The organism is Limnohabitans sp. T6-5 (genome assembly GCF_003063315.1).
Classification (GTDB): Bacteria; Pseudomonadota; Gammaproteobacteria; order Burkholderiales; family Burkholderiaceae_C; genus Limnohabitans_A.
This window is the reverse complement of record NZ_NERV01000002.1, coordinates 1,017,739-1,072,221: the sequence shown is the minus strand read 5'-3', so window position 1 is coordinate 1,072,221 and position 54,483 is coordinate 1,017,739. Positions and strand designations below refer to the sequence as shown.

Here is a 54,483-nt window from a genome sequence, read left to right as displayed (position 1 = left end):
AGGCGGCCTACAGCCACCTGCATGTCAAAGGTGTGCACACGGGCGATCGGCTGGGTGACACCCAGGTGGTGGCGTTTGAAAACAGTGCTCCACGGCACCAGTTGTCGCTGGACAACCATTTCAGTCTGGCGCACAACTTGAACCTGAATGTGCGTTTGCGCTACAACTCCGAGACCGCGCATTACACCCTCAACAGCCAGGAGCTGACCCGTCTGGCACCTTACACCGGCTTGGACATGCGGCTGGCCTGGCAGTTCAATCGCTACACCGAGCTGTCTTTGCAAGGGCGAAATCTGCTTCAGGACCGCCACACCGAATTCATCAACATCTTCCCCGTGACCAGAGCCTACGACGTGCAGCGCAGCGTGCTGGCTCAAGCGGTGGTTCGTTTTTGAAGGACATGACCATGACCTTTCAAAAACTTTCATTCATGGCTCAGCGTGTGTTCGGCCGAATGCAGCGGGCAAGTGCTGGGCACACCTTCCTTTTCTTGCTGGCCACCTGTTCGGTTGGCGCCGTGCAAGCGCAATCTTCAGGGCCATCTGCGGGCCAAACGGTCGACCGCATCAAGGCGGCCTACGTTTACAACTTCGCCAAATTTGTCGAGTTGCCCGGCAGCGACGACAAGTCCATCCGGGTGTGTCTGCTGGGCAAGGATGACCTGAACGGTTCCATGCAGAGTTTGAACCACCGCATGGCCCAGGGTCGTGAAATCCTCGTGCGCAAAGATGTGACACTGGACCAGCTCAAGGACTGCACCATGGCTTTTGTCGGCGAGGGCGATGCGCGGCTGCTGCCGGTCGTGGTTCGCCAACTGGGCAATGCACCGGTTTTGCTGGTCAGCGATGCCCGGCAGGCGACGGACCAGGGCGCACATTTGTCCTTGATTTTCAACGATGATCGGGTGGAGTTCGATGTGAACTTGCTTAACCTGCAAAAATCAAGCATCAAGGCCAGCAGTCAAATGCTCAAACTGGCCCGTGTCGTGATCCGATAGAAAGTCCGTGCCGTGCTGTTTCTGGCCCCATGGCGTCGTGAAAAGCTGCTGCATGCCCCCATGCGGGAGAAGCTTCAGCACATCCTGGCTTTGGGCATCTGGTGCGTGCTGATCCTGTTTTTTGTGGTGACCACGCTTTGGCAGGCCTCGCAAACTTTGCAGGCCACCCAGGCGGCCGCCAAAAGCCTGGCAGAGCTGGCGGCCGAAAGCAATGCGGCGGCGGTGCGCTTTGAGGATCGGGCTGGCGCGCAAAAGCAGCTGGAAATCTTCCGCCACATCAAAAACGTGGAAACGGTGGACATCTTTACCGATGCCACGGGTGATCAGGCTTTTGCGCACTACCCGGTGCGCGCCAGTGAGGTGACGGCATCAGTGGCGCTGATACCTCAGGGGCAGGAGTCCAAGCTCACGCTCAGCCGCTATGCGATCCGCCTGCCCATCGTGCAGGATGGAGAACACATCGGCATGGTGGTGGTGCAGACCCGTTTGAATGATTTTTGGTGGAACATTGCCATCACGCTGCTGGTGGCTGTGGGGGCGATGCTGCTGGCGTATGCGGTGGTGCGCCATTTCCTGGGTCACCTGATCGCCTTGGTCATTCATCCCATTTTGGATCTGGCCGAGGTGATGCGCCGTATCACCTCGGTGCACGACTACAGCCAGCGCGCCCAAAGGCAAAGCCAGGACGAGATTGGGGAGCTGGTGGCAGGCTTCAACTCCATGCTCGACCAGATCGAGCAAAAGGACAAAGCGTTGGGGCAATACAGCCAGCAGTTGGAGTCTGAGGTGCAGGCCCGTACGGCCGAGTTGTTGCTGGCCAAGGAACACGCTGATGCGGCCAACCAGGCCAAGAGCCAGTTCCTGGCCAATATGAGCCATGAAATCCGCACGCCGCTCAATGGTCTGATCGGGGTGTCAGAACTGCTGGGCTCCACACAGCCCACCGAACAGCAGAAAAAACTCATCAGCATGATCAGCTCGTCTTCGTCGACGCTGCTTTACCTGATCAACGACATCCTTGATTTTTCAAAAATCGAAGCGGGCATGCTGCACCTCGAGAAAGTGCCCTACAGCCCCGAGCATGCCGCGCGACAAGTATGTGCCTTGTTTGAGCCCCACGCGCAGGACAAGGGACTGAAGCTCGTCTTCGAGCCGCCCGCCGACGGCGTGCCTTTGATGATCCTGGGCGATCCGCACCGTTTTACCCAGATCGCCAGCAACTTGGTGTCCAACGCCGTCAAATTCACAGCGCAGGGCCAGGTGACCGTGAGCCTGAGCAACAGCACGCAGCCCGACGGCACGACCCGTGTGCGCTGCACGGTGCAGGACACGGGCATTGGCATCAGCGAAGACGAAACACGGCGGCTGTTCAGTGCGTTTTCTCAAGCCGATATTTCCATGGCCCGGCGCTATGGTGGCAGCGGCCTGGGACTGGTGATTTCGCGCCAACTGGCCGAACTCATGGGCGGTCAGGTGGGCTTTGACAGTCAGCCGGGCCAAGGTTCGCGCTTTTGGTTCGAGGTCTGCGGCCCCCGACTCAAAGACATGCCGCAAGAACCCGGCAACCGGCCCTCTGCGCTGCCGCAATCGCTGGACTGCAGTGTGCTGATTGCCGAAGACAACGACGTGAACCGGGAAATTCTGGTCACCATGCTCAAGACGGCCGGCTGCAGCGTCTTGCAAGCCCACAACGGCCTGGAGGCCGTGCAGATGAGTGCCACCTTGCCTTACGACATCATCTTGATGGACGTGCAAATGCCCGAGATGGACGGCATCACGGCGGCCAAAACCATCCGTGCGCGTGAGGTGGCTTTGGGCCATATGCGCAAACCCATCCTGGCCTTGACCGCCAATGCCTTGGCCGATGACAAAGCCAATTGCCTGGCTGCGGGCATGGACGATTACCTGACCAAACCGTTCATGCGCCGTCAGATTCTGGAGCTGATCGGCAAATGGTTGCGGACCTCGGGCGATTGAGCTCGGGGATTTCCTTGAGCACCCCCCGCTAATGTTTGGCTCGAGCAATGTGCCAACATGCCTCAGTGACATCGCTTTTTAGAAAATAGCAAAGAGTGCGTCGCCGTTGGATTGCCGGGCCATGATGACAGCGCTGGGAAAGTGAATTCACGCAGAATCCTTTGATGTGTCTGTCGCTGCATCACCGCCAACCCAGTTCGAAATTTCAACCTTGCGTGTTTTCACCATGCGCTTGAGGACTGCCCCTCTAGGGCACGCTCGCATGAGCATGGGCGCCTCCGGTCGATAGCCACAACGCAGAACTGCAACCCTCATCATTTCACAGTATCCATTGCGCATTTTTACGCTTCTTTTATATTGATTTGAGAATTCTCAACAACAGTTTTATATCGCCAAAACCATACTCGATTCACTTGTTTGAATAGGAGTTGCAGCATGGATGCGGTGTTTGTGGCGATGGCAGTGGGCCTGTGGTTGGCCTCGGTGTTGATGGTTCAGGGGCTGGCCAAATTGGACGTACCGCAAGGAGATCGTCCATGAACTTGCTGCATGTGTTGTATGGCGCAGGGGGGCTGTGTGCCATCCTGCTGCTGGCCTATTTGGTCTATGCGCTGTTTCGCGCCGAGGCGTTCTGATGACCAGCGCCGCTTGGGGTTTGCTTGCCCTCTTCCTGATGACCCTGCTCATTTGCGCTTGGCCGCTGGGCTTTTGGATCGTCCGCATAAGCACAGGTCGCCTCCCGCGCTGGATGCATGGCGTGGAAGCGCCTCTGTATCGGCTAGCAGGCACTGCACCCGAGCAATCCATGTACTGGACGCAATACAGCTTGGCGCTTCTGGCGTTCAATCTCCTGGGCGTTCTGGTGGTGTATGCCTTGCAGCGCCTTCAGGGCGTGTTGCCTCTGAACCCCATGGGCTTGGCCGCAGTATCTGCCGATTCGGCCTTCAACACAGCCGTTAGCTTTGTCTCCAATACCAACTGGCAGGGCTATGGCGGTGAGTCCACCATGGGTTACCTGACACAGATGCTGGCACTGGCAGTGCAGAACTTCTTTTCTGCCGCTACAGGCATTGCCGTGGTGTTTGCGCTGGTGCGCGGCTTTGCCGGGCGCTCAAGTGCCGTCATCGGTAACTTCTGGATCGACATCACGCGCATTACGCTGTGGTTGCTGCTGCCGCTGTCGATGGTCTTTGCGATCTTTTTGGTGAGCCAGGGCGTGATTCAGAACTTGGATGCCTACAAAGAAGTGATGACGGTGGAGGTGACGAAGTTCCAGCAGCCGAAAGTGGATGCTGCGGGCCAACCGGTGCTGGATGCCAAGGGCGTGGCTGTGCTGGAAGACGCGCAAACGAATAAGCAGACTTTACCCATGGGTCCAGTGGCCTCGCAGGAGGCGATCAAGATGCTGGGCACCAATGGTGGCGGGTTCTTCAATGCCAACTCGGCCCACCCGTATGAGAACCCCACGGCACTCAGCAACTTCCTGCAGATGCTGGCGATCTTCCTGATTCCGGCCGCACTGTGCTTCAGCTTTGGTATTGAGATGGGTGACAAGCGTCAGGCCTGGGCGTTGCTGGCGGCCATGACGTTGATGTTTGCTGTGGCGGTGATGACGCTCACATCGGCCGAGCAGGGTGGCACCCCCTTGCTGGCAGCACAGGACGTGGATCAGACGGTAAGCAGCCTGCAGGCCGGTGGCAATATGGAAGGCAAGGAGACGCGTTTTGGCATCAACGCCAGCAGCCTGTTTTCCGTCATCACCACCGCCGCCAGCTGCGGTGCTGTCAATGGCATGCACGACTCGCTCACCCCCCTGGGCGGCCTGGTGCCCCTTGTGATGATGCAACTTGGGGAGGTGGTGTTTGGCGGGGTGGGCAGTGGCTTGTATGGCATGTTGGTGTTTGCCATGCTGGCCGTGTTCATTGCCGGGCTGATGATTGGCCGCACGCCGGAATATCTGGGTAAGAAGATCGAATCGCATGAGATGAAACTGACCTCGGTGGCCATTCTGATGACGCCGATTTTGGTGCTGGTGGGCACCGCAATTGCGGTGATGGCCGAGGCCGGCCGGGCAGGTATGGCCAACCCGGGAGCGCATGGCTTTTCCGAGATCCTCTACGCCTTCAGCTCCGCCGCCAACAACAACGGTAGCGCCTTTGCGGGCCTGTCGGTCAATACACCTTTCTACAACGTGCTGCTGGCTGTGCTGATGTGGTTCGGCCGCTTTGGCGTGATCGTGCCGGTGCTGGCCATTGCTGGTGCCCTGGCCGCCAAGAAGCGCCTGCCGGTGACAGCAGGTACGTTGCCCACGCATGGGCCCCTGTTTGTTTTTCTGCTGATCGGCACGGTGCTGTTGGTGGGCCTGTTGAACTACGTGCCTGCTCTCGCGTTGGGACCGATAGTGGAGCATCTCATGCTGTGGAGTACGCAATGAAAACCTCTACCGCTTTGACCCTATTGGATCCGGCGCTGGTCGTGCCGGCCATCAAGGCGGCTTTCTTCAAGCTGAGCCCGATCGTTCAGTGGCGCAACCCGGTGATGTTTGTGGTCTACATCGGCAGCATTCTCACCACCCTGATGGGCTTGCAGGCCTTGCAAGGGCAGGGCGAGGCACCCGCCTGGTTCATCCTCAGCATTGCTGTCTGGCTCTGGTTTACCGTGCTGTTTTCCAACTTCGCCGATGCACTTGCAGAGGGCCGCAGCAAGGCTCAGGCGGCCTCCTTGCGCGGCCTCAAACAAAGTACTTGGGCGAAAAAAATAACCAACCCGAGCAGCTTGACATCGACAAAGCCAGTCGATCCCATGTCCCGTCTCCCTGCCTATCCATGGTTGCCTGAACGCGCAGAAAACTTGCGCAAGGGTGACGTGGTACTGGTCGAAGCCACCGAGATGATTCCGGTGGACGGCGAAGTCCTACAGGGCGTAGCCACGGTGGACGAGAGCGCTATTACGGGCGAATCTGCACCCGTGGTGCGTGAGTCCGGTGGCGATTTTGCTTCCGTCACCGGCGGTACCCGTGTGCTGTCGGTGCTGAGCAAAGCCATTACCTGCGCATCTACATGGGCCACCTGCGGCAAAAGCTGGAGCGTGACCCCGCCCAGCCCGAGCACCTGCTTACTGAGACGGGCGTGGGTTACCGGCTGATGCGGTAGAAAGGTGTCCTGCTGTTTCAGTGGGTGGGGGGGCGATGGTCGGCTCCCCCTTTGACGAGACAGTTACGGGAAAGCTGATGGTCGATGCCTATTTGCAGACGGTGGCATTGTGTCTAGCACACCCAGCTTTCAGTTGCTGAAATATTAAGCAACTACAATCGTGCCTCCTTTTTAGGCATTCCCTTTTCCAGAACACCTTCCAGTCATGCAGATTGGCCCTTATCTATTGCCGAACAACTTGTTTGTTGCCCCCATGGCGGGGGTGACGGATCGGCCTTTCCGTCAGCTGTGCAGACAGTTTGGGGCGGGCTATGCCGTGAGCGAAATGGTGACCTCGCGGCCTGATTTGTGGAAGTCACTGAAAACCTCACGCCGCGCCAACCACGAGGGGGAGCCGGGACCGATTGCGGTGCAAATTGCGGGCACCGAGGCGCAGATGATGGCCGACGCCGCGCGTTACAACATTGACCGGGGCGCGCAGATCATTGACATCAACATGGGCTGCCCGGCCAAAAAAGTCTGCAACAAATGGGCCGGGTCGGCCCTGATGCAAGACGAGCCGCTGGCGCTGGACATCATCTCGGCCGTGGTCGAGGCCGCCTTGCCGCACGGCGTGCCCGTGACGCTGAAGATGCGCACCGGCTGGTGCGATGCCGAAAAGAACGCCCTGAGCCTGGCCCGCGCCGCGCAAGCCGCAGGCGTGCAGATGGTCACTGTGCACGGCCGCACCCGCGAGCAGGGCTACAAAGGCTTTGCCGAATACGACACCGTGGCCGCCGTCAAAGCCGCGCTCAAGATCCCGGTGGTGGCTAATGGCGACATCGACTCCCCTGAAAAAGCCCGCGATGTGCTGAAGTTCACCGGTGCCGACGCCGTGATGGTTGGCCGCGCCGCGCAAGGCAGCCCCTGGATCTTTCGCGAAATCAGTCACTTTCTGGCCACGGGCGAACACCTGGCCCCGCCTCTGGTGGCCGAGGTGCGCCGTGCCCTGCTGGAGCACCTGCAAGACCACTACGGTTTGTATGGCGAATACACCGGGGTGCGCTCGGCGCGCAAACACATCGGCTGGTATGTGCGTGCGCTGCCGGGCGGTGATGCATTCAGAGAACACATGAACACCCTGGAGACCGCCGCGCAGCAGCTGAACGCGGTGGCCCATTTCCTGGATGGCCTGGCCAGCCAGATGGACCGACTGCCCACCCTGGCGGTGCAGCCGGTATTGGAGACATTGGAATGAGCGAACCACAATCGATTGAACACTGCATCCGGGGCAACCTGGAAACCTATTTCCGCGACCTGGACGGCACAGAGCCCACGGGCCTTTACGACATGCTGGTCAAGCTGGTTGAAAAACCCTTGCTCGACGTGGTGATGAACCAGTCGGGCCAGAACCAGTCGCGAGCTGCCGAATGGCTGGGCCTGAACCGCAACACCCTGCGCAAGAAATTGCTGGAGCACGATCTCCTCAAATGAATTCAGGCTAAGCGCATGCCCAGCCGCTGCACACCCTAGGCCGAAACCGTGTACCTCGGCCACCCACTGCGTACCTTTTAAATTTTCAAGAAAGTCCCCATGAGAGCCCTCATTTCCGTCTCTGACAAAACCGGCATCGTCGATCTGGCCAAAGAACTGCACGCCTTGGGCGTGGGCCTGATCTCCACCGGCGGCACCGCCAAGCTCTTGGCCGAACAAGGTTTGCCCGTGAGCGAAGTGGCCGAAGTCACAGGCTTCCCCGAAATGCTCGATGGCCGCGTCAAGACCCTGCACCCCAAGGTACACGGCGGCTTGCTGGCCCGTCGCGACACGCCCGAACACATGGCGGCATTGCAAGCGCATGGCATTGACACCATCGACTTGTTGATCGTCAACCTGTATCCGTTTGAAGCCACCGTGGCCAAGCCCGGTTGCACGCTGGCCGACGCGATTGAAAACATCGACATCGGCGGCCCCGCCATGGTGCGTTCTGCCGCCAAGAACTGGAAAGACGTGGGCATCGTCACCGACGCCAACCAATACGCTGACGTGATTGCCGAGCTGAAAGCCAACGGCAAACTCAGCGACAAGCTGCGCTTTGCTTTGTCTGTGGCCGCGTTCAACCGCATCAGCCAATACGACGGCGCGATCAGCAACTACCTCTCCAGCGTGAACTTTGAAGCTGAAAAACTCAGCGAAGACTACGTGCCCGAGCGTGCCCAGTTCTCAGGCCAGTTCAACGAGCAATACGTCAAAGTGCAAGACCTGCGCTACGGCGAAAACAGCCACCAGCAAGCCGCTTGGTACCGCGACTTGGCCCCTGCAGCCGGATCGCTGGCCACTGGCGTGCAGCTGCAAGGCAAAGAACTCAGCTACAACAACATCGCCGACGCCGATGCGGCGTGGGAATGTGTGAAGAGTTTCGAGACCACCGCGTGCGTCATCGTCAAACACGCCAACCCCTGCGGCGTGGCCGTGGGTGCGAACCCCCTCGAGGCCTACAGCAAGGCTTTTCAAACTGACCCCACCAGCGCGTTTGGCGGGATCATCGCCTTCAACCGCCCTGTGGACAAAGCCGCTGCCGAAGCAGTCAGCAAGCAGTTTGTTGAAGTCCTCATGGCCCCCGACTTCAGCGCCGAAGCGCTAGAAGTGTTCAAGAGCAAAGTGAATGTGCGCTTGATGAAAATCGCGCTGCCTGCCAATTACGGTGATGTGCGCAACGCGCTCGAAACCAAGCGCGTGGGCTCAGGACTCTTGCTGCAAAGCGCAGACAACCACGAGTTGGCTTTGGCCGACCTCAAGATCGTCACCGTCAAACAACCCACGCCTGAAGAGTTGAACGACTTGTTGTTCGCTTGGAAAGTGGCCAAGTTCGTCAAGTCCAACGCCATCGTGTTCTGCAAAAACGGCATGACCATGGGTGTGGGCGCAGGCCAAATGAGCCGCCTCGATTCAGCCCGCATCGCCAGCATCAAGGCCGAAGCCGCCAAGCTGAGCCTGCAACACACCGTGGTGGCGAGCGACGCCTTCTTCCCGTTCCGCGATGGCCTCGATGTGGTGGTGGACGCAGGTGCGACTTGCGTGGCCCAGCCCGGTGGCTCGATGCGCGACCAAGAAGTCATCGACGCCGCCAACGAGCGTGGCGTGGCAATGGTGTTTACGGGTGTGCGTCACTTCCGTCATTGATTCTGGTTGTCTGCGAGCGCTGCGAAGCCGCCCACTTTTGGGAGGCTTCGTGCCTCGCCTAGATTAATAAGCCAGTCTTAGCTTTACGTTTGGACGCTGTAGCCAAACAGCCCGATCAAACTGCCGCCATGGGTCAGCCCGACAGCAAGTCGTGGCAGCACACAGCCGAGACTCTCTGTGCCTTCCGGCCACTCTTCGGGAGTCAAGTTATACAGCGACCTGTCGTCCCCAATCTGGACGAATGCGGAGGACGTGAACTCGGGCCGCACGCTGAACCACTGGATCATCGCTCGCCACGTGACGAAGTAGTCGTCCTCAGACTCCTCTCCGTCCTGTTCGACCGCCGCCCACCAGCTTGTGCCCTCGGTCAGTGGTTCGATGGTGATCGTCGCTGGCGGGAAGATGGTGCCGCCGAACCGCGATCGGATCAGCGTTTCGTCAATGGTCGACGGGACCGATTCACCCACTGACCCAGCGATGAAGAATCCGTGGAACTCGTCGTCCGACTGAGATCCCATGCCCACCGAAACTCCCATCATCAGTTCTTCGACCTCAGCGGCCAGTTGGCGGCACAGGGCCAGTTCGACTGGATCGACTGCGTGGCGAATGGCGTCGCCTTCTCGGGCGATGAGACCGCTCCCGTACACGACGGCCCTGCGAGAAATCAGGTTGTTGGGCCATTGCGCATCGGGGTCACCTATGTCGTAGTGCGCCATGCATTCGTGGATGACTGCGAGCAGTTCTGAGTCAGGTTCGAAGTTGGTCAATGGTGCGTTCGTCATCGTTCAACTCTCCCAAGCAATCGTTGCAAGCTGGTAGTCCAGCGTTAATTTGACGGCCAGAATTTGATCGCTGTTTTCTGGCTCCATCATGTAGTCCAAGATGATGGGCGCATCAGGTTGATCGAGCCACATGCCGATATTCTGGAGCTTCATCTTGGCGGAAAAAGCTGCAGCCGAAATGTTGCCACCATTCGCATCAGCCAGAAGCTGGGCCATCACGTCACTGCCCTCGGTCAGCTCCTCCGCATGAAATTCGATGAAGTAGGCATCCTCTGTCAAATAGTGCGTCAACTGCTGGCGCGCAAAAACGTCCATCGCTGGCAGGTCTTGCAGAAACTTTGCAAAGGCATCCAGCATCGACGGATGTTGCTCGGCATCTGAGGCGTTGCCGCCCCATAAATGCACATCAAACGTTTCACCATTCAAGGTGTGTGATTGCTCCCAAATGATGCCATGCAATTCATCGGTGTCGAGAGGACCAAAGTAGGGATGGTTGAGATGATTCATGTGTTCCTTTAATAAACGTTATCGAGCGTGCCGTTGGGCACTTGTGTGGTTACTCTTCAACGCACATTCGAGCAAATGACTTGCAGTTTTCGCTGGCCATGGGGTGTTGAAGCACGGTCGTTACCACTTCTGCGTAGTAGCTTGGCTCGATGCCGCCATCTGCTGTGCGCTGCGATTCATCCATTCGCATCGTCCGATCGAGCCAACCCAGAACTTGAACGCTTGGCTGTCTTTGAAGAGACGCCACGAGTTGAGGTGAATAGGCCCCTACGGCTTGCGTTTCAAGGAACGAGCCAAAAGGTCCCGGGCCTCCGTAATCCAGTTCCGGGTATTTTTCTATCAGCGCCAGAATGCGTTGAAGGACTTGCTGGTAGTCATGCGAAGACAAGTCATCGAGGTGTGCATAAGCACGGTCAATGATGATCCACTTGTCTTGCTTCAACGCGGCTTCTTGAGCCGCCTTCAAAAGATCATCAAAGATTGAATTTAGCGGTTTAGCCAAGTGCAAATACCGTGTGTGAGCGAGTGGGTGGCGCTAGGGTCAGCGCCGCAATCAACTTATTCATGATGGCACTCCACTCTGCCAACTCTTCTGGGTCTTCTTCTCGTGTTTGACGCAGCCACAATTTCTCAGGATTTTCGGGGTCACCTGCAAGGATGAGCTCCATCATTTGTCGCGCTTTTTCTACCAAGACTGAACTTGGCCGCTCTTTGAGCGCTGCCACCCATTCATCCACAATATGAAGAGCGGAAAACGACTCGAACACTGGGATTCGTTCTTCAGACTGTGTGCCTTTGCCCAATACTTTGGCCAGCACCTCAGCAGCGGCGACTGCCTCTTCTTCTAGTCCAAACAGTCGGGGCGGCACCTCGGCAGTGATCGCATCGAGCGCTTGTTCGATGTAGCGGAGATCTTTGGTCTCATCCAATTCATAGGCCCAGTCGTTGGCAAAGTCGTTGCCAAATGGCTCAAATGACCATGTTCCCATAACCTGTCCTCCTTCTAAGGTTGTTTCAATGCGGACATAATTATCTCTTCAAAAATAATGCTATTTAATTAACTTTTATTGGGTTTGCACCGTCGGTTGAGCACCTTTATGTCCAATTGGCTATAGGCTCCAACAGTGCCCCCAACGAATCCAGTCGATGAAAACGGATAGACCTGGCTCACATGCGTTGAGGGTTTGCATAAACAATCCTGATGATGTGTGGCGGACTTAAATCGGTACGAATTGTCAAGCTGCTGCATACCCCCTCGATCCTTGGCGAAGAGCGCCTGTACCTTCCACCTTCCCCGCCCAAGCAGTCGATCGCTGATATCATTGGCAACATCATGAAAACCGTGTTGCTGGACTCCCATGTGCTGGTTGCAGCCTTGAGCAGCTCCCACGGCGCGTCTTATGCGCTGCTGCAAGCGGTGGCTTCGGCGCGCTTGCGCATGGTGGCGTCGCCCGCTTTGTGGCTCGAATACGAGTCGGTCCTCAAGCGCGATGCAATACGGGCCTTGCATGGTTTTTCTGCCGAACAGCTTGATGCGTTTTTGTCCGCCTTGGCCGTGTGGGTGGAGCCGGTGAGCTTGCATTACATCTGGCGGCCGCAGTTGCGCGATCCGGGTGATGAGATGGTGCTGGAGGCCGCCGTCAACGCGCGGGTACATGGCCTGGTCACCTTGAATGTGAAAGATTTTTCGATGGCCGCGCCACGCTTTGGCCTGGCCGTCAAAACGCCAGCCCAGGCCTTGGCCTTTTTGGAGGATGCCGTATGAGTACCTTTGCCCTTCGTTTGCCCGATTCTTTGTACGCCCATGCGCGCAAGTTGGCGGAACAAGACCAGGCCTCGCTCAACCAGTTCATCACCGTGGCGGTGGCCGAGAAGGTGTCGGCCCTCAATGCGGCCGCTTTTTTTGCTGAACGTGCTGGGGTGGCCAAGCCGGGCGATTTGGCCAGCTTTTTGGCTATGGTGCCCGAACGTTCTCCGCTGGAGGGTGATGAGCGATGAGCCGTGTCACCTTGATCCTTTCCCTGTCGCCATTTTTTGAGGATCAAGTATGAGCTTGACTTTTGGCCCCTTGGGCCTTTCTCCCGCGCTGCAACGCGCCGTGTCCGACATGGGCCTCTATGCCCCCACCCCCATTCAGGCCGAGGCGATTCCGGCGGTGCTGAAATCTGCCGACGTGTGGGCCACCGCGCCCACCGGCTCGGGCAAGACGCTGGCGTTTGCTTTGCCTTTGCTCCAGCATTTGCTGGCCGCGCCGCGCCAGACCAACTTCCGCCGCCCCATCCGCACCCTGGTGCTGGTGCCCACGCGCGAGCTGGCGGTGCAGGTGGGCGATGTGTTGGCCAATCTGGCTTACAAGCTGCCGCAATCCTTGAAGGTGAATACCGTGTTTGGCGGTGTGTCGGTCAACCCGCAAATGATGGCGCTGCGTGGCGGTGCCGACATTGTGGTGGCCACACCGGGTCGGCTGCTGGATTTGATTGACCAAAACGCCGTGCGCCTGGCCGATGTGCAGCATTTGGTGCTGGACGAAGCCGACCGCCTGCTGGATTTGGGCTTTGCGGATGAGTTGCAGCGCGTGCTGGCGCTGCTGCCTGCCAAGCATCAAACGCTGCTGTTTTCGGCCACGTTTGCACCCGAGGTGGAATCGCTGGCGGCCAAGCTGCTGCAAGACCCTGTGCGCATCACGGTGGAGGCCTTTGAAGGCCACAAGCCCGACATCACCCAACGTGCCATTGCCGTGGACGAGAAAAGCCGCACCGCCTTGCTGCGCCACCTGATTCAAGAAAACGGCTGGAAGCAGGTGCTGGTGTTTGTGGCCACGCGCTATGCCTGTGAGCATGTGGCGAACAAGCTTTACAAGGCGGGTGTGTTTGCCACGCCTTTCCATGGCGAGATGAGCCAAGGTGCAAGGCAAGAGGTGCTCAGCGAATTCAAGGCCGGCCGCTGGGATGTGGTGGTCACCACTGATCTGGCCTCACGCGGCATCGACATCGCCATGCTGCCCGTGGTGGTCAACTACGACCTGCCACGCTCGGCCACAGACTACACCCACCGCATCGGCCGCACGGGCAGGGCGGGGGCGCACGGTGACGCGGTGAGTTTTGTCACTGCCGCTGCACTGGCGCATTGGCAGCTGATCCAAAAACGCGAAAGCCTGGAGCTGCCTTTGGAGCAAATTCCAGGCTTTGAGCAGACCGAAACCCCACCACCACCTTCGCCGGGCAATGGCGGCATCAAGGGTTCACGGCCCAGCAAAAAAGACAAGCTGCGGGCGGCAGGTCTGCTCAAATCGAACGATTGATCAGCCCATCCACCCGGGCAGCCAGGTCGCGATGCCGGGCACCATGAACACGGCAGCCAGCAGCAGCAAACTCATCACCACATAGGGTGTCACCGCCATGAAGATGTGGCCCATGGTGACCGAGGGTGGTGCGACGCCTCGCATCGTCATGAGCAGCAAACCGTGTGGCGGCAAGAGCAGGCCCAGTTGCATGCAGATCAAAAACAGCACGCCAAACCAGACCGGGTCGATGCCCAGGGTGTTCACAATCGGCATGAAGATGGGCAGGGTGATCATCATCATGCTGACCTGGTCCACAAAGATGCCCAGAAAGATCAGCAGCAGCATCATGCCGATCAGGATCTGGTTGGCCGACAGACCATGGCCGGTGATGAACTGCACCAAGCCTGAGCTGGCCCCCGAGAAAGACAGAATCTGCGCAAAGGTGGTGGCGCCCAGGATGATGAACAAAATCATGCCGGAAATGCCTGCCGTGCCTTTGAGGGCTTTGAGCACCGCCTCCCATCGCAGCACGCGGTAAAGCGCGGCCAGGAACATGGTGGCAAAAGCACCCAAAGCGGCGCATTCGGTGGGGGTGGCCCAGCCTGCGGCCAAAGCGCCCACCACCACGCCAAAAATCGACAACGTGGGCATGACATAGGCAAACAGCAGATGCCAGCGCGCCCAACCGTGGTGCTGCTCGACCTCGGTGTCGGCGGGGGCCAGGTGCGGACTGATGCGCACGCGCACAATGATCCACGCCACAAAGGCCACCGACAGCAAAATGCCCGGCATCACGCCGCCCAGCAGCAGTTTGGAAATCGAGATGCCCGACAGCGAGCCCAGCAGCACGGTGAGGGCCGAAGGTGGGATCAGCATGTCCACCGCGCCAATGGCCATGATGGGGCCGGTGGCGATGGTGGGGTGGTAACCGCGTGCCAGCATGACGGGCAGCATGAGCGAGCCCAACATGGCCGTGGTGGCGATGGTGGAGCCCGAGATGGCCGAAAACACCGTGCCCGCCACCACAGCGACCACCGCCAGACGACCCGGTACGCGGATGATGAGCCGCTCCACGCCTTCAATCACCTTGAGGGCCAGGCCGGTGTGAAACAAAACCTCGCCCATCAGCACAAACAACGGAATGGGCGTGAGCGCAAAAGCCGTGACCGAACTGACGCTGTTGCGCACCAGTTGCACCAGCCCGGGTTCGCCCCCCATGTAGAGCACGGCACCCACGATGTTGACGCCCAAAAAAGTCAGGGCCACCGGCATGCCCATGAACAGCAGCAAGGTCGAGCCGCCCAACATCAACCAGGCTGCGATTTGCCAACTGCTCATATCCAGGCTCCAAGGGGGAAAGCGTTCACGGAAAAACTCAGGTTCAAGCGGCGCTCACAGCGTCCTGGCGAGGACCGCGCTCGGCATGCAGCAGACGGTGCATGCGAAACACCATCTCGATGGACAGCAGCACAAACACCACCGGCAAAGGCGCCAGCGACCACCATTCGGGTGTGACCAGGGTTTTGATGCTCATGGAGCCTGCTGCATAACTGGCCCAAGTGGCCTGCGCACCGTACCAGGCCAGCACCAAACAACACATCAGCCCGAGCACATCGCCCACCCATTCCAGCGTCCAGGCGGCGCGCGGTGGAATGGCTTGCAGAAAAATGTCCACCCGGATGTGCTGACCCTGGCGCAGCAGCCAAGGGGCGACGCACATGGTGATCAAGTACAGCATCAGCTCAGACACCTCGTTGCTCCAGGACAGCCCCAGCGGCATGCCGGGGATGGCCAGGTTGCGCAGCGCCACGTCGGCCACGATGATGAGCATCATGGCCAACAGCAGCAGGCAGCCGAACAGGGCCAGTGCGGACATCCACCGGCCAAACCGTTCAGACAGGGCGTTCATCATTTCGAGAACAATGGCTTGAAGCGCGCAGCCACTTCAGGGCTTTGCTTGGCCGCACCGGCCCAGCCAATGTCGTAGGCCTTGTCGCGAAATGCCTTGCTGGTGGCCGCATCAAAGCTGATGGTTTGAATGCCGGCTTTGGCCTGACGGGCGATTTCTTCTGCTGAATACTTTGCCCAGAAGGTGTTTTCTGCTTCCAGCGCGAGCAGCTGCTTTTGCAGGTAGTTGCGCTGCGCATCGGTGAGCTTTTTGTAGGCGGGCAGGTTCATGATCAGCGAGACTTCGGCGTCGTAGAAGCCCGGGTCGATGCGGAACTTGGTTTTCTCATGCCAGTTGAAGTCAAAAATGCCGCCAATCGGCCAGCCATAACCGTCCACCACACCGCGCTCCAGGGCGGTGTAGACCTCGCCCGGCGGTGTGGTGATCACACTGGCGTTCAGGGCTTGAAAGAAGTCGCGGTACACAGGCGTGATGCGGATTTTTTGACCCGCCAGGTCAGGCTTGTCGACCTTCTTGTTGGTGTAGATGTGGAAGGGCTGGTTTTCCACCATGCGTGCCAGGTACTGCATGTTGCCTTTTTCATTCCAGACCTTGTTGATGGCATCGAACGCACCGTTTTTGCGCTGTTCGGCCACAGGGATCTGGGTCAACTTCAGAAAGTCGGCTTCGGGCATGACGTTGGTGTAGAACGCGCCTGTGTTCAAGGCCATGTCGACCACGCCTGTCTTGACCGCGTTGCCCAGCTCAAACGACGGAATGGCGCGTGGCCCACCGATGAAGTTGATTTGCAAAACGCCTTTGCCCTCGGCGTTGACCTTGTTGATCCAGGGCTGCAGGCGTTGCACGTAGATGCCGTTTTCAGCAAAGCCGCTGATCAGGCGCAGGGTGACTTCTTGCGCCAGCGTGGCCGAACTGGCGCCGAGTGCCAAAACCAGTGCGGTGGCCTGGGTGAGTAAACGTCGTTTCATGGGCTAGTCTCCTGTTGTGGTTGGGGTCGATCGGAAATTTGAAGGGTAGTCGTGTTGGCCCATGTGCAGGCGTCACGCAGGTGCCAGTTGCTTCACGGCCTGATCAAGCGCCTGGCCACTGTCGTCGGCCAAGGCCGCTTTGCGCAAGGCACTCAGTCGGTTGGCTGCGTCGGGCAATTGTTGAAGGCGAGGCAAAGTGGTCATGAGTTTTTCAAAATGCCGCCAGCCCCGTGCATGGGTGTCGCCATAGCCTTTGACCAGCTGCTGAGCGTGCAGAACTTCGAGCGCCAGATCGGCGTGTTGCGTCAGCAGGACCATTGCCTGCGCCCACCAGCTTTCGATGCGTTGTTGCTCGGTTTCGTAGCGCAAAGACACAGGCCGAATACGGCGCAAGCTGGCCACACAATAAAGCAGCAGAAAACCGCGCAAGGAGCTCGTTTGCACCACGCGGCCTTTTTGCGTGAAGCGACCGACCACGGCGCGCGCTGTCTTGGAGCCCAGCAACCAACGGCCCATGCCCGCAGGCAGGGTGTCGGCAATTTCTTCCAGGCGCGGGTGCATGAATTCGTGGATGTCGATCAGCTGCTTTTCGCTCAGGCTCACTTCCTGGCTCACGCGTGCAAAACGTGAGCGGCGGGTTTTCAAATCGGCCACGCGCACCGTGTCTTCGTAAGACATCCACAAGGCCAGGTGGCGAGCGCCCTCGCGCAAGATCTCTTCGGCCAAGCTGGTGGCCGTGTTTGACGAGGCCAGCGCACCAGTCATTTCTTGTAAACGCTGCGCATACAGGGTGGCATAAGCCACATCCTGGTAATCGGCCAGACGCGTCAAACCCGAGGCGATGACCTCGTGCGCCGCGGGCGCGAACACGCCTTCCAGACTTTGTGCCAAGCCCTGCAACTTGGGGCCGACTTGGCGGTGCAAAGGCAAAGCCACAGGGGTGGCATCGGCCACGCTGGACGAGCTGGGCTGCAGCACCTGCATGGCCGCATCAAAGCCAGCGGCAAAAGCCTTCAGACTGGTTTTGACGCCCACACCGCTGCGCTCGATGGTGGCTTCGAATTGCGCCCTTGAAAACGGCAGGCGCTGGCTGGCCGCCAGCGCGCCATACAAGGCCGGCGCAATCAAGCTACCTGTTTGCTCGGCCAGTTGGGCAAAGTCGGCGCTGATGAACTGCTGTGCGGCGGCCTGTGCCCCCGCCAACAGCTTGGCCGTATCCACACGCCCGTCGCCCATGGCGGTGCGCTCGGTCATTGAATACACGCGGTGCGATGACGCGATGAAGGTGGTTTTGTCGGCATCCACCAGCCCGCGCTGCAAGGCGCGACCAGCTTCCATCAATTCGGAGGCCAGCACGATGTCGACTTCGCCCGGAAACGGGCTGAGCGCCATCACGGGCATTTGCCCCGAAGGCGATGCCGATTGCGGGTACATCTCGATGTAGTACACCGTGGCACCGGTGCGCTGCGCAACGCCGGGCACCGAGGTGGTCTGGGCCCAATGGCCGTTGTGCTCGGCCAGGTCGACCAGCCAGTCGGCCAGCACGCCGCCGCCTTCACCGCCCATGGCCAAAATGGCCAGGCTGATGATGCCTTGGGGTCGCTTGGTGTCGTTCATGCGGCAATGCCTTCCAGGCGGCGTTCAATGCGGTTTTGAAGCCAGCCAATCACGCGCTCACGCAGACCTTGCTTGAAGCGGTCCCAGGCGGTGGGGTTGTTGATGATCTCGGCCCGATAAAACGAAGGGCAGAGCACGGCAGCATGCGAGACCTCGCCGCACAGGCCGCAGCCCACGCAACTGTCGGCCACAGCCGCCACCGGGTCCTGGCGCAGCGGGTCGGGGTTGGGTTTGATGCTGAGCGAGGGGCAGCCCGACAGGCGGATGCAGGAGTGGTCGCCGGTGCAGGTGTCGGGGTCAATGCCAAAGCGCTCACGCACCACGCGTTCGCCTTTTTGGATGCGCTGGCGAATCATTGGCTTGACGCGGCGCTGGCGGTTGAGCATGCACTCGCTTTGCGCCACGATGACCTTGGGGCCTTGCTGCTTCGTGGTCAGGGCGTCACGCAGGGCTTGGCGCATTTGGTCCAGGCTGTAGGTGTTGGTGACCGTCTTGACCCATTCCACGCCCACGCCGCGCACGGCTTTTTCAATCGGGTTGTTGGTGTTGCGGATCGGGTTGATGGCCTTGGACGACAGCACGTCTTGCCCGCCCGTGGCGGCCGAATAACCGTTGTCCACCACCAGCAGCAAGTTGTCGGACTGGTTGAACACCGCGTTGCCCACGCCGCTGGTCAGGCCGTTGTGCCAGAAACCGCCGTCGCCCATGATCGAGACGGTGCGTTTGCTCGTCTCGCTGGTGTTGAAGGCCGAAGCACCCGCCCAGCCCAGGCCATAGCCCATGGTGGTGGCGCCAATGTTGAAGGGCGGCAGGATCGAAAACAGGTGGCAACCAATGTCACAGCTCACATGGTGCTGGCCCAGCTCTTTCTCGATCATCTTGATGGCCGTGAAGATGGGCCGTTCGGGGCAACCGGTGCAAAACGAGGGGGGGCGTGGGTGCACCTGGGCCACCGCTTCGCTGATCGCCAGCTGGTGGGTCGCTTGAACTGCGGGCACCGCTGCAGGCAGCAGGTGCGCCGCGTATTGCGCGATGAATGCCCGGATGCCTTTGAGCACCACCCCGCCGGTGTATTCGCCGCCCATGGGCAGCACGTCTTTGCCGTGGATGTGGGTGTTCAGACCCGCTTTGTGCAAGATGCTGTGGATGTTTTGCTCGATGAAGTCGGGTTGGCCTTCTTCCACCACCAGCAGGCCGCGCTTGCCGGTGCAAAAGCGTTTGAATTCATCGTCGACCAGGGGGTAGGTGATGTTCAGCACATACAGCGGAATATCGGTTTGCCCGAAGTCATCGGCCAGGCCCAGCAGTTGCAGTGCGCGCACTACACCGTTGTACAGGCCGCCTTGCATGACGATGCCAAAGTCTTGCGCACCTTCTGAGAAAAATTCGTTGAGCTGGTGTTCCTGAATGAACTTCAGGGCCGCAGGCCAGCGCTTGTGGGTTTTTTCTTGCTCGTGCAGGTAGCTGGCAGGCGGCAGCACGATGCGGTTGACATCGCGCTTGGGGTTTTCAATGGCGTCTTTGAGCGTGAAGCTGGGCCGCACGTTGTCGCGGGTGGGAAAGCGGCCATGCACATGGCAGGCGCGGATGCGCAACTCCAACATCACCGGCGTGTTGCTGGCTTCGGACAATTCAAACCCTTTTTCCACCGCGTGCACGATGCTTGGCAGGTTGGGGCGCGGGTCGATCAACCAAACCTGCGACTTCATGGCAAAAGCGTGCGAGCGCTCTTGCATGATGCTGGAGCCCTCGCCGTAATCCTCTCCCACGATCAGCATGGCGCCGCCGGTGACGCCACCCGAGGCCAAATTGGCCAGCGCGTCAGACGCCACATTGGTGCCCACGGTCGATTTGAACGTGACCGCACCGCGCAGCGGGTAATTGACCGAGGCGGCCAAAGTGGCGGCCGCCGTGGCCTCTGAGGCGCTGTGCTCGAAATGCACCCCCAGCTCTTGCAGGATGTCGTTGGCGTCGGTCAGCACATCCATCAGGTGCGAGATGGGTGCGCCTTGGTAGCCCGCCACATACGACACGCCTGACTGCAGCAAGGCCTTGGTGACGGCCAGAATGCCCTCACCGTGGAACTCGTCGCCATCGCCCAAGCGCAGTTTTTGCACCTCTTGCACAAACGAGCGTTCAGCCATGCCCAAAACCTTTCATGGGGGCCTTGCCCCGTGGGGTTGCCAGATTCAATGCACGCAATTTAGGGCAGCGCAGGCCTTGCTGCAAATGGATTCTTCCAATGCGCTACATTGATGTTGTGAATAATTGGTAGCAACCCTTATTCATATGAACCATGGGTAAAGCATGAATTTTCGACAACTCGACCTGAACCTTTTGCGTGTGCTGGTGGCCATTCACCGCACCCGATCTGTCACGGCCGCAGGCAAGGCACTGGCCTTGTCGCAGCCCGCCACCAGCAATGCACTGGCACGTTTGCGTGAATTTTTTGGCGACGATTTGTTTGTGCGATCACCCGCCGGGCTGCAACCCACCCGCTTGTGCGAGCAGCTCGCACCGGCCATGCAGTCGCAACTCCTGGCCATGGAAAGTTTGGTGCTCAACCACCAGCCGTTTGACGCCCTGAGCAGCCAGCGGCATTGGCAGCTGTCCTTGTCTGATTTAGGTGAAATCCTGTTTCTGCCACGCCTGGCCGCTGCCTTGCGCAGCGAATCGCCCCAAGCCTCTTTGTCCAACATTTCCGTCGATGCCGCCCAGGTTGCATCTGCACTGGAGGCGCGTGACATTGACATGGCCATTGGCATCTTGAAACCGCAGCACCGGGGCATTCGCAGTCAGTTGCTGTTCAAAGAACGCTACATGGCGGTTTCTTCGAAAGACTGGGTGCCTGCCCCCCTGGGTCGCAGCAAAACGCTCAGCCCAGCGCAATTGGCTCAAGCCCGGTTTGTGGTGGTCTCGCCCACGGCCACTTTCCATGGCAGCGTTGAAAAAATGCTGACGGGCATGAAACTGCAAGACCGGATTCTGGTCAGGCCCCGCCATTTCGGCTCGATTGCCGAGTTGACCCAAAGCACCGATTTGCTGTCCATCGTGCCCGAGATGTATGCCCGCGACTTGAGCCAGAGTTTGAAGCTGCAGATGTGGGCGATTGAAGACGCACCGGCCTATGAAGTGAATCTGGTATGGCATGCCAGCACAGAGCAAGACGCGGATCAGCAGTGGATGCGGGGACTGATTCAGAGGCTGCTTTTGAGGGCGCAGCGGAACAGCGTTTGAGGTTTTTTTGACCTCATGAATGATTCAATCGGACTGGGGCAAATCGTCCTCACCCGAAGCGTCGCCTGATTCGTTTGGCGCGCGCAGGACTCGCACGCCGTGCTTGCTCAAAATTTTCACATACACCGAGGCCGAGCCCGACTTGGCCGCTGCGTCCACCGCCTCGATCACACCGCTCACGCGCACCACTTCGGCGCTTTCGGCGGTCAGGCCCACTTTGCAGTCAAAGTCCCAAAAATCTGCGCCTTTGGGCACAGCGCGGTTTCGTTCGCGTTTGAAGTATTTGCGGATCTCGTGTTTGACGGCTTCGAGCACACGGTCAGGGTGCTTGCCTTCGGCTTGCAGGGGGAAATTTTTTTTCATCGTTTGTCCTTGGGGTGGGGGCAAGCGCCCGTTCCGGACGTGAATGCAGGGGCGAATTATCGCTGGTTTGCCCGACAGCTTGAGCTTTGGCCGGGTCGTGGGTCAGATCAGCTTGCGCATTTTGATGCGTTTATGCAAAAATGCAGACATGCGTACTTCACTTGATTTTCCTGATTTGCTGTTCAAGCACCTCAAGACCCGGGCCGCCCAAGAGGGGCGCACCCTGCGCGACCTGGTCATTGAGCTGGTTGAGCGGGGCTTGAACGCCCGCGAAGTGGTGGACCCGCGGCAGCGGTTTGAAGCCAGGCCCATGGTCATCCCCAATCAAGGGCCATTGCCGCTGGATCTGAGCAAGTTGAGCAATGCTGACCTGTATGAAATCATCAACAAAGACGACGATGACCGAGCCATCGAACTCATGGCGCGCCGCTGAGGCTTCAGCCAATTGGCGTTTGGCACCAGGCGATTTGCCCGATGTGAACATTTGGGTGGGCTTGTGCTGCGCCGCACACCCGTCGCATGCGGCGGCCATGCGGTACTGGGAATCGACCTGCGAGGCAGGAACCACTTTGTGGTTTTGCCGCACCACCATGTTGGGTTTGGTTCGCATCTTGTCGCAGCCCCGTGCGATGGGCCCCAATGTCTTGAGTCTGACGCAAGCCATGGTCATGTACAGGCAGTGGCTTGACACCCCGGCGGTGGGTTTGTTGGTCGATCCGCCTGGGGTGGATGACGCGATTGAGCAGATTCTGGGGCGTCGAGCGGAACCGCAGCCCATTCGCTTGTGGACAGACATTGGACTGGCAGCCACCGCACAAAGTGCGGGCCTGCGCATGGTCACCTTTGACCGTGACTTTGAGCGGTTTGGTCTGGAGCGATGCCTGGTCTTGCCACAAGACTGAAGCCCGTTCAGGGCAGTGTTTGGGTTCAGTCGGCCTGAATCTTCGCTTCGCGCACGATGCTGCCCATGTGCTTGTATTCGCTGCTCACGGCTTTGGCGAAGTCAGCCACTGAGGCGGGAGCGGCCACGCATTCGGCCGCGATCAAGCGCTCGCGCAAGGCGGGCAGGGCCAGCACCGCGTTGATCTGCGCATGGAGTTTTTCAACGATGGCGCTGGGCACGCCCGACGGGGCAAAAATGCCAAAACGCGAGCTGAAGTTGGCTGCAGCGAAACCCAGCTCGGCCAGCGTGGGCACCCCGGGCAGCGCATCCAGCCGCGCTGCAGCGCCCACGGCCAGGGCACGCAGGCGGCTTTCCTTGATGTGTTGCAGCACCACACCCGAGGCGTTGGTCGACAAAATTTCGAATTGCCCGCTCAGTGCGTCGGTGATCTGCTGGCCGCCGCCCTTGTAGGGCACATGGGTGATGCGCACCTGCGCGCTGCTGCGGATGTTCTCCAGCATCAGGTGGCCCAGCGATCCCGAGCCCGAAGTCGCCCAGCGCAAGGCGTCGGGCTGCTGCTTGGCGCGGGCCAGCAGGGCCTTGAAGTCGCCTTGGGTCAGGGCCGGTGTGGCCGCGATCAGCACAGGCGAGTACATCACGCTGGCCACGGGCGTGAGGTCTTTCACGGCGTCATAAGGCAGGCTGCTCAAGTGAGGGCTGAGCGTCAGCGGTGACAGGGCGGTGAACACCAGGCTGTAGCCATCGGGTGCCGACTTGGCCACTGCATTGACCGCCAGCGAGCCACCTGCCCCGGCGCGGTTGTCCACCAGCACGGGCATGCCCAGTCGTGTGGTGAGCTGCTCGGCCAAGGCGCGTGCCACCATGTCGCTCACACCCCCAGGTGGGTAGGCGACGGTGAGTTTGATGGGTTTGGCGGGCCAGGTTGGGCTTTGGGCCCACAAGGGCAAAGCACTGCACAGCAGAGCAGTCAGCCAGCTTCGGCGATCCAGGTGGGGCGCAAGCGGTGTCAAGGCAGTCTGAATTTGAGTTGAAAGCTCAGCGCGCCGTACAGGCGGTCTTTGAGTGGCGGGACCAAGGCCACGTTCAGACCCCATGGACCCGATTCGTAAGTGGCCACGGGCAGTACGGCCGGGAACCAGCCTCCATTGAAGGCCTTGGGGTAGCCATTGAACGCACCGCCCACCACGCCCAGCTTGATGCCAGACACGACCCAAGGTTGGTAGTAGGCGCCCACATAACTGGAGTTTGCGCTGTCGCTGTTGATGAAGCGGCCCGCTGTGGCAGACCAGGCGTCATCAAGCTTGTACTCAAACCCCAGACCGGGATTGGCGTTGCGCAGGCCTTTGTCGGTGTCAAAGTGCGCCGAATAGAACCCGGCGTTGACCCACAAGCGGCTGGCGTCAAAGTCTGCCCGCGCCAGACCCGCCGACAGCAACAGGGCCAGAGCGAGCAGCGCTTTCATGTCAGAGCGTTGCAAAAACGTCGCTGGCCACTTGCACGGTCTGCGCGATGTCGGCGTCGGTGTGGGCTGCGCTCACAAACCCGGCCTCGTACAGCGCGGGGGCGATGTACACGCCACCGTCCAGCAAGCCGTGGAAGAGTTTGTTGAACTTGGGGCTGTCGCTGGTCATGACCTTGGCGTAGTTTTGTGGCAGCTCGGGCAGCAAGAAGAAGCCAAACATGCCGCCCTGACAGTCGGCGGCAAAAGGCACGCCAGCGCCTGCGGCAGCCGTTTTCAGGCCATCGACCAGGCTTTGGGTGCGGGCGCTCAGGGCTTGCCAGAAGCCGGGCTTGGCAATTTCGCGCAGCGTCGCCAGGCCGCAGGCTGTGGCCACCGGGTTGCCGCTCAAAGTGCCTGCCTGGTACACCGGGCCAGTGGGCGCCAACTTGGACATGATGTCGCGCGGACCGCCAAAAGCGGCCAGCGGCATGCCGCCACCAATCACCTTGCCCAGCACCGTCATGTCGGGTTTGAAACCCGGGATCAGACCGGCATAAACGCTTTGGGCGCTGCCCAGTGCCACTCGGAAACCGGACATGACTTCGTCAAACACCAGCAATGCGCCGTGCTGTGTACACAGCTCGCGGCAGCGCGTCATGAAGGGCACGCTGGCGCGCACGAAGTTCATATTGCCCGCAATCGGCTCGATCATCACGCAGGCCAGTTCGTTGCCGTGCAGGGCAAAAGCTTCTTCCAGCTGCTGGATGTTGTTGTATTCGAGCACCAGTGTGTCACGCACCACCTCGGGCGGCACGCCCGCGCTGGTGGGGTTGCCAAAGGTGGCCAGGCCCGATCCGGCCTTGACCAGCAGCGCATCGGCGTGGCCGTGGTAGCAACCTTCAAACTTGATGAACTTGGTGCGACCGGTGGCACCGCGGGCCAGGCGCAGTGCGCTCATGCCCGCTTCGGTGCCCGAGCTGACCAGACGCACCATTTCCATCGACGGCACATGCTTCAAAATTTCTTCGGCCAGCTCGATCTCGCGCTCGGTGGGTGCGCCAAACGAGAAGCCGTCCAGTGCGGCTTTTTGCACGGCTTCGAGCACCGCCGGATGGCCGTGGCCCAGGATCATCGGACCCCAGGAGCCGATGTAGTCGATGTATTTCTGGCCGTTGGCGTCCCAAAAATAAGCGCCTTGCGCGCGCTGCACAAAGCGGGGTGTGCCGCCTACGGCACGAAAGGCACGCACTGGCGAGTTCACGCCACCGGGAATCACTTGGGCGGCGCGGTCAAAAAGGGCTTGGTTGCGATCGGTCATTGTTTTTGTCTCCGGCTTCAATGTTTGGTTTCGTTAAAAGGCACTTCAAAGTAGTCCGCACCCGGATGCGCATCGGCGTCGTCCTCTTCTGATGCGCCATCTTCTTCGTCGGGCAGTGCCCAAAACAGGCGATCAGGAATGACCTGCCCCATGCCGGGACGAAAGCCTTCGTCCAGGCAACGGTCCAGATAGTGCAGGGCTTCGTTGGTGGCTTCGGGCAGGTCCATGCCCGTGGCCAGCAAAGCGGCCAGCGCGGCAGTCAGTGTGTCGCCCGCACCCACAAAGATGGCCTCGATGCGCTCAAATTTTTCGTGGCACAGCACGGTTTCAGGTGAGGCGAGCACGTTGTCAATGTGTTGTTCGGGCAAGGGCATGCCGGTCACCAGGGTGTAGGGCACGCCCAATTCGGCTGCTGCCTTGGCAATGTCGCGCGGACCTGGGTTGCGCTCGCCTGTCCATTCAGGCAGCAACCAACGCCGCAAAGTGCTGTGGTGGCCGATCAAGACGCTGGTTTGGGGCAGCAGCAACTCGCGAAAGGCGTCCAGATAAGCGTCAATCTTGTCATCCTCCCACCAGGACAGGTTGGGCATGTAGGCCACCACCGGCACATCAATGTAGTCATCTGCCAGCTCGGCAATGGTGGCCAGAATTTCCGGTGTTCCAGCAAAGCCCACTTTGATGACCTGTACCGGCATGTCTTCGGCCACAGCACGGGCCTGGTCATGGACGGCTTCCTCGTCCAGGGGGTAGAAGTCGGTGATGCTGGTGGTGTCCCGCACATAGGCGCCAGTGCAGATCGGCAGGCAGTGCGCACCGACTGAGGCCATGGCTGTGGCGTCACAGGTCAGGCCGCCTGCGCCGCTGGGGTCGATGGCGTTGAACGACAAAATGCAGGCCAGACCGGCTGATTCTTCGGAGTCTGGTGCTTCGGGGTCTTGGGTGGGGGTGTTGTGATCGGTCATTAAAGCAGATGGCAGGAGGGCTGCAGAAGGTCTTCAGCCGGGCACGTTGCGCGGCCCGATACAATCAAATCATTCTATTCGACTCTCTGATTGCGATACTGTGATGGAACACAAAACCTGGATGTGCCTGATTTGCGGCTGGATTTACGACGAAGCCGAAGGCGACCCCGAGCACGGTATTGCGCCAGGCACCAAATGGGAAGATGTGCCCATGAATTGGACCTGCCCCGAGTGCGCAGCCCGCAAAGAAGATTTCGAGATGGTCGCGATCTGATCGCAGTTCTGCCGCTTTTGTATTTGTAGGTCGGCACCTTCAGGTCCGACATGCGTGGTTCAGCGACCCCCCCTCTCGAGCCTGAAGCCACCGACCTGCAGTCACTGTCTTGATGCGAAAGCCCCTGATCAGGCGGTTTTTTTCTTGACCACGGCATAACGTGCCAGCGTTTTCTCGCGGGCCTCGGCGTGGTCCACGATCGGCGCCGGATAGGTTTTGCCAATCACCACCTCGGCGGATTGCAGTTCCATGGGCTTGGCCAGCCAGGGCGCGTGCAGCGCTGCCGTGGGCAGGGCCGCCAATTCGGGCACATAGCGGCGGATGAACTTGCCCTCGGGGTCGAATTTTTCGCTTTGGCTGATGGGGTTGAAGATGCGAAAGTAGGGCTGCGCATCACAGCCGCTGGAGCTGGCCCACTGCCAACCACCGTTGTTGGCTGACAGGTCAAAATCGTTCAAATGTTCGGCAAAGTAGCGCTCGCCCCAGCGCCAGTCGATACCCAAATCTTTCACCAAAAAGCTGGCCACCACCATGCGCAGGCGGTTGTGCATATAGCCGGTTTGGTTAAGTTGGCGCATGGCCGCGTCCACCAGCGGGTAGCCGGTGCGGGCCTGGCACCAAGCGTCAAACAGTTTGTGGGCGTGCGTGCCGTGTTCCCATTGGATGGCGTCGTATTCGGGCTTGAAACTCTTGCCCCGGCCCACATGCGAAAAGTTGTGCATCACTTGCACATAAAAATCGCGCCAGATCAACTCGGACAGCCACACCGCTGCGCCGGGGCTGCCTGCCAGCAGGCGGGCATGGGCCTCTCGGGCCAGCTGGCGAATGGACACGGTGCCAAAGCGCAAATGCACGCTCAAGTAGCTGGGGCCTTTGACGGCCGGAAAATTGCGCGTGTCTTCGTAGTGGTCGATGCGGGTCAAAAAGTCACTGAGCAAGGCCTGGCCACCGGACTCACCGGTGGGTATCTTGAGTGAATGCAGGTTGGTCGCCTCGAAGTCGATGTCTTGCAAGGCCAGCACGGGCAGGGCCAGATCATCCGGACGCGGGGCCAGGTGGTGGGCGTATTTCTCGACGGGGTAGGCTTTGAGGTCAAACGGGGTGATTTTCTTGAGCCAGGCGTTTTTGTAGGGCGTGAACACGGCAAAGGGCTTGGCCATCTGGGTCAGCACCTCGTTGCGCTCAAAGATCACATGGTCCTTGTAGGTGTGCAGCACGATGCCGTGGTCAGCCAGGTGCCCGCGCACCTGGATGTCGCGTGCCAGCGCTTGGGGCTCATCATCGTGGTTGGCAAACACCGCTTGCACTTGCAGGTGGTGGGCCAGCTTGGCGATCTTGTCCTGGGCCACGCCGTGCCGCACGATCAGGCCGACCTGCGGGTGACCGGCCAGCGCACGCAAGCGCTCGTCCACCTCCACCAGCGAATCGCGAATGAACTCCACCCGCCGGTCGGCCCGGGGCAGTGTGTCCAGGATGGCGGTGTCAAAAACAAACACCACATGCACCTTTTGGCAGTGCTTCAGAGCGTGGTAGAGCGCCGCATGGTCGGTCACACGCAGGTCGCGCCGCAGCCACACCAAGCCGCTTGAGAAAGTGGTTTCCATGACAGTCTGCCGGGTTGGATCAATAAGTGCGTCAAAGCCCCGTTCCTGGGAAAGCGGGCCGTTAAAATCGGTGGATGACCGCCGATTCTGCCTCGATTGACCTCAAGCATCATTTCCTGATCGCCATGCCCGGGTTGGAGGACGAGACTTTTGCCCGCAGCGTCATCTACATGTGTGAACACAGTCGGCGTGGCGCCATGGGCCTGATCATCAACAAACCCGCCGACATCAGCATGCGCCTGTTGTTTGACAAGGTGGAGCTGCCTTTGCGCCGGGAAGATTTGATGCAAAACGCTGTTGTGCACGGTGGCCCGGTACAAACCGAGCGCGGCTTTGTTCTGCACGACCCATTGGGCCAGGATAAGCCACAGGGCGACGGTGGTTCGATTTACGCCTCCACCCTCACGGTACCGGGCGGATTGGAAATGACCACCTCCCGCGATGTGCTCGAGGCGCTGTCTTCGGGGGCGGGGCCACGACGTGTGCTGATCACCCTGGGGTACTCGTCTTGGGGAGAGGGTCAACTTGAATCCGAGTTGGGCGAAAACACCTGGCTGACGGTGCCAGCCTCTGCCGATGTGATTTTTGAGGTGCCCATGGCCGAGCGTTACGATCGCGCTCTGGACTTGCTGGGCCTCAAAAGCTGGATGCTCTCGCCCGAGGCGGGGCACGCATGAGCGCCGCGCCCAAGGTTCCGACTGATATGGTGGTGCCCGCCAACCAACAGACTTTTTTGGCCTTCGACTACGGTCTCAAACGCACCGGCGTGGCTGTGGGCAACCGCTTGATGAAGTCGGCCACCCCCCAAGGCACCATCGCCGCCGAGGGCGATGCGCGCTTTGAACACATCGCCAAACGCATCAAGGAATGGCAACCCGACGCACTGGTGATCGGCGTACCCACCCACCCCGATGGCGGCGAGCACGAAAACACCTTGCGCGCCCGCAAGTTCGGCCGCCAGTTGCGCGGCCGCTTTGGCCTGTCGGTGTACGAGGTGGACGAGCGCTACACCACCACCGAAGCCCATTCTTATGGGGCCAAAGACGCCGATGCGGCGGCGGCGGCCATCATTCTTGAACAATTTTTAAGGAGCCTGCCATGAGTGCTTTGGCTTTGAATGCAGAGGCCCTGTACCAGGAACTGCTGCGCGGTGTGCGCAGCCTGTGCCAGGCCAACACCCGATTGGTGGGCATCACTTCGGGTGGTGCCTGGCTGGCCGAGCGCCTGCAGCGCGACCTGGGTTTGTCTGGTGAATCGGGCCAGGTGTCTTCGGTCATGCACCGCGACGATTTCGCCCAGCGTGGCCTGTCGGCGGGCGGGCAGACCAGCTTGCCGTTTGAGGTCGATGGCGCTGACATCCTGATTCTGGACGACGTCCTCTACACCGGCCGCACCATACGCGCCGTGCTCAATGAACTCTTTGATTACGGTCGCCCCGCCCGCGTGCAGCTGGCCGTGCTGGTCGACCGTGGTGGCCGTCAGTTGCCCGTGCAGGCCGACTACGCCGCTGCCCGTGTGGCCCTGCCCGAGACGCAATCGCTGGCGCTGGCCCGCGATGCGGCAGGTCGCTTCAGTTTTGACGTGGAGAACCAAGCCTGATTGAGGTGAAAACAACATGCTCTACAAACGCAACAACCCCCAACTGAACAAAAACGGCGAGCTGATCCACCTGCTCTCCACCGAAGGTTTGTCCAAGGACATCCTCACGCACATCCTCGATACGGCATCGAGCTTTGTCAGCGTGAGCGACCGCGAAGTCAAAAAGGTGCCCCTCTTGCGCGGCAAGAGCGTCTTCAACTTGTTCTTTGAAAACAGCACCCGCACCCGCACCACCTTCGACATCGCGGCCACCCGCCTGTCGGCCGACGTTTACACGCTCGACATTGCGCGTTCGTCGGCCAGCAAGGGCGAGTCGCTGCTCGACACCATCGCCAACCTGAGCGCGATGGCCGCCGACATCTTTGTGGTGCGCCACAGCGAGTCGGGCGCGCCCTACCTGATCGCGCAGCACGTTGCGCCCCATGTGCATGTGGTCAACGCCGGTGACGGGCGCCATGCCCACCCCACCCAGGCGCTGCTGGACATGTACACCATCCGGCACTACAAAAAAGACTTTGCCAACCTCACGGTGGCCATCGTGGGCGACGTGCTGCACTCGCGTGTGGCGCGCTCGGACATCCACGCACTCACCACCCTGGGCTGCGCCGAAGTGCGCGTGGTCGGCCCCAAAACGTTGGTGCCCGCCGACATGGCCCAGATGGGCGTGCGCGTCTTCAACAACCTCGAAGAGGGCATCCAAGGCTGCGACGTGGTCATCATGCTGCGCCTGCAAAACGAGCGCATGAGCGGCGCGCTGCTGCCCTCCAGCCAAGAATACTTCGAGAGCTTTGGCCTCACGCCTGAGAAACTGCAACTGGCCAAGCCCGATGCCATCGTCATGCACCCCGGCCCGATCAACCGCGGGGTCGAGATCGACTCGGCCGTGGTCGATGGCCAGCAAAGTGTGATCTTGCCGCAGGTGACCTTCGGCATCGCCGTGCGCATGGCGGTGATGAGCATCGTCGCGGGCAACGAGGCATAAGGACAAGAACATGAAGATCCTGATTCAAAACGGCCGCGTCATCGACCCCGCCAGCGGCCTCGACCAAACCGCCGATGTGGCGATTGCTGCGGGCCGCATCCTGGCAGTGGGCCAAGCGCCTGCCGACTTCACGCCCAACCGCGTGATCGACGCCAAAGGCTGCATCGTGGCCCCCGGCTTGGTGGACCTGGCGGCGCGCTTGCGCGAACCCGGGCAAGAACACGCGGGCATGCTGGAGAGTGAAATGGCCGCGGCCGTGGCCGGTGGCGTGACCAGCTTGGTGTGCTCTCCCGACACCGACCCCGTACTCGATGAGCCAGGTTTGGTCGAGATGCTAAGGTACCGCGCCGAAAAATTGCACCAAGCCCGCGTGCTTCCCCTGGGCGCTCTCACTGTGGGCCTTAAAGGCGATGTGCTGACCGAAATGGGCCAACTCACCGCCGCAGGGTGTGTGGGTTTTTCTCAGGCCGAGGTGCCGATCCCCAGCACGCAGGTGCTGCAACGCGCCTTGCAATACGCCAGCACTTTCGGGTTCACGGTTTGGTTGCGCCCGCAAGAGCTGCACCTGGGCAAAGGCGTGGCCGCCAGCGGCCCGCTGGCCACACGCATGGGCTTGTCAAGCGTGTCGGTGGCCGCAGAGACGATTGCCTTGCACACCATTTTCGAGTTGGTCCGCGCCACGCAGGCTCGCGTGCATCTGTGCCGCATCAGCAGCGCCCAGGGTGTGGATCTGGTGCGTCAAGCCAAGTCCGAGGGCTTGCCTGTGACGGCCGACGTGAGCATCAACTCGCTGCACCTGACCGATGCCGACATGGGTTACTTTGACAGCCGTGCGCGCCTGACGCCCGTGCTGCGCCAGCAACGTGACCGCGATGCCCTGCGTGCAGGTTTGGCCGACGGCACGCTCGACGCGCTGGTGTCAGACCACACCCCGGTCGACGCCGACGCCAAGGCGCTGCCTTTTGCCGAAGCCGAAGCCGGAGCCACGGGCCTGGAGTTGCTCTGGAGCCTGGCGCTCAAATGGGGGCAGGACGATGGGGTTGATCTGGCCCAAGTCATTGGCCGCGTCACGGCCGACCCCGCCCGGGTGCTGGGCACAGCGCTCAATACCTTGCAAGGCTCCATCGGTCAGCTGGCTATGGGCGGTGTGGCCGATGTGTGTGTGTTGTCCACCCAAGGTCACTGGCCGGTGACTGACAGCACATTGCACAGCCAAGGCAAGAGCACACCGTTTTCGGGCTATGAATTGCCTGGCCGTGTGATGGCTACCGTGGTCAACGGGCATGTGGCTTTTGAAGCCAAATGAATGGTGCCCTGAGTGTTGGCCTGTAGGTCCGACCCGCAGAGTCTGACCTCGACCTCTTCGCCATGAAAAGCATCCTCGCAATCTGGAAACTGCTGCGTGGCCTGTGGCATGTGTTCATGGGCGTGTGGGCGATTTACGTCCGATTTCCCCAGCTGAACCCTGAGCAGCGAGAAATTCACGTTCAAGCATGGGCACTGCAGTTTTTGGCGCTGTGGGGCATTCACCTGAAAGTGTTGGGGCAGCCGGTGCTCAATGGCCCGGCGCTCATCGTCGCCAACCACATTTCCTGGCTGGACATTTCAGTCATTCATGCAGCGCGGCATTGCCGCTTTGTCTCCAAGTCCGACATCCGTGATTGGCCCTTGGTGGGCATATTGGCCACAGGCGCAGGCACGCTCTACATTGAGCGCACCAGCCGCAAGGATGCGCTGCGCATGGTCAAAGACATGGCCGAGGCCATGAAAGACGGCGATGTGGTGGCGGTCTTCCCAGAGGGCACGACCAGCGATGGGCGAGAGTTGCTGCCCTTTCATGCCAACTTGATCCAGTCGGCCATCCAGGCCGATGCGCCGGTGCAGCCCATGTCGCTCAAGTTCATGGATGCTCAAACCGGCGAGCCCAGCTTTGCGCCGTGCTACATCGGCGACGACACCCTGATTGGTTCCATGTGGCGCACGCTCACGGCCCCGCCCATCATTGCCGTCGTGCATTTCGGTGAGCCCCAAACCACCCATGGCCGCGATCGCCGTGCCTGGGCGCATGACTTGCGTGAAGACATCATCCGCCTGCGCGATTCCAACTGACACGCTGTTGCATCGGTTCCCCAGGTCGGCACTCGCACAGTTCGACGTTTTGTTTGCCCGGATTCGCTTGTCATGTGCGTGGTGTGTCGGCCAACCCATGTCGGGGTCTTCTACCGCGCCCCTACTCACGACCTTGATCTTTTTGCAAAACAAGGCCTTGTCATGACGCCTGCGATACAGCGTACACGGCGAAAGGTCTGCACCATACGCTGTTGAACACGCTTTGCACTGCCGATCCGCCATGACACAGACCCCCACACCGCCGCGCAAGGACTTGCCCCAAATCGTCATCGTTGGGGGCGGTTACACGGGGGTTTGCCTGGCGGTGCAATTGGTGCGTCAAAGCAGGCAGGCACTGGCCATCACCATCGTCGAGCCGCGTGCCCAACTGGGGCAGGGCATGGCCTATTCCACCCGCGATCCTGACCACCGACTCAACGCTCCGGCCTTTGTGCACACGGCGCTGCCGCAAGACGCCTGGCATTTCACCCGCTGGTGTCAGGCGCAAGGCTTGCACACACAAGACCCCGAAGCCTGGCGGCCCGATGGTGCTCGCTACATGCGGCGCTCGGACTTTGCCCGCTACCTGGCCGATACCCTGCAAGCGCACGCGCAAGGCGCTGCCAATGGTTGCCACATCACGCACTGCCAGGACGAGGCCACAGATGCGCTGCGCACCAGCAGCGGCTGGGCGGTGCACACCCGCGCAGGCCAGGTGCTGCCCGCCGACATGCTGCTGCTGGCCACGGGCAACCCCCCCTTGCGCCTGCCTGCACCCTTTGCACCGCAGTGGGCCACGCACCCCGCAGTGATAGAAAACGCCTTCGATGCGCCGAGAATCCGTGCCATCGACCGCCAAGCTCGGGTGCTGGTTTTGGGCGGTGGTCTGACGTCCCGCGATGTGCTGGCCAGCTTGCTGCGTCAGGGACACCAGGGGCCCATCGTGGTCACCTCGCGGCGTGGTTTGATGCCCCGGCCCCAAGCCCCGGCGCTGCCGGTTTTGTCGCAAATCGATCTGCCGGGTGTGCTCGACGCCTTGCCCGGCGGCGTGTTGCTGGACCGGTTGGCCAACCCCGTGCCCGAGTTTTTGCAGCAGGTCGGGCGCCCGTTCAACGTGCGCGCTTTGCTGCGTGCCTTGCGCCAGCGCATTCGCCAAGTCGAGGCTGAAGGCCAGAGCTGGTTCCAGCCCTTTGACGAAATGCGCGATGCTTTGTGGCAACTGTGGCCTCAGCTGCCACTGCTTGAAAAGCAGCGCTTTCTCAAACGACTGCGTGTCTGGTACGACGTGCACCGTTATCGTTCGGTCCCCCACACCGACGACTGGGTGCAGCAAGCCTGCGACCGTGGGCAGTTGCAGTTTCGCGCGGGCCGGGTGCAGTCTGTCCAATCCGCTGCATCCGGCCACGGGATGCAAGTCAGTCTGCAAACTGCCGCAGGAAGCGGGTGCAGCAGCGAGGTGTTTGCCACCCTCATCAACTGCACCGGACTGGACACAGCCGCAGGCATGGCCGGCGACCCCTTGCTCGCTGCCTTGACTGTACAAGGGCATGTGCGCCTGGACGATTGCCATTTGGGGCTGGCGGTCGATGCCAATTGCTGCGCCCTCGCTGCAGACGGGCAGGCGCAGCCTGATTTGCGCGTGTTCGGGCCCACCACGTTGGGCACCTTCGGTGACCCGATGGGTGCCATGTTCATCGCCGGGCATGTGTACCGCATCGTGCCCGATGTTTTGAGGCATTTGCAGCGCGGTGGCTTGAACCCCGGCAAGTGACTTTGCCGGAGCGAACAACATCGACTTTGTTGCTACCGACTTACGGTGACGGAAATTTGTACGTCGGCGGTCGAAGACCCCGACGTTTGACGGCCATGCCCCTGCGCTTGTGCAGGCGATGTCGATGCCCCATTCATGTCGAAACATTCGACCGCCGACCTACAGGGCAGCGTTCAACTCATAGGTCGGTACTCGCGGAGTCCGACGTTGTTTGATGCACCCACGACCCCTGATTCAAGCCTTTGTGATCCGTCAACCAATGTCGGGGTCTTCGACCGCCGACCTACAAGGCAGCGGTCAAATCGTAGGTTGGTACTCGCAGAGTCCGACGTTGTTTGATGCACCCACGACCCCTGATTCAAGCCTTTGTGGTCCGCCAACCAATGTCGGGGTTTTCGACCGCCGACCTGCAGGGCAGCGGTCAAATCGTAGTTCGGTACTCGCAGAGTCCGACGTTGTTTGATGCACCCACAACCCCTGATTCAAGCCTTTATGGTCCGCCAACTAATGTCGGGGTTTTCGACCGCCGACCTGCAGGGCAGCGGTCAAATCGTAGGTCGGTACTCGCAGAGTCCGACGTTGTTTGATGCACCCACGACCCCTGATTCAAGCCTTTATGGTCCGCCAACCAATGTCGGGGTTTTCGACCCCCGACGTCCCATGGAACACTTGGCAACCTCGGTTGGTGGCTTCAGCCCCGACAGTGCCAAAGGGCTGCTCCAGGGTCAACGCCATCACTTTTGAGGTGTTCAAAATGCGCCATAGATGTTTTTCTCATTAAGAAATTAAAAAACAGTCGTTTGTGTTTTAAGGAAAGGCTTTCAGAATCCACTCCATCGATTTTTTAACGAATTTCAGGAATGATTCCATGAGCCGCAAACGCTACTTTTTCCACCTTGCAGCCGCTACCGTGCTGGGGTTGGCCGCTTTGTCTGCACACGCGCAGGCAGTGACTTTGCTCAACGTGTCGTACGACCCGACCCGCGAGTTGTATGCCGAATTTAACCAGGCCTTTGCCAAACACTGGAAAGCCAAGACCGGTCAGGACGTGAGCATCAAGGCCTCGCATGGGGGTTCGGGCAAGCAAGCGCGCTCCATCATCGACGGCCTGGACGCTGATGTGGCCACCTTGGCCCTGGCGGCCGACACCGACGCGCTGCACCAATTCGGCAACCTCGTGCCCAAAGACTGGCAAAAACGCTTGCCGCACAACAGCTCGCCTTACACCTCGACCATCATTTTTGCGGTGCGAGAAGGCAACCCCAAGGGCATCAAGGACTGGGACGATCTGGTCAAGTCCGGCATCAAGGTGATCACCCCCAACCCCAAAACATCGGGCGGCGCCCGCTGGAACTACCTGGCCGCCTGGGAGTTTGCCAAGCGCAAATACGGTGGCGAGGCGCAAGCCAAAGACTTTGTCAAAAAGCTTTATGAGAACGTGCCTGTGCTCGACACCGGCGCTCGGGGCTCGACCATCACCTTTGCCCAGCGCAACCAGGGCGATGTGCTGATCGCCTGGGAAAACGAGGCCTATCTGCTGGAAAAAGAATTTGGCAACAAATTCGACGTGGTTTATCCCTCGCTGTCCATTCTGGCCGAGCCCGCCGTGACCGTGGTTGACAAAAACGTGGACAAGAAAGGCACCCGCGCCGTGGCCCAGGCCTATCTGGATTACCTGTATTCGGATGAAGGCCAGGACATTGCGGGCAAAAACTTCTACCGTCCCATCTCGCCCAAGGCCCAGGCCAAGTACGCCAAACAGTTCCCCAAGCTCAACCTGGTCACCATCGACCAGGCCTTTGGCGGCTGGGGCCCGGCGACCAAAGCCCACTTTGCCGACGGCGGCAGCTTTGACCAGATTTACACCAAGAAATGATCAGCCATTGATCTGAACCCAGGAGCTGACATGTCTGTTTTATTGATCGCAGGAAGCCCGTCGGATCGCTCGCGCACGGCGGCACTGCTGGACGCCACCGGCCAACGTCTCGAAAGCCGGGGCGTGCAAGTGCAGCGCCTGCGGGTGCGCGACCTGAACCCGCAAGCCTTGCTGCTGGCCGACTTCGGGCACCCGTCCGTGCTGGCCGCACAAGAGCTGGTGGCTCAAGCCTCGGTGCTGGTGGTGGCCACGCCGGTTTACAAGGCGGCCTACAGCGGCATCCTCAAAGTCTTTTTGGACCTGCTGCCGCAAACCGCCCTCAAAGGCAAAACCGTGCTGCCTCTGGCCACCGGCGGCAGCCCGCACCACATGCTGGCGCTGGACTACGCATTGCGCCCAGTGCTGCAGTCGCTCGGCGCCAAGCACATCCTGCCCGGCATTTACGCCACCGATGCGCAAGTGATCGTGACGCCAGAGGGCACTTACAAAGTGGCCGACGACATTGGCAACCGCCTCGATGAAGCGGTCGACACTTTGGTGGTGGAAAACCTGATCCAGGGTTTGTCCAACGCGGGCCGCTTCAAGTCGGTGCCGTTTTCTGAAGTGCGATGTAGCGTTTGACGCCTTGTGTGAACAGCGCCCGCTGTTCATTTCACGTTCTCCTTTTTTCCTTTCCTATTTTTGAACCCGCATCAGCGGTCTGGGCGAAGCCTTGCCGTTTGATGCCAAAAAGAACACACCATGACCTTTGCATCTGACATTTCTCGCCGCCAGTTCCTGGCCACCACGGCCAGCGCCTCGGTGCTGCTGGCCACGACCAGCGCCTGGGCGCAAAACAAAGCCCCTCGCGTGCTGCGCATCGGCAACCAAAAAGGGTGGCTGTCCATCCTCAAAGGCCGGGGCACGCTCGAAAAGCGCCTGGCCCCGCTGGGCGTGACCGTCACTTGGACCGAGTTCAACGCCGGCCCCGTGCAGCTCGAAGCGCTCAACGTCGGGTCGATTGACTTTGGCGATGTGGGCGAAGCGCCGCCCATCTTTGCGCAGGCCGCAGGCGCGCCGCTGGTCTATGCGGGTGCCACCGTGCCGCGCCCCAAGCTCGAAGCCATCATCGTGCCCAAAGGCTCTCCCATCAAAACCGTGGCCGACCTCAAAGGCAAGCGTGTGGCTTACAACAAAGGCTCCAACGTCCAGTACTTCCTGGTCAAGTTGCTCCAAAAAAATGGCCTGCAATACAGCGATGTGCAGTCCATCTTTTTGCCACCCGCCGATGCACGCGCTGCCTTTGAAAAAGGCGCCATCGACGCCTGGATCATCTGGGACCCCTTCCTCGCTGCCGCGCAAAAAACACTCGACGCCCGCCTGCTGGCCGATGCCTCGGGTGTGGTGAACAACCGGGCGTATTACTTCACCTCGCGCGACTTTGCGACCAAGAACCCCGATGTGCTCAAGATCGCCATCGAAGAGATCAACGCCATCGACACCTGGGCCAGCAAGAACAAGCTGGCTGCTGCTGCCGAGCTGTCTGCCGTGCTGGGCCTGGACAAGTCCATCACCGAGCTGTACCTCAACCGCTCGGCCTTTGGCACCGCCGTGGTCAACCGCGACATTCTGGCCGAGCAGCAGTCGATTGCCGACACCTTCTTCGAGTTGAAGCTGATCCCCAAAAAGCTCAACTTGCTGCACGCCGCCCCAGTGGACTTGTCCTGAGCAAGACCCCCAACAGGAGCGCGTTGATGAACCATCAAGACCACAGCCCGAGTGCACCGGGCAACGCCCAGCGGCGTCAATGGCTGCGCCTGCTGGCGCAGTCGGCCGCGGCCTGGGGGCTCAGCGGCCCGATCACCTTGCCCGGCGCATGGGCGCAAGGTGCAGCGGCTGCAAAGGCCCCCGAGCAAATCCGCATTGGCTATCAAAAGTCGGCCGTCAACCTGGTGATCCTCAAGCAGCAGGGCGTGCTGGAAAAGCGTTTCCCGCAAAGCAAAATCACCTGGCTGGAGTTTCCAGCAGGCCCTCAGTTGCTCGAAGCCCTGTCGGTGGGCAGTCTGGAGTTTGGCCTCACGGGCGATGCGCCTCCGGTGTTTGCACAGGCTGCGGGCAAAGACCTGTTTTACGTCGGTGCCGAACCGGCCAAGCCTGAAAGCTCGGCCATCCTGGTGTTGCCCGACTCCAGCATCCACACCCTGGCAGACCTCAAGGGCCGCAAGATCGCGCTGCAAAAAGGCTCCAGCTCGCACTACCTGCTGGTGCGCGCCCTGGACAAAGCCGGTTTGAAGTGGTCCGACATCCAGCCCATTTACCTGGCCCCCGCCGATGCCCGCGCCGCCTTTGAGCGCAAGAGTGTGGACGCCTGGGTGATCTGGGACCCGTTTTATGCCGCCACCGAGCTGGCCGTCAAACCCCGTGTGATCGCCAACGGCAAAGGCCTGTCGGGCAACAACTCGTTTTATCTGGCCTCGCGTGCGTTCACCACCCAGCACCCGGATGTGCTGCAGGCCTTGTTTGATGAGCTCACCCAAGCTGACCGCTTTGTGCAAGAGCACCGTGCCCAGGCCATCAAGCTGATCGCCGACTTCAGCGGGCTGGACGCCGGGGTGGTGAGCTTGTTTCTTCAGCGCCGCCCACGATCGCCCGTGAGCCGCCTCAGCGCCGAAACCGTGATTGACCAGCAACGCGTGGCCGACGCGTTTTCCAGCCTGGTGCTGATCCCCAAACCCATCCGCGTGAACGACATCGTCTGGAACCCGAACTCCGGGCTCAAGACCGGCTCGCGCTTTTAACCCCCACTGAAAGAACACCATGGACATTTTCTGGTTCATCCCCCTGCACGGCGACGGCCGTTACCTTGGTTCGCAACAAGGCGCCCGCGCCGTGGACCACGCCTACATGAAGCAAGTGGCGCAAGCCGCTGATGCGCTGGGTTATGGCGGGGTGCTGCTGCCCACGGGCCGCTCCTGCGAGGACTCCTGGATTTCGGCTGCCAGCCTGATCCCGGTCACCGAACGTCTGAAATTTTTGGTGGCGCTGCGGCCCACCACCATCTCGCCCACGGTGGCTGCACGCCAAGCCGCCACGCTCGACCGCCTGAGCGGTGGTCGTCTGCTGGTCAACGTGGTGGCGGGCGGCGACTCGGCTGATCTGGAGGCCGACGGTACCTTTCTCAGCCATGACGAGCGATACGAACACGCCCGCGAGTTCCTGCATGTCTGGACGCGATTGCTGAAAGGCGAAGAAGTCACGTACGAGGGCAAACACATCCAGGTCAAAGGTGCCAAGCAGTTGTTCCCGGCGGTGCAAAAGCCTTACCCACCCCTGTACTTTGGGGGCTCGTCCGATGCTGCGCACGATCTTGCTGCCGAGCAGGTCGAGCTGTACCTCACCTGGGGCGAACCCCCAGCCGAGGTCGAGAAGAAGTTCAACGATGTGCGCCGCCGCGCCGAAAAGCTCGGTCGCAAGGTCAAGTTCGGCGTGCGCCTGCACGTCATCCCGCGCGAGACCAACGACGAAGCCTGGGCCGCAGCCGACCGCCTGATCTCGCACCTGGACGACGCCACCATTGCCAAGGCGCAAGCCAACATGGCCCACATGGACTCCGAGGGCCAAAAGCGCATGCGTGCCTTGCACGGCGGCAACCGCGCCAAACTGGAGATCAGCCCCAACCTGTGGGCGGGCGTGGGCCTGGTGCGTGGCGGCGCGGGCACCGCGCTGGTGGGCGACGGCGAAACCATCGCCCGCCGCCTGAAGGAATACCAGGACATCGGGGCCGAGTCCTTTGTGCTCTCAGGCTACCCGCACCTTGAAGAGGCCTACCGCTTTGCAGAACTGGTGTTCCCGCATGTGGGCATCCAGGCGCCCGGTCAGCACAAGGTCGCGCCCGTGGGCGAGGTCATGGGCAACGCCGTCGTGCCGCCTGAAGCCAAAGTGGCGCAAAGCTGAGGGGGGCCGCATGAGTCATGTGCAAAACACGTCCGACGCCGAGATCGACAAAGGCGATTTGTTCCTCGACGTTTATCCGCCCGAGGTGTCCTCCACCTTGGCGGCCGAGCAGTCTTGGGGGTTGAACGTCGCGTCCTCACCGATCGACTGGCAACCCTTGCTGCAGTTTGTGCAGTCTGTGGGGCAAAGGCTGCTGCCCTGGCTGGTGCCGCTGGCGCTGGTCATCGTGTGGCAGCTGTCGTCCACACTCGGCTGGCTGTCTACTCGGGTGCTGCCCGCGCCCCTGAGCGTGGTTGATGCCGCCTGGAAACTCGCCGAATCGGGCGAACTTTGGACCCATGTGCGCATCAGCGCGGGCAGGGCGCTTTTGGGCCTGGCCATCGGTGGTGGCCTGGGTCTGGTGCTGGGCTTGCTCACGGGCTCGGTGCGTTGGCTCGAAACCCTGCTCGACTCCACCATCCAGATGGTGCGCAACATTCCGGCGCTGGCGCTGATCCCGCTGGTCATCCTCTGGTTTGGCATCGAAGAAAGCGCCAAGCTGTTTTTGATCTCGGTGGCGGTGTTCTTCCCGATCTACATCAACACCTTCCACGGCATTCGCAATGTGGACCCGGGTCTGATCGAGATGGGCCGCACCTATGGCCTCTCGCGCTGGGGCCTTTACCGCCAGATCATCCTGCCCGGTGCCATGTCATCCATCCTGGTGGGCCTGCGTTTTTCGCTGGGCCTGATGTGGGTGATCCTGATCGTGGCCGAGACCATCTCAGCTCAAGCGGGCATCGGCTACCTGACCATGAACGCCCGCGAGTTTTTGCAGACCGATGTGGTGCTGGTGGGCATCTTGCTCTACGCCGCATTGGGCAAGCTGGCAGACGTGTTTGCCAAAGGCCTGGAGAAGTACTGGCTGCGCTGGCACCCCGGCTACCAATGAACGGAGAGAGCAGATGACACAAGAAACAACATCCAAAGGGCAGGGCGGCGTGCGCGTGCAAGCGCGGGACTTGGGCAAAAGCTACGGCCAGCGACAAGTTCTGCAAGGTACGGAACTGCGCATAGAGCCAGGCGAATTCGTCGCCATCGTGGGCCGCAGCGGCTGCGGTAAAAGCACCTTGCTGCGCCTGGTGGCCGGGTTGGAGCCTGCCACGCAAGGCGAACTGCTGCTGGACGGTCAAGCCGTGAAGGGCCTGAACGACCACACCCGCATCATGTTCCAAGAGGCGCGCTTGCTGCCCTGGCGGCGCGTGCTCGACAACGTGGCCCTGGGCCTGCCCGAGTCGGGCCAAGCCGCTGCCGCCAAGGTGCTGGCGCAAGTCGGCCTGGGCGACCGCCAAAAAGAATGGCCCGCACGCCTGTCGGGCGGGCAGCGCCAACGCGTGGCCCTGGCCCGCGCCCTGGTGCACAACCCGCAACTGCTGCTGCTCGACGAGCCGCTGGGTGCGCTCGATGCGCTCACCCGCATCGAAATGCACGAGCTGATCGAAAACCTCTGGAAGGCCAACGGTTTCACGGCCCTCTTGGTCACCCATGACGTTCAGGAAGCCGTGGCGCTGGCCGACCGTGTGATCCTGATCGAAGACGGCGCGATTGCGCTGGACGAGCGCATCCCACTGGCACGCCCCCGATCACGCGGCGATGCCAGCTTTGCCGCCATCGAGAAACGCATCCTCGACCGCGTTCTGCAGCGCGAAGACCCAGAGCCCAGCGTGGACACCTCGTGGATCAGCCCCCCTGCGGGTGGCCTGCGCTGGGCCATCTGAACCTCTTTTTTCAAACGGACTTTTCAAGGAGAAAACCATGTCCATTCAAGCCATCAACGTTCGCAACCAATTCAAAGGAAAGATCAAAGAGATCATTCGCGGCGATGTCGTCTCTGAGATCGATGTCGAGACCCCCTGGGGCATCGTGACCTCGGTCATCACCACCCGCTCGGTGGACGACCTGGCGCTCAAAGTCGGCTCCGAAGTCGTGGCCCTGGTCAAGTCGACCGAAGTGTCCATCGCCAAGCTGTGATCGCTCAACGCTGATCCTCTCTGGCCCCCAGTGAAAGAACAACAATGACTCAACAAAAACAACCACGGCAACTGCATCTGGGGGCCTTCTTTTTTGGCGTTGGCCACCATCTGGCCGCCTGGCGCCACCCCGACGTGGATCCCTCCGCTTCGACCACCCTGCGCACCCTGCAAGACTGGGCGCGTCAGGCCGAGGCTGCCAAATTTGACGCGGTCTTCTTTGCCGACAACGTGGGCATGAGCGACGGTCCGGCCGACGTCATCACCCGCAACGCCTTGCCTTACCCTTTTGACCCCTTGCTTTTGCAAAGTGCCCTCGCGGGCGTGACCGAGCGCATCGGCTTGGTGGCGACGGTCTCCACCACCTACCTGCCGCCCTACCATCTGGCGCGCAAGTTCGCCACGCTCGACCACCTGAGCGCTGGTCGCAGCGGCTGGAATCTGGTCACCTCGGGCAGCGAATTTGAAGCCAAGGCCTTTGGCCTGCCGCACCAGCTCGAACACGCCGAGCGCTACAAGATCGCCCACGAATACGTCAAGATCACCCAAGGCCTGTGGGACAGCTGGGAAGACAACGCTTTCATCCACGACAAGGTCAACAACCGGTTCTTTGACACAGACAAGCTCCACCGTGTGGCGCACCAGGGGCTCAAGTTCAACGTGCAAGGCTCGCTGCAGGCCCCACGTGCACCGCAGGGCTACCCGGTGCTGGTGCAGGCCGGCTCGTCCAACGACGGGCAAGACCTGGCTGCAGCGACGGCCGAAGTGGTGTTCACAGCACAACAAACCGTGGAAGACGCCCGTGCGTTCTACACCTCACTCAAGTCGCGCCTGCCCGCCTATGGCCGCACAGCCGATGACCTCAAAATCATGCCCGGCATCTCGCCCTTTGTGGCCCGCAGCCAGCAAGAGGCGCAAGAGAAGTTCGAGCAACTGCAAAGCCTGATCGACCCGGTGCTGGGTCTGGGCCTGCTGTCGGCATTCTTGGGCAATGTCAATCTGTCGGGCTACAACATCAACGACCCCTTTCCGCAAGACCTGCCCGTGACCGAGGGCTGGAAAAGCCGTCAGGAACTTTTTGCCAAATTGGCCGCCCGCGAGCACTTGTCGATTCGCCAGCTGTATGAGCGTGTGGCCAGCGCCCGTGGCCACTGGACGCTGGTGGGCACGCCCGAGCACATCGCCGACCAGCTGGAGCACTGGTTCAAGACCGGCGCGGCCGACGGCTTCAATGTGCTCGCGCCCACCTTGCCGCATGGCCTGAAAGACTTTGCTGAGCTGGTCATCCCCGAGCTGCAGCGGCGCGGTCTGTTCCGCACCGAATACACAGGCCGCACCCTGCGCGATCACCTGGGCCTGAGCCGCCCGGCGCACCCATCGGTCAAGGCAGGACAAGCGGTGGCGGCATGAACTTCCAGCAACTCAAATCGGTGCGCGAGGCTGTGCGGTGCGGCTTCAACCTCACCGAAGTGGCCAACATGCTGTTCACCTCGCAGCCTGGCGTGAGCCGCCAGATCCGCGAACTGGAAGACGAGCTGGGCATCGAGATCTTTGTGCGCAACGGCAAACGCCTGACGGGCCTCACGCCGCCGGGCCAGGCGCTACTGCCTTTGGTGGAGCAGCTGTTGTTGGGTGCAGAAAATATCAAGCGTGTGGGCGATGATTTCAGCGCCAAGCTCAATGGGCAACTTTCGATCGCGGCCACCCACTCGCAGGCGCGCTATGCGCTGCCGCATGTGGTGCGTGACTTTCGGCAACTGTTCCCTAACGTGTCATTGCACCTGCACCAAGGCTCGCCCAAGCAGGTGGCCGAAATGCTGCTCTCGGGCGAGGCCGACATCGGCGTGGCCACCGAGGCGTTGGCGCAATACCCTCAGCTGGTGGCCTTGCCGTGTTACCGCTGGACGCACAGCATCGTCGTGCCGCCGGGGCACCCGCTGCTGGACCACAGCGGGCCCGTGACACTGGCGCAACTGGCGCAGTTCCCCATCATCACCTACGAGCACGGCTACACCGGGCGCTCGCACATCGACGACGCCTTTGCCAAGGAAGGCCTGAGCCCCGATGTGGTGCTGACGGCCATGGACGCCGACGTGATCAAGACCTACGTCGAGTTGGGCATGGGTGTGGGCATTGTCGCGTCGATTGCGGTGGACCCGGACCGCGACACGCATTTGCGTTTGCTGGACGCTGGGCACCTGTTCGAGATCAACCAAACCCGTCTGGCTATCCGTCGCGGAGCATGGTTGCGCGGCTTCGCCTACAGCTTCATCGAAACCTTTGCGCCCACACTCACGCGTGAGGCGGTGGAGCAGGCGCTGGCGGTCAGCTGACCCAACCCTGTAGGAGCTGCGCCCCCGCCGCGATGGCATCGGTATCATCCGCATATGCCCTTGACGAAATATTCCTTGAAGGGTATATTCATGCATGACTTGGGATGTCGAATACACCGATGAATTTGGTGACTGGTGGGCCAGTCTGACGGAAGCCGAACAGGTTTCTTTGGCTGCCTCGGTCCAGTTACTGGAAGCGCGTGGCCCGTCATTGGGGCATCCGCACAGCAGCGGCATCAACGGGTCCCGGCATGGCCACATGCGTGAACTCAGAACGCAACATGCCGGACGCCCTTACCGCACGCTTTATGCTTTTGACCCGCGACGTATGGCGATTTTGTTGATCGGTGGTGACAAGACCGGTGACGACCGCTGGTACGACGTTCATGTGCCTATCGCCGACCAACTGTATGACGAACACCTCGAACAACTTCACCGCGAAGGAGAAAACTGATGGCCAAGAAATTTTCTGACTTGCGTGCTGCCATGAGCCCTGCGGCACGCCAAAAAGCCGACAGCCAAGCGAAGGCCATGTTGTCGGAGATGCCGCTCAATGAACTTCGCCAGGCGCGTGGCTTGTCGCAAAAAATGCTCGCCGAAGTTCTCCACGTGCAGCAGCCCTCCATTGCCAAAATGGAAAAGCGGACCGACATGTACCTGTCCACCTTGCGCAGCCACATCGAAGCCATGGGCGGCGAGTTGGATGTCATTGCCCGATTTCCGGATGGCGTGGTCAAGATCAGCAACTTCAACGACTTGGGGTCAGCGGCCTGAACGGATCGTTCTTCCAGCCCATCTCAAGCCAGCGACAAGCTGGCTTGCTTTTTTGGAAACCTGTCAAACCACTGCAGGATCGTGTCGGCCATCGTGGCCGGGGTGCCGACCACCACCAGGTTGCCAAAGCGCCCGCACAACGAAGCAAATGGCATGAACAAACGCTGCACTGATTTGCACATATCGATGTGCCAAAACCTTCTTTGACCTGAGTGCGAATGGTTTTTAAGGTAGAGCCATCTCAAGTCAATTTTGAAAGGAACACGAGATGTCCAAACTCAACGATCTGCCCCAGGCATACACCCGCTTTGCGGTCGAGCCCTACACCCCCACCATTGGCGCCACCATCCATGGGCTGGACTTGTCCAAGCCCCTGAGCGACGTGACCAAAGCCGAGCTGCAAGATGCGCTGGCCCGCCACGAAGTCATCTTCTTTCGCGACCAGATCATCACGCCCGCGCAGCAGGTCGAGTTCACCCGCATCTTTGGCCATGTGAACGAAGTCAAAGCCTTCTTCCCCCGCGTGGAAAGCCAGCCCGAAATCGAGATTGTGGAAAGCACCGCCCAGCGCCCCAGCGCCGCCAACAACTGGCACGCCGACATCACCTGGCGCGACAACCCGCCCGTGGGCACCAGCCTGTATGCGCAAGTCATCCCGGCCAGCGGCGGCGACACCCTCTGGTCCAGCCTGACCACGGCGTTTGACCAACTGCCCGCCGAGTTCAAGGCCTACCTGGAAACGCTCACCGCCGTGCACACCTGGGAGATCAGCCGCTGGACCGAATACCTGCTGGGCAAAGACAGCAGCGGCCAACAACTGGCCGAGGCCCGCGCCAAATACCCCCCGGTGGAACACCCCGTGGTGCGCGTGCACCCGATCACCGGCAAAAAGATTTTGTATGTGAACCCCACATTCACCAGCCATATCAAAGGCCTGCCCCGCGCCCAGAGCGATGCACTGCTCACGCAGCTGTATGCGCTGGTCACCGTGCCTGAAGTCCAGGCCCGCCTGCGCTGGCAGCCCAATACCTTGGCCGTGTGGGACAACCGATCCACCCAGCACTACGCCGTGGGCGACTACTTTCCGCAGCACCGCAAGCTGCACCGCATCACCTTCACGGCGGATCAGGCGTTCTGATCGCATACCCCTTGTCGACTGAACCTTGGCGGGTTCATTTGGCCCACGGCGAAAGCCGTGGGTTTTTGAGGTTGCTTGCAGTGCATCCCGTGGGGAGACAGATGACCTATTGATTGGGCACCATGATGGTTAAATTTTTTCTTGCGAATGTCCATCATGCCGCTGTCCTCATCCTTGTAGGAGTCCACCCCTGTGGGCAATGGTTTTCGGGGCGTGTGCCACGCCCATCGCCCACGGGGTGGGCTCTTACCCCAAGACACTTACCGTGCCTTTCGTTCAAGACTTCACTGGGCCGGATCAATCAGTTCACCCCAAACTTTGTTAGAGAATTTGCAGGAAAAACCGGTGCAGTCGTGCTCAGTCGAATGATTCGCTCTTCGAGCTGTCCTTTGTGACTTCCTGAGTCATCCGATACCCCATGGCACGGTAGCCAATTTGCCGCTTGTCCCACATTCGCAAAAGTGCCGGATGGCCCGTGTCCACGAAATCGATGATTTGAACATCGGACTTGTTGGCGTGTTCGCGGTGCAAACGCCCTGCATATTGTGCAAGTGTGCCTTTCCACGAGATGGGCATGGCGAGCAACAAGGTATCCAGTGGTGGGTGATCGAAACCTTCGCCGACCAGCTTACCGGTGGCCAGCAAGACGCGAGCTGCATGGGGCGGTAAAGCGTTCAGTTCTGAAATGACCGTAGCGCGTTGCTTCTTTGGCATCTTGCCATGCAGGACAAATAACGCAGGGCAGGAGTCAGGCAATGCCGCCTGGATTGCTTCCAGATGTTCAGTGCGTTCGGTCAGAACCAATACCTTGCGGCCCAGAGCATACGCCGACGAGACTTCGGTTGCGATGGCTTGTGTGCGAGCTTGATCGGTCACCAAGTGTTGAAAAACTTGCTGAATCCCCGCATCAGCTGGCAAATGAATGGGTGCAAATCGGGTGTGGGGCAGTACTTTCAAGTCATGCGGCCCACTTGTTGGTTTTGCTGCTGTGTACCGAATCGGCCCGCATTGCATGAAGATGATGGGTTGTTGTCCATCGCGCCGAATCGGAGTTGCTGTCAAGCCCAGAATGTATTTGGCTTTTGTTCGCTTGAGTATGGCGTCGAAGGACGCAGCACCGACATGGTGGCATTCATCAACGATTACCTGACCGTAGCTTTCTACCAGAGGATTCACCTCGCCATGTCGGGAGACTGACTGCATCACCGCGATATCGATTCTTCCGCTCAGTTGCGTCTTGCCGCCGCCCATGGTGCCGATCATCCCTTTTTCAACATCGAGAAATGTCTGCAGTCGTTCTTTCCATTGTTTGAGCAATTCAGTTCGATGGACCAACACCAGCGTGTTGACACTTCGGCGCGAAATCATGGCGGCGGCGGTGACTGTTTTGCCAAAGGCTGTTGGAGCGCACAGCACGCCTGTGTCGTGATGCAACATGCCAGCAACGGCGGCTTCTTGGTCAAGCCGTAAAGATCCCAGGAATGAAACATTTAAGGACTCTCCGTTGAAGCGCTCGTCCAGCAGATCACAGCTGATGTTGTTGTCGCGTAAAAGACCCCGAGCCGCATCCAGGCACCCGCGAGGCAATGCAATGTGGTGCGGAAAATTTTCGGCACAGCCAATGACACGCGGCTTGTCCCAAACCGACATGCGCATGGCCTGTGCTTTGTAGAAATCAGGATTCTGGAAAGCAGCCAGACGGATCAAGCGATTGGCCAATGCTTGCGGAAGTTGCGCCTTCTCAAAATAAACCAGATTGGCCAGCGTGACCTTCAGCGACTTGGGCAGATGCTCAGTCAGCTTTTTGTCTGATGTCATCTGTCGCTTCCAGGGTCTTGCCAAATCCTCTTCGTCGATGAAGGTCACATCCAAGGGGTGGCCGCCATCCGTGGCGCGTAAGATGGTCGGTTCAATGTCTTGCACTGCCATGGGCTGTATAGAAGCCAGAAACCGCCATTGATCTGGATACGGTTGCAGATTTGCATCCACGAAAACGCTACAGCCACTTTCTCGGGGTTTCTTTTGCAGTGGCAAGGCAATTAAATTCCCAAAGCCACCTTTGGGCATGGTGTCCTGATTGGGGAACAGTCGGTCGTAAGAGTTGAGCTTCAGTTGCCGGGTTCGTGTGCAAGTGTGACTGATGAGGGCTGTGCCCAAACGCCGTGCATCGCGTGCAGGAACGCGATGTTCAAAGAATACCCAGGCATGTGCGCCCTGGCCTGATCGTGAAATTTCAAGGGCTGCTGACACGCCCAGTTCTTCGCAGGAGCGCATGAACGCTTGTGCGTCGTCTCTCCAATCCGCCTCGTCAAAGTCAACGGCCAAAAAATAGCAGCAGTCGTCTTCCAGCAATGGATAGATGCCAATCGTGTGTTCGCCTGCCAGATGCCCATAGATGACCGAATCAACCACTGGAATCAACACACGTTGACTGCATTCGCTGCACTTGATGCGAGGTTTTTCGCAAAAGCCTCTGCGCCACTCATTCGCACAGGCTGGAGTGTAGCCAGACCTGCCGGAACTCTGGCCTTCCCAGCGAACCGGGTACACGTCTGTTCGTCCGCGAAAAAGACGACGGAAAAGAGCAACTTTTTCAGCGGTGGACAGTGTCGAGGATTCATGCATCGGCAACTTGGCGGGCTGCGGTGCCCGCCATTCAATGCCATGCGCTTCAAGCAACACGACCAAGCGGGCATTTTCGGCCCGAAGGTGCGTAAGTTCAGAATCTTCAGTCATCGAAGCCGGATTCGGCCGACAAAGCAGTCCACCACCGCCAGCACGGTGGCCGACTGGTTGGCCGGGGTTTTGAACTTGATCTTCATTGCGCGATGACCTTTTGCCTGTGTTTGTGGAGTCTGCAAACGCCACAAACTGTTTTGTGGAGCCCAAAAGCTGTTTTAGGCTCCACAAGTGTTACTTTCTTCTCTGCAAATTCTCTTCAATCACATGTTTATGAGAGTCATGCTGACCGAAATAAGTCATTGATTTCATTGGAAATAGTCGGAAATCTCTCGGCAAATCTCTCATTTTTGTCTGCAAATCTCTAATTCATTTGGGTCAGTTGCCAGCGCGGTGCAGCGTCCGAGCCCACGTTCACAATCGCCCCCCGGCGGCGCAGCTTGCCCAGCAAATTGCTCACCTTGGTGTACTTTTGTCCATCGGTCAAAGCATCGCTGAGTTTGCCCAGCAGCAGTTGGTTGATGTCGGCGCGATTGGCCTCGCCGTTCACCGCCAAGTAGTCGGTGATCTGTTTGATGTAGAAGGCGTCGTCCTGCCCGCGAGTGCGGAGGTAGGCAGCTACGCTGCCCGTGGCCTTGGCAATGTGCGCGGCCACATGAAGGTTGGGCTTGCGCCCCTCAATCAAGCCAAATTTACGCAGACGGTCGGCCGCTTCAGTGGGAATGGGCAGCTTTTTCTGCACACGGTCCAGGGCCAACACATCGGCCAAAGGCAAATCCGTCTTCTGGATCAAGAGACGGCTGTACGCCAAATCCACCACGCTGCCATACACCGTCATGCGCACCGCCCCTGCTTCGCTCAGGTCGTAGTCGGGCATGGGGAAGTAGCGGCGGGCTTGCTCTCGGTGCATCCAGTGAATGCCGTAGCCCATGGTGTCGATCATGTTCAGCTCCGCCATGGCTTGGGCCAAAAACGGGTTGCGGTAACGCCGGGGCGTTTTGTTGCCCGCAATGTAGTCATCGGGCTGACCATCAAAAAACTGCCCCTCGTTCTCAAACACCAAGGTGGCGGGGGTTTCAGTCACCACAATGCGGCCACTGCGGCTGTAGTCCTGGTGCGCAATGCAGTTGTGCAAAGCTTCCAGCACCACACGCCTGTCGTACTTGGACACCTCGACCGGAATTAAGACGTTGTCGGGCAGGATGCGAATTTGAACGTTACGAATGCGCTGATACAGCTCACTGGTGGCCACCAAAAACGGCAAGCCAAAATGCTCATAGGCACGCTCTGGCCCTTCCAGCTTCCAAGTCAGTTGCGCGGGGTGTGGCGAAAGCAAATGCGCAGATGTTGATTTGCCCAACAACAGCAAAGTGCCCCGCGTAATCTGGCCATCGCGCAACAAGTGCGCACGCTCTAAAAATGCAGCCACTGGCCAGGCCATCACCTCTTCGGCAGAAAAACGGTTGGCGTACTTTTGGGCAAAAGCGCTGCGTGCCAATTGCAAAGCGAGTTCATCCAAATGCGCCAAGGTGGCACCCGGCACCAGCTGCGCCGTCCAATCCGTCAGCAGCGTTTGCTGGCGAATTTCATCGAGCTTGTCCAAGCCCAAAGATGTGCGGCTTTCACCCGCACGGGCGTAGTAGTGCCCCTTCCAGGCAATCGGCATGCCCCGGGGTGCGGGCGGCACCTCCATCAGCACCACTCGGCCAGCCGCGTGTTGCAACACATGGATGTTGCGCAAGGTGACGCTGGGTTCTGTGCTGTCGGCAATCTGGCTCTTCAGGCTTTGCAAGCGCTCGGGCTGTGGCCGGTAATCGGAGCCCACCACACTGCGGGTTTTGTTACTGACACCAAACACCAGCCAAGCCCGGTCCACGCCACGCAAGTTGGCCTCGTTGGCCAGGGCAGAGAAATATTCACCGATCTTGTCAGTGTCGTAGTCATTGCCCGCCTGTTTGAACTCGACCACCTCGTTCTCCCAAGTGGCCATGAGTTCATCCAGCAAAGCACTTAACGCGGCTTGGTCCATGGCTGTTCCTGTCAGAGGCACTTGACTTCGGTCGAATGCGAAAGCTGCTTGAAGATTGGCTCCACATTGTTCTTGATGTCATCGCCAAACAAGCGGTTGATGTTGTCAATCAGTTTCATGTTTCTTCTTCTGCTCCACAGCGCTGACTGGTGCATTTGAATCGGCTTTTAAACCGTGCTTTTGCGCGTAGGCCAAAACCAACACCTCGACCATGGACGCGACAGAACGGTGCTCCCGCGCCGCAGCCAGCTGCACCAACTGTTTAATGTCTGCTGACGTGCGGATAGACAAAGTCTCATCCTTCAGGCGTTTCATGGCTTTGTATTTTGATGATCTTGTTATGCGAATGTACTGCGTTTTTTGAGCTGATTCAGATGTCCTGCTTGAGACCCCTGCCTGGGCTGATCACAAAGCCCGAAGTCCGGCCCGCCTGCGCTGGCAGCCCAACACCCTGGCCATGTGGGACAACCGGTCCACCCAGCACTACGCCGTGGGCGACTACTTCCCGCAGCACCGCAAGCTGCAGCGCATCACCTTCACTGCTGATCAGGCGTTCTGATCGCACACCAGTTGTCTCCTGAACCGTGGTGGGTTCGTTTGGCCCACGGCGCAAGCCGTGGGTTTTTTTATGGCTATTTATGGATATTTGCGGCTATGTTCAAAACAGACACCCTCCAGATCACCCCCAACGTGTTGTCGCTGGTTGCCCAAATTGACGAGTTCAAAGGGGCTTGGCGTGCGCTGGGCTCACTGGCACCAGAACGTCTGCTGGTTTTGAGAAAGCGATGCGTTCCTAGCCCAGCTGCATGCGCTGATGACCGTACATGACGCTGCCAAACCAAGTCACTCACCGTGCGGGACAACCGATCTACCAAGCACTAGCAGATTGCTGAAATACCTCCCGCCGAAAGCCCTCCTTCAGCTTCGTGGTCTTGACCCCGTAACCCAGCATCGCGCTAGAGAAGTTGTTGTGTGCCATGTTGCTGCTCGTCAGAAACGGTGAGTATTTCAGCAGCCTGTTGGGCATCGCAGCGATGCGACACCTACCCTATAAATATGCACACCAATCCAAACGCAGGGCGGAACACTTCAAGCAAACAGAATGGTATGCAGCACATTCAACAAATATGCGAACAGGGCTTTTGTGATTTGAAGCCCATTGGCGCACCTAATCCAGTTACTTTGGTGAGCCGACTTGTTGTACCAGTGCCATGGCAAATACACCATGTCCTACAGACCAGTCAGAGTAATCGTTTTCATGCATGAAGATGAAAATGTCTGACGGTTTCACCCCAGCAGTGACCTCAAGGTTGCGGGAGATGCTTGCGTATAAGTTGCGCTTCATGGCATCGCTTCGGCCACGGCGCATGGTGATTTCAATCACCACCACACGGTCTGATCTTTCGACGCCATTGAAGTTAGGGCTACACGCAAATTGGCCGGGAGCGTAGTGAGACACCATATTGAACAGCTCATCCTGCGGCATGCCGATGCTTTCTACCAATGCATCGTGAATCCCTTGCACAATGCAGCGCTGATTCTCTGGGCTGGTGTCTATGGGTAGGTTGGTCCGAATAAATGGCATGTGATCTTTCTTTAATTGGCTTTGTGAAAGATGGATTTTGTGGTTCTAAAACACTAAAGAAAAGCGATTTATGCGCCATCTTTATGTGACTTAAACTCAAATACATGAAACGCCAACTTCCTCCTCTACATGCCTTGCGAGCCTTTGAAGCTGCTGCGCGCCTGGGCCGAATGAGTGCTGCAGCCCTTGAACTGTCCGTGACACCCGGGGCGATCAGTCGCCAAGTGCAGCAACTGGAACGCATCCTCAATGTGAAGCTGTTCGAAGGTTCAAAAAATAAGCCCATGCTCACCCCGACAGCTCAAACACTGCTGTCGGCGCTATCGCCCGCACTGGACCAGATAGAAGCAGCGGTAAAGGCCGTAAGCGATACCAACTGTGGCACGCTAGACGTGGCCTGCTTCAGCACCTTCATGGTGAAGTGGCTCATACCCAGGTTGTTTGATTTCAAGGCGCAATATCCAGACATTGAAATCCGGCTACAAACCACCCAGCGTGCTGACGATCCTGACCAAGAACGAATGGATTTGGTCATTGCAGTCCAAGAGCTCACACCCAATATGCCGAACATATTGCCCTTGTTTCCTGAACAGCTAGGCCCCGTTTTGGCACCTTCGCTCGCGGCCAGTACTGACTTGAAAACGCCACTCGATTTAGAAGGGAAAACGCTGCTGCAGTCCAAGGGCCGTCTAAATGCCTGGTCAATGTGGGCAACTGCCATGGGGTGCGCCACCCCACAGGGACCTGGCCCCACATTTGATCATTACTACTTTGCGCTTGAAGCAGCTGTTGGGGGTCTGGGCATTGCTGTTGCGCCGAGGCATTTGGTGGCCGACGATATGCTCGCAGGTCGCTTGGTAGCGCCGTTTGGTTTTAGCAACAGTGGTTTGCATTACGTTGCAAAACGCCGTCCACGGCACAACCTTCGTCTTGATTTCTTTTGCGACTGGCTTCAATCGCAGGCAATTCTATTTGCTCCACACGATTACATATTCACACCGACGTAACTGCCACCGGCTGGTATTGGCCAGAAGCAGTCGCATGCAGAGTACCTCCGACCGATGGCTCTCGCTGCAATCAGTCTTTCTCCCAGATTGACCGCAGTCCAAATCGGACAGCCCACCCCTATCTATCCATATTCCCAACTCATCTAAGCCATTTCTTATCTGATTTGATTCGTTTTCATCACAAGGCCGCGTGAATAAAGTCACT

At 59.6% G+C, this 54,483-nt stretch carries 57 protein-coding genes and 2 pseudogenes (1 of these 59 only partly in view); 39 read left to right on the top strand and 20 right to left on the bottom strand.

Features of this window, described 5'->3' with window-relative positions:
- The 10 genes and pseudogenes from B9Z51_RS10895 to purH form a co-directional block, all read left to right on the top strand.
- A protein-coding gene (locus B9Z51_RS10895; RefSeq protein ID WP_158272872.1) for a TonB-dependent siderophore receptor crosses the window boundary here: on the top strand, positions 1 to 395 show its final stretch. Its footprint begins 1,780 nt before the window's first position; only the last 395 of its 2,175 coding nucleotides appear in the window; its start codon lies off the left edge, out of view; the stop codon is at positions 393 to 395.
- An 11-nt stretch (positions 396 to 406) separates the two neighbouring features.
- Positions 407 to 997 (top strand): YfiR family protein, encoded by a 591-nt coding sequence (locus B9Z51_RS10890; RefSeq protein ID WP_158272871.1) that lies wholly within the window; start codon positions 407 to 409, stop codon positions 995 to 997.
- 12 nt (positions 998 to 1,009) lie between these two features.
- Positions 1,010 to 2,974, top strand: coding sequence for an ATP-binding protein (locus B9Z51_RS10885; protein WP_108374441.1), 1,965 nt, complete (start codon positions 1,010 to 1,012; stop codon positions 2,972 to 2,974).
- A gap of 536 nt (positions 2,975 to 3,510) precedes the next feature.
- Positions 3,511 to 3,609, top strand: a complete 99-nt coding sequence (kdpF, locus tag B9Z51_RS10880) for a K(+)-transporting ATPase subunit F (RefSeq protein ID WP_108374439.1) — start codon at positions 3,511 to 3,513, stop codon at positions 3,607 to 3,609.
- The gene (gene kdpA / locus B9Z51_RS10875; RefSeq protein ID WP_108374437.1) at positions 3,609 to 5,408 is read left to right on the top strand and encodes a potassium-transporting ATPase subunit KdpA; all 1,800 of its coding nucleotides are present in this window, start codon (positions 3,609 to 3,611) and stop codon (positions 5,406 to 5,408) included. The genes kdpF and kdpA overlap by 1 nt, the downstream gene beginning before the upstream one ends.
- Positions 5,405 to 6,001: pseudogene (locus B9Z51_RS10870) on the top strand (potassium-transporting ATPase subunit B); the annotation flags it as partial. The gene kdpA and the pseudogene B9Z51_RS10870, both read left to right, overlap by 4 nt.
- Positions 6,002 to 6,003: 2 nt before the next feature.
- Positions 6,004 to 6,126 (top strand): annotated as a pseudogene (locus tag B9Z51_RS18830) (winged helix-turn-helix domain-containing protein); the annotation flags it as partial.
- Positions 6,127 to 6,331: 205 nt separating this feature from the next.
- Positions 6,332 to 7,363, top strand: coding sequence for a tRNA dihydrouridine synthase DusB (gene dusB, locus B9Z51_RS10860; protein ID WP_108374435.1), 1,032 nt, complete (start codon positions 6,332 to 6,334; stop codon positions 7,361 to 7,363).
- Positions 7,360 to 7,599 carry a Fis family transcriptional regulator gene (locus B9Z51_RS10855; RefSeq protein ID WP_108374433.1) on the top strand — a complete coding sequence of 80 codons (240 nt, stop codon included), beginning with the start codon at positions 7,360 to 7,362 and terminating at the stop codon, positions 7,597 to 7,599. Before dusB ends, B9Z51_RS10855 begins: the two co-directional genes overlap by 4 nt.
- A gap of 99 nt (positions 7,600 to 7,698) precedes the next feature.
- Positions 7,699 to 9,285: a bifunctional phosphoribosylaminoimidazolecarboxamide formyltransferase/IMP cyclohydrolase gene (gene purH, locus B9Z51_RS10850; protein WP_108374431.1), complete on the top strand. Its 1,587-nt coding sequence runs from the start codon at positions 7,699 to 7,701 to the stop codon at positions 9,283 to 9,285.
- A gap of 83 nt (positions 9,286 to 9,368) precedes the next feature.
- Here purH and B9Z51_RS10845 read toward each other — a convergent pair whose 3' ends face one another.
- Genes B9Z51_RS10845 through B9Z51_RS10830 form a run of 4 tightly spaced genes read right to left on the bottom strand, consistent with a single transcriptional unit; the run spans position 9,369 to position 11,563 of the window.
- Positions 9,369 to 10,067 carry a hypothetical protein gene (locus tag B9Z51_RS10845; protein WP_108374429.1) on the bottom strand — a complete coding sequence of 233 codons (699 nt, stop codon included), beginning with the start codon at positions 10,065 to 10,067 and terminating at the stop codon, positions 9,369 to 9,371.
- 3 nt (positions 10,068 to 10,070) lie between these two features.
- Positions 10,071 to 10,574 carry a DUF2004 domain-containing protein gene (locus tag B9Z51_RS10840; RefSeq protein ID WP_108374427.1) on the bottom strand — a complete coding sequence of 168 codons (504 nt, stop codon included), beginning with the start codon at positions 10,572 to 10,574 and terminating at the stop codon, positions 10,071 to 10,073.
- Between the two features lie 49 nt (positions 10,575 to 10,623).
- The gene (locus tag B9Z51_RS10835) at positions 10,624 to 11,076 is read right to left on the bottom strand and encodes a hypothetical protein (RefSeq protein ID WP_108374425.1); all 453 of its coding nucleotides are present in this window, start codon (positions 11,074 to 11,076) and stop codon (positions 10,624 to 10,626) included.
- Positions 11,069 to 11,563, bottom strand: a complete 495-nt coding sequence (locus B9Z51_RS10830) for a DUF4259 domain-containing protein (RefSeq protein WP_108374423.1) — start codon at positions 11,561 to 11,563, stop codon at positions 11,069 to 11,071. Before B9Z51_RS10830 ends, B9Z51_RS10835 begins: the two co-directional genes overlap by 8 nt.
- 344 nt (positions 11,564 to 11,907) lie before the next feature.
- On the opposite strand from B9Z51_RS10830, the gene B9Z51_RS10825 reads away from it, so the two are divergent.
- From B9Z51_RS10825 to B9Z51_RS10815, 3 genes are read left to right on the top strand one after another with little or no spacing between them, the layout of a single operon-like run.
- Positions 11,908 to 12,339 (top strand): putative toxin-antitoxin system toxin component, PIN family, encoded by a 432-nt coding sequence (locus tag B9Z51_RS10825; protein ID WP_108374973.1) that lies wholly within the window; start codon positions 11,908 to 11,910, stop codon positions 12,337 to 12,339.
- Positions 12,336 to 12,572, top strand: a complete 237-nt coding sequence (locus B9Z51_RS10820; protein WP_108374421.1) for a toxin-antitoxin system HicB family antitoxin — start codon at positions 12,336 to 12,338, stop codon at positions 12,570 to 12,572. Before B9Z51_RS10825 ends, B9Z51_RS10820 begins: the two co-directional genes overlap by 4 nt.
- A 55-nt stretch (positions 12,573 to 12,627) precedes the next feature.
- Entirely contained in the window at positions 12,628 to 13,875 is a 1,248-nt protein-coding gene (locus B9Z51_RS10815; RefSeq protein ID WP_108374971.1) for a DEAD/DEAH box helicase, read from the top strand.
- Here B9Z51_RS10815 and B9Z51_RS10810 read toward each other — a convergent pair whose 3' ends face one another.
- The 5 genes from B9Z51_RS10810 to B9Z51_RS10790 form a co-directional block, all read right to left on the bottom strand.
- A complete protein-coding gene (locus B9Z51_RS10810) occupies positions 13,876 to 15,195 on the bottom strand; it encodes a TRAP transporter large permease subunit (RefSeq protein WP_108374419.1) in 1,320 nt (439 codons plus the stop codon).
- Between the two features lie 43 nt (positions 15,196 to 15,238).
- Positions 15,239 to 15,766 carry a TRAP transporter small permease gene (locus tag B9Z51_RS10805; RefSeq protein ID WP_233254917.1) on the bottom strand — a complete coding sequence of 176 codons (528 nt, stop codon included), beginning with the start codon at positions 15,764 to 15,766 and terminating at the stop codon, positions 15,239 to 15,241.
- Positions 15,766 to 16,734, bottom strand: a complete 969-nt coding sequence (gene dctP / locus B9Z51_RS10800) for a TRAP transporter substrate-binding protein DctP (RefSeq protein WP_108374417.1) — start codon at positions 16,732 to 16,734, stop codon at positions 15,766 to 15,768. The genes B9Z51_RS10805 and dctP overlap by 1 nt, the downstream gene beginning before the upstream one ends.
- 72 nt (positions 16,735 to 16,806) lie before the next feature.
- Positions 16,807 to 18,351 carry an indolepyruvate oxidoreductase subunit beta family protein gene (locus B9Z51_RS10795; protein ID WP_108374415.1) on the bottom strand — a complete coding sequence of 515 codons (1,545 nt, stop codon included), beginning with the start codon at positions 18,349 to 18,351 and terminating at the stop codon, positions 16,807 to 16,809.
- Positions 18,348 to 20,495, bottom strand: a complete 2,148-nt coding sequence (locus tag B9Z51_RS10790; RefSeq protein ID WP_108374413.1) for an indolepyruvate ferredoxin oxidoreductase subunit alpha — start codon at positions 20,493 to 20,495, stop codon at positions 18,348 to 18,350. The genes B9Z51_RS10795 and B9Z51_RS10790 overlap by 4 nt, the downstream gene beginning before the upstream one ends.
- A 163-nt stretch (positions 20,496 to 20,658) precedes the next feature.
- On the opposite strand from B9Z51_RS10790, the gene B9Z51_RS10785 reads away from it, so the two are divergent.
- Positions 20,659 to 21,588, top strand: a complete 930-nt coding sequence (locus B9Z51_RS10785) for a LysR family transcriptional regulator (protein ID WP_108374411.1) — start codon at positions 20,659 to 20,661, stop codon at positions 21,586 to 21,588.
- A gap of 24 nt (positions 21,589 to 21,612) precedes the next feature.
- Here B9Z51_RS10785 and B9Z51_RS10780 read toward each other — a convergent pair whose 3' ends face one another.
- On the bottom strand, positions 21,613 to 21,951 hold the full coding sequence (locus B9Z51_RS10780) for a DUF6172 family protein (RefSeq protein WP_108374409.1): 339 nt from the start codon (positions 21,949 to 21,951) through the stop codon (positions 21,613 to 21,615).
- Positions 21,952 to 22,099: 148 nt separating this feature from the next.
- On the opposite strand from B9Z51_RS10780, the gene B9Z51_RS10775 reads away from it, so the two are divergent.
- Together B9Z51_RS10775 and B9Z51_RS10770 are read left to right on the top strand one after the other, a co-directional pair.
- Positions 22,100 to 22,384: a hypothetical protein gene (locus tag B9Z51_RS10775; RefSeq protein WP_146187742.1), complete on the top strand. Its 285-nt coding sequence runs from the start codon at positions 22,100 to 22,102 to the stop codon at positions 22,382 to 22,384.
- A complete protein-coding gene (locus tag B9Z51_RS10770; protein WP_158272870.1) occupies positions 22,350 to 22,853 on the top strand; it encodes a TA system VapC family ribonuclease toxin in 504 nt (167 codons plus the stop codon). Before B9Z51_RS10775 ends, B9Z51_RS10770 begins: the two co-directional genes overlap by 35 nt.
- 25 nt (positions 22,854 to 22,878) lie before the next feature.
- On the opposite strand, the gene B9Z51_RS10765 is transcribed toward B9Z51_RS10770, so the two are convergent.
- The 4 genes from B9Z51_RS10765 to B9Z51_RS10750 are packed head-to-tail and all read right to left on the bottom strand — an operon-like array spanning position 22,879 to position 26,576.
- On the bottom strand, positions 22,879 to 23,865 hold the full coding sequence (locus B9Z51_RS10765) for a tripartite tricarboxylate transporter substrate binding protein (RefSeq protein WP_233254916.1): 987 nt from the start codon (positions 23,863 to 23,865) through the stop codon (positions 22,879 to 22,881).
- Positions 23,862 to 24,317 (bottom strand): hypothetical protein, encoded by a 456-nt coding sequence (locus tag B9Z51_RS10760; RefSeq protein ID WP_108374967.1) that lies wholly within the window; start codon positions 24,315 to 24,317, stop codon positions 23,862 to 23,864. The genes B9Z51_RS10765 and B9Z51_RS10760 overlap by 4 nt, the downstream gene beginning before the upstream one ends.
- Position 24,318: 1 nt before the next feature.
- On the bottom strand, positions 24,319 to 25,614 hold the full coding sequence (gene hemL / locus B9Z51_RS10755; RefSeq protein ID WP_108374401.1) for a glutamate-1-semialdehyde 2,1-aminomutase: 1,296 nt from the start codon (positions 25,612 to 25,614) through the stop codon (positions 24,319 to 24,321).
- Positions 25,615 to 25,631: 17 nt separating this feature from the next.
- A complete protein-coding gene (locus B9Z51_RS10750; protein WP_108374399.1) occupies positions 25,632 to 26,576 on the bottom strand; it encodes a bifunctional hydroxymethylpyrimidine kinase/phosphomethylpyrimidine kinase in 945 nt (314 codons plus the stop codon).
- Between the two features lie 103 nt (positions 26,577 to 26,679).
- Between B9Z51_RS10750 and B9Z51_RS10745 the strand changes: the two genes are divergently transcribed.
- Positions 26,680 to 26,850 carry a rubredoxin gene (locus tag B9Z51_RS10745; protein WP_019427587.1) on the top strand — a complete coding sequence of 57 codons (171 nt, stop codon included), beginning with the start codon at positions 26,680 to 26,682 and terminating at the stop codon, positions 26,848 to 26,850.
- A gap of 128 nt (positions 26,851 to 26,978) precedes the next feature.
- On the opposite strand, the gene B9Z51_RS10740 is transcribed toward B9Z51_RS10745, so the two are convergent.
- The gene (locus tag B9Z51_RS10740; RefSeq protein ID WP_108374397.1) at positions 26,979 to 28,454 is read right to left on the bottom strand and encodes a deoxyribodipyrimidine photo-lyase; all 1,476 of its coding nucleotides are present in this window, start codon (positions 28,452 to 28,454) and stop codon (positions 26,979 to 26,981) included.
- A gap of 74 nt (positions 28,455 to 28,528) precedes the next feature.
- Between B9Z51_RS10740 and B9Z51_RS10735 the strand changes: the two genes are divergently transcribed.
- The 19 genes from B9Z51_RS10735 (at position 28,529) to B9Z51_RS10645 (ending at position 45,840) form a co-directional block, all read left to right on the top strand.
- The gene (locus B9Z51_RS10735; RefSeq protein WP_108374395.1) at positions 28,529 to 29,131 is read left to right on the top strand and encodes a YqgE/AlgH family protein; all 603 of its coding nucleotides are present in this window, start codon (positions 28,529 to 28,531) and stop codon (positions 29,129 to 29,131) included.
- Positions 29,128 to 29,556, top strand: a complete 429-nt coding sequence (gene ruvX, locus B9Z51_RS10730) for a Holliday junction resolvase RuvX (protein WP_108374393.1) — start codon at positions 29,128 to 29,130, stop codon at positions 29,554 to 29,556. The genes B9Z51_RS10735 and ruvX overlap by 4 nt, the downstream gene beginning before the upstream one ends.
- Entirely contained in the window at positions 29,553 to 30,053 is a 501-nt protein-coding gene (gene pyrR / locus B9Z51_RS10725) for a bifunctional pyr operon transcriptional regulator/uracil phosphoribosyltransferase PyrR (protein WP_108374391.1), read from the top strand. Before ruvX ends, pyrR begins: the two co-directional genes overlap by 4 nt.
- A 16-nt stretch (positions 30,054 to 30,069) precedes the next feature.
- Entirely contained in the window at positions 30,070 to 31,035 is a 966-nt protein-coding gene (locus B9Z51_RS10720) for an aspartate carbamoyltransferase catalytic subunit (protein ID WP_108374389.1), read from the top strand.
- A 10-nt stretch (positions 31,036 to 31,045) separates the two neighbouring features.
- Entirely contained in the window at positions 31,046 to 32,341 is a 1,296-nt protein-coding gene (locus B9Z51_RS10715) for a dihydroorotase (RefSeq protein ID WP_108374387.1), read from the top strand.
- Between the two features lie 62 nt (positions 32,342 to 32,403).
- Entirely contained in the window at positions 32,404 to 33,144 is a 741-nt protein-coding gene (locus B9Z51_RS10710; RefSeq protein ID WP_108374385.1) for a 1-acyl-sn-glycerol-3-phosphate acyltransferase, read from the top strand.
- 241 nt (positions 33,145 to 33,385) lie between these two features.
- Positions 33,386 to 34,915, top strand: coding sequence for an FAD/NAD(P)-binding protein (locus B9Z51_RS10705; RefSeq protein WP_108374383.1), 1,530 nt, complete (start codon positions 33,386 to 33,388; stop codon positions 34,913 to 34,915).
- Between the two features lie 868 nt (positions 34,916 to 35,783).
- Complete coding sequence (locus B9Z51_RS10700) at positions 35,784 to 36,791, top strand: sulfate ABC transporter substrate-binding protein (RefSeq protein ID WP_108374381.1); 1,008 nt, start codon at positions 35,784 to 35,786, stop codon at positions 36,789 to 36,791.
- A 30-nt stretch (positions 36,792 to 36,821) separates the two neighbouring features.
- Complete coding sequence (ssuE, locus tag B9Z51_RS10695; protein ID WP_108374379.1) at positions 36,822 to 37,412, top strand: NADPH-dependent FMN reductase; 591 nt, start codon at positions 36,822 to 36,824, stop codon at positions 37,410 to 37,412.
- Positions 37,413 to 37,532: 120 nt separating this feature from the next.
- On the top strand, positions 37,533 to 38,498 hold the full coding sequence (locus tag B9Z51_RS10690; RefSeq protein WP_108374377.1) for a sulfonate ABC transporter substrate-binding protein: 966 nt from the start codon (positions 37,533 to 37,535) through the stop codon (positions 38,496 to 38,498).
- Positions 38,499 to 38,524: 26 nt separating this feature from the next.
- Entirely contained in the window at positions 38,525 to 39,568 is a 1,044-nt protein-coding gene (locus B9Z51_RS10685) for a sulfonate ABC transporter substrate-binding protein (protein ID WP_108374375.1), read from the top strand.
- 19 nt (positions 39,569 to 39,587) lie between these two features.
- A complete protein-coding gene (ssuD, locus tag B9Z51_RS10680; protein ID WP_108374373.1) occupies positions 39,588 to 40,724 on the top strand; it encodes an FMNH2-dependent alkanesulfonate monooxygenase in 1,137 nt (378 codons plus the stop codon).
- Between the two features lie 10 nt (positions 40,725 to 40,734).
- Positions 40,735 to 41,655, top strand: coding sequence for an aliphatic sulfonate ABC transporter permease SsuC (gene ssuC, locus B9Z51_RS10675; RefSeq protein WP_108374371.1), 921 nt, complete (start codon positions 40,735 to 40,737; stop codon positions 41,653 to 41,655).
- A 13-nt stretch (positions 41,656 to 41,668) separates the two neighbouring features.
- Positions 41,669 to 42,481: an ATP-binding cassette domain-containing protein gene (locus tag B9Z51_RS10670; RefSeq protein WP_108374369.1), complete on the top strand. Its 813-nt coding sequence runs from the start codon at positions 41,669 to 41,671 to the stop codon at positions 42,479 to 42,481.
- Positions 42,482 to 42,518: 37 nt separating this feature from the next.
- Complete coding sequence (locus B9Z51_RS10665; RefSeq protein WP_108322464.1) at positions 42,519 to 42,734, top strand: molybdopterin-binding protein; 216 nt, start codon at positions 42,519 to 42,521, stop codon at positions 42,732 to 42,734.
- Between the two features lie 44 nt (positions 42,735 to 42,778).
- Positions 42,779 to 44,143, top strand: a complete 1,365-nt coding sequence (locus tag B9Z51_RS10660) for an LLM class flavin-dependent oxidoreductase (protein WP_108374367.1) — start codon at positions 42,779 to 42,781, stop codon at positions 44,141 to 44,143.
- Positions 44,140 to 45,066 (top strand): CysB family HTH-type transcriptional regulator, encoded by a 927-nt coding sequence (locus B9Z51_RS10655; protein ID WP_108374365.1) that lies wholly within the window; start codon positions 44,140 to 44,142, stop codon positions 45,064 to 45,066. Before B9Z51_RS10660 ends, B9Z51_RS10655 begins: the two co-directional genes overlap by 4 nt.
- A gap of 94 nt (positions 45,067 to 45,160) precedes the next feature.
- Complete coding sequence (locus B9Z51_RS10650; RefSeq protein WP_108374363.1) at positions 45,161 to 45,520, top strand: type II toxin-antitoxin system RelE/ParE family toxin; 360 nt, start codon at positions 45,161 to 45,163, stop codon at positions 45,518 to 45,520.
- Positions 45,520 to 45,840 (top strand): XRE family transcriptional regulator, encoded by a 321-nt coding sequence (locus B9Z51_RS10645; protein WP_108374361.1) that lies wholly within the window; start codon positions 45,520 to 45,522, stop codon positions 45,838 to 45,840. Before B9Z51_RS10650 ends, B9Z51_RS10645 begins: the two co-directional genes overlap by 1 nt.
- 23 nt (positions 45,841 to 45,863) lie before the next feature.
- Here the strand turns inward: B9Z51_RS10645 and B9Z51_RS18965 are convergent, their stop codons facing one another.
- Positions 45,864 to 45,995, bottom strand: a complete 132-nt coding sequence (locus B9Z51_RS18965) for a hypothetical protein (RefSeq protein ID WP_255419305.1) — start codon at positions 45,993 to 45,995, stop codon at positions 45,864 to 45,866.
- 113 nt (positions 45,996 to 46,108) lie between these two features.
- On the opposite strand from B9Z51_RS18965, the gene B9Z51_RS10640 reads away from it, so the two are divergent.
- Positions 46,109 to 46,978, top strand: a complete 870-nt coding sequence (locus B9Z51_RS10640; RefSeq protein WP_108374359.1) for a TauD/TfdA family dioxygenase — start codon at positions 46,109 to 46,111, stop codon at positions 46,976 to 46,978.
- Between the two features lie 357 nt (positions 46,979 to 47,335).
- On the opposite strand, the gene B9Z51_RS10635 is transcribed toward B9Z51_RS10640, so the two are convergent.
- From B9Z51_RS10635 to B9Z51_RS10625, 3 genes are all read right to left on the bottom strand, one after another.
- The gene (locus tag B9Z51_RS10635; RefSeq protein ID WP_108374357.1) at positions 47,336 to 49,714 is read right to left on the bottom strand and encodes a DEAD/DEAH box helicase family protein; all 2,379 of its coding nucleotides are present in this window, start codon (positions 49,712 to 49,714) and stop codon (positions 47,336 to 47,338) included.
- Positions 49,715 to 50,021: 307 nt separating this feature from the next.
- Positions 50,022 to 51,686 (bottom strand): RNA-binding domain-containing protein, encoded by a 1,665-nt coding sequence (locus B9Z51_RS10630; RefSeq protein ID WP_108374355.1) that lies wholly within the window; start codon positions 51,684 to 51,686, stop codon positions 50,022 to 50,024.
- Positions 51,687 to 51,791: 105 nt separating this feature from the next.
- A complete protein-coding gene (locus tag B9Z51_RS10625; RefSeq protein WP_108374353.1) occupies positions 51,792 to 52,001 on the bottom strand; it encodes a hypothetical protein in 210 nt (69 codons plus the stop codon).
- A gap of 64 nt (positions 52,002 to 52,065) precedes the next feature.
- Between B9Z51_RS10625 and B9Z51_RS10620 the strand changes: the two genes are divergently transcribed.
- The gene (locus B9Z51_RS10620) at positions 52,066 to 52,245 is read left to right on the top strand and encodes a TauD/TfdA dioxygenase family protein (protein WP_369959074.1); all 180 of its coding nucleotides are present in this window, start codon (positions 52,066 to 52,068) and stop codon (positions 52,243 to 52,245) included.
- A 618-nt stretch (positions 52,246 to 52,863) separates the two neighbouring features.
- Here B9Z51_RS10620 and B9Z51_RS10610 read toward each other — a convergent pair.
- Positions 52,864 to 53,271 carry a tautomerase family protein gene (locus B9Z51_RS10610; RefSeq protein ID WP_108374351.1) on the bottom strand — a complete coding sequence of 136 codons (408 nt, stop codon included), beginning with the start codon at positions 53,269 to 53,271 and terminating at the stop codon, positions 52,864 to 52,866.
- Positions 53,272 to 53,375: 104 nt separating this feature from the next.
- Between B9Z51_RS10610 and B9Z51_RS10605 the strand changes: the two genes are divergently transcribed.
- Positions 53,376 to 54,278, top strand: coding sequence for a LysR substrate-binding domain-containing protein (locus B9Z51_RS10605; RefSeq protein WP_108374349.1), 903 nt, complete (start codon positions 53,376 to 53,378; stop codon positions 54,276 to 54,278).
- Positions 54,279 to 54,483 lie beyond the last annotated feature (205 nt).

Excerpts from the sequence above, each read along its gene's own strand:
- B9Z51_RS10890 (WP_158272871.1), top strand. The coding sequence starts at position 407 with ATGACCTTTCAAAAACTTTCATTCATGGCTCAGCGTGTGTTCGGCCGA.
- kdpF (WP_108374439.1), top strand. The coding sequence starts at position 3,511 with ATGAACTTGCTGCATGTGTTGTATGGCGCAGGGGGGCTGTGTGCCATC.
- kdpA (WP_108374437.1), top strand. The coding sequence starts at position 3,609 with ATGACCAGCGCCGCTTGGGGTTTGCTTGCCCTCTTCCTGATGACCCTG.
- dusB (WP_108374435.1), top strand. The coding sequence starts at position 6,332 with ATGCAGATTGGCCCTTATCTATTGCCGAACAACTTGTTTGTTGCCCCC.
- B9Z51_RS10855 (WP_108374433.1), top strand. The coding sequence starts at position 7,360 with ATGAGCGAACCACAATCGATTGAACACTGCATCCGGGGCAACCTGGAA.
- purH (WP_108374431.1), top strand. The coding sequence starts at position 7,699 with ATGAGAGCCCTCATTTCCGTCTCTGACAAAACCGGCATCGTCGATCTG.
- B9Z51_RS10845 (WP_108374429.1), bottom strand. The coding sequence starts at position 10,067 with ATGACGAACGCACCATTGACCAACTTCGAACCTGACTCAGAACTGCTC.
- B9Z51_RS10840 (WP_108374427.1), bottom strand. The coding sequence starts at position 10,574 with ATGAATCATCTCAACCATCCCTACTTTGGTCCTCTCGACACCGATGAA.
- B9Z51_RS10830 (WP_108374423.1), bottom strand. The coding sequence starts at position 11,563 with ATGGGAACATGGTCATTTGAGCCATTTGGCAACGACTTTGCCAACGAC.
- B9Z51_RS10825 (WP_108374973.1), top strand. The coding sequence starts at position 11,908 with ATGAAAACCGTGTTGCTGGACTCCCATGTGCTGGTTGCAGCCTTGAGC.
- B9Z51_RS10820 (WP_108374421.1), top strand. The coding sequence starts at position 12,336 with ATGAGTACCTTTGCCCTTCGTTTGCCCGATTCTTTGTACGCCCATGCG.
- B9Z51_RS10810 (WP_108374419.1), bottom strand. The coding sequence starts at position 15,195 with ATGAGCAGTTGGCAAATCGCAGCCTGGTTGATGTTGGGCGGCTCGACC.
- B9Z51_RS10805 (WP_233254917.1), bottom strand. The coding sequence starts at position 15,766 with ATGAACGCCCTGTCTGAACGGTTTGGCCGGTGGATGTCCGCACTGGCC.
- dctP (WP_108374417.1), bottom strand. The coding sequence starts at position 16,734 with ATGAAACGACGTTTACTCACCCAGGCCACCGCACTGGTTTTGGCACTC.
- B9Z51_RS10795 (WP_108374415.1), bottom strand. The coding sequence starts at position 18,351 with ATGAACGACACCAAGCGACCCCAAGGCATCATCAGCCTGGCCATTTTG.
- B9Z51_RS10790 (WP_108374413.1), bottom strand. The coding sequence starts at position 20,495 with ATGGCTGAACGCTCGTTTGTGCAAGAGGTGCAAAAACTGCGCTTGGGC.
- B9Z51_RS10785 (WP_108374411.1), top strand. The coding sequence starts at position 20,659 with ATGAATTTTCGACAACTCGACCTGAACCTTTTGCGTGTGCTGGTGGCC.
- B9Z51_RS10780 (WP_108374409.1), bottom strand. The coding sequence starts at position 21,951 with ATGAAAAAAAATTTCCCCCTGCAAGCCGAAGGCAAGCACCCTGACCGT.
- B9Z51_RS10775 (WP_146187742.1), top strand. The coding sequence starts at position 22,100 with ATGCGTACTTCACTTGATTTTCCTGATTTGCTGTTCAAGCACCTCAAG.
- B9Z51_RS10770 (WP_158272870.1), top strand. The coding sequence starts at position 22,350 with ATGACCGAGCCATCGAACTCATGGCGCGCCGCTGAGGCTTCAGCCAAT.
- B9Z51_RS10760 (WP_108374967.1), bottom strand. The coding sequence starts at position 24,317 with ATGAAAGCGCTGCTCGCTCTGGCCCTGTTGCTGTCGGCGGGTCTGGCG.
- hemL (WP_108374401.1), bottom strand. The coding sequence starts at position 25,614 with ATGACCGATCGCAACCAAGCCCTTTTTGACCGCGCCGCCCAAGTGATT.
- B9Z51_RS10750 (WP_108374399.1), bottom strand. The coding sequence starts at position 26,576 with ATGACCGATCACAACACCCCCACCCAAGACCCCGAAGCACCAGACTCC.
- B9Z51_RS10745 (WP_019427587.1), top strand. The coding sequence starts at position 26,680 with ATGGAACACAAAACCTGGATGTGCCTGATTTGCGGCTGGATTTACGAC.
- B9Z51_RS10740 (WP_108374397.1), bottom strand. The coding sequence starts at position 28,454 with ATGGAAACCACTTTCTCAAGCGGCTTGGTGTGGCTGCGGCGCGACCTG.
- B9Z51_RS10735 (WP_108374395.1), top strand. The coding sequence starts at position 28,529 with ATGACCGCCGATTCTGCCTCGATTGACCTCAAGCATCATTTCCTGATC.
- ruvX (WP_108374393.1), top strand. The coding sequence starts at position 29,128 with ATGAGCGCCGCGCCCAAGGTTCCGACTGATATGGTGGTGCCCGCCAAC.
- pyrR (WP_108374391.1), top strand. The coding sequence starts at position 29,553 with ATGAGTGCTTTGGCTTTGAATGCAGAGGCCCTGTACCAGGAACTGCTG.
- B9Z51_RS10720 (WP_108374389.1), top strand. The coding sequence starts at position 30,070 with ATGCTCTACAAACGCAACAACCCCCAACTGAACAAAAACGGCGAGCTG.
- B9Z51_RS10715 (WP_108374387.1), top strand. The coding sequence starts at position 31,046 with ATGAAGATCCTGATTCAAAACGGCCGCGTCATCGACCCCGCCAGCGGC.
- B9Z51_RS10710 (WP_108374385.1), top strand. The coding sequence starts at position 32,404 with ATGAAAAGCATCCTCGCAATCTGGAAACTGCTGCGTGGCCTGTGGCAT.
- B9Z51_RS10705 (WP_108374383.1), top strand. The coding sequence starts at position 33,386 with ATGACACAGACCCCCACACCGCCGCGCAAGGACTTGCCCCAAATCGTC.
- B9Z51_RS10700 (WP_108374381.1), top strand. The coding sequence starts at position 35,784 with ATGAGCCGCAAACGCTACTTTTTCCACCTTGCAGCCGCTACCGTGCTG.
- ssuE (WP_108374379.1), top strand. The coding sequence starts at position 36,822 with ATGTCTGTTTTATTGATCGCAGGAAGCCCGTCGGATCGCTCGCGCACG.
- B9Z51_RS10690 (WP_108374377.1), top strand. The coding sequence starts at position 37,533 with ATGACCTTTGCATCTGACATTTCTCGCCGCCAGTTCCTGGCCACCACG.
- B9Z51_RS10685 (WP_108374375.1), top strand. The coding sequence starts at position 38,525 with ATGAACCATCAAGACCACAGCCCGAGTGCACCGGGCAACGCCCAGCGG.
- ssuD (WP_108374373.1), top strand. The coding sequence starts at position 39,588 with ATGGACATTTTCTGGTTCATCCCCCTGCACGGCGACGGCCGTTACCTT.
- ssuC (WP_108374371.1), top strand. The coding sequence starts at position 40,735 with ATGAGTCATGTGCAAAACACGTCCGACGCCGAGATCGACAAAGGCGAT.
- B9Z51_RS10670 (WP_108374369.1), top strand. The coding sequence starts at position 41,669 with ATGACACAAGAAACAACATCCAAAGGGCAGGGCGGCGTGCGCGTGCAA.
- B9Z51_RS10665 (WP_108322464.1), top strand. The coding sequence starts at position 42,519 with ATGTCCATTCAAGCCATCAACGTTCGCAACCAATTCAAAGGAAAGATC.
- B9Z51_RS10660 (WP_108374367.1), top strand. The coding sequence starts at position 42,779 with ATGACTCAACAAAAACAACCACGGCAACTGCATCTGGGGGCCTTCTTT.
- B9Z51_RS10655 (WP_108374365.1), top strand. The coding sequence starts at position 44,140 with ATGAACTTCCAGCAACTCAAATCGGTGCGCGAGGCTGTGCGGTGCGGC.
- B9Z51_RS10650 (WP_108374363.1), top strand. The coding sequence starts at position 45,161 with ATGACTTGGGATGTCGAATACACCGATGAATTTGGTGACTGGTGGGCC.
- B9Z51_RS10645 (WP_108374361.1), top strand. The coding sequence starts at position 45,520 with ATGGCCAAGAAATTTTCTGACTTGCGTGCTGCCATGAGCCCTGCGGCA.
- B9Z51_RS18965 (WP_255419305.1), bottom strand. The coding sequence starts at position 45,995 with ATGCCATTTGCTTCGTTGTGCGGGCGCTTTGGCAACCTGGTGGTGGTC.
- B9Z51_RS10640 (WP_108374359.1), top strand. The coding sequence starts at position 46,109 with ATGTCCAAACTCAACGATCTGCCCCAGGCATACACCCGCTTTGCGGTC.
- B9Z51_RS10635 (WP_108374357.1), bottom strand. The coding sequence starts at position 49,714 with ATGACTGAAGATTCTGAACTTACGCACCTTCGGGCCGAAAATGCCCGC.
- B9Z51_RS10630 (WP_108374355.1), bottom strand. The coding sequence starts at position 51,686 with ATGGACCAAGCCGCGTTAAGTGCTTTGCTGGATGAACTCATGGCCACT.
- B9Z51_RS10625 (WP_108374353.1), bottom strand. The coding sequence starts at position 52,001 with ATGAAACGCCTGAAGGATGAGACTTTGTCTATCCGCACGTCAGCAGAC.
- B9Z51_RS10610 (WP_108374351.1), bottom strand. The coding sequence starts at position 53,271 with ATGCCATTTATTCGGACCAACCTACCCATAGACACCAGCCCAGAGAAT.
- B9Z51_RS10605 (WP_108374349.1), top strand. The coding sequence starts at position 53,376 with ATGAAACGCCAACTTCCTCCTCTACATGCCTTGCGAGCCTTTGAAGCT.